Origin of the sequence: Bacillus sp. ISL-4, from assembly GCF_018613275.1 — a bacterium.
GTDB lineage: Bacteria > Bacillota > Bacilli > Bacillales > DSM-1321 > Peribacillus > Peribacillus simplex_E.
In genome coordinates this window covers 14,914-71,631 of the sequence record NZ_JAGGQN010000008.1, presented here as the reverse complement: position 1 = coordinate 71,631, position 56,718 = coordinate 14,914, and the positions used below count along the sequence as shown (strand labels likewise).

The following is a 56,718-nucleotide window of genomic DNA, read 5'->3' as shown; positions in this document are numbered from 1 at the left end:
GCCTGCAACACTTGAGCTGGCGGTTGGCGCATTGCTTGTGATGCTTGGTATAGCCATTCCATTAGGTTCGCTTGCTGCCTTATACAGGGGAAGCTGGATTGATCAGATGAGCCGTGCCGTTTCTTTGTTGGGCGCAGCCATCCCTAGCTTTTGGCTGGGGCTGCTCTTGATGGATTTATTTGCGGTACGATGGGGGTCCCTTCCAACAATGGGCAGGGACGGATTTCGTTCTTTGATTCTGCCTTCAGTCACATTGGGGCTGGCCATCACAAGTGTGTACGTCCGTTTGCTGCGTTCGAGTTTGATTGATTCCCTCAGTCATGATTTCATCAGGGCTGCCCGATCAAGGGGGATTTCGGAAATGCGGATATTTTTTGCCCATGCATTTCGTTATAGCCTGCCCCCGGTCATTACCGTATTCGGTGTCAGCCTCGGCAGCCTGATCGGCGGTGTAGTGGTGATCGAAGTGATTTTTGCCTATCCAGGCATTGGTAAGATGGTCGTGGACTCGATTCGTTCACGGGATTATCCAGTCATCCAAGGATACCTGTTGGTCATGGCCATCATTGTATTCATGGTTAATAGTGCCGTGGATTTATCTTATCGCTATTTAAATCCGGAGCTAAGACTGAAGGAAAGGAAGCATGGAAAATGGAGTTAGTTATCAAAAAAAAATCCAAAAGGCGCTGGAGAATGACCGTCCTTTTTACGGTGATGGCTGCAGTCCTTGCCGTTGCGGCTTACACCTTTCTTATCCTGAAACATGATCCGGCACTGGTCAATCTCGGAGAAAGGCTATGGCCGGCGAGCTTGGAACATCCGTTAGGGACGGATCATCTAGGGCGTGATGTATTGACACGTCTTCTGCTTGGCGCACAGCTGACGGTTGGCTACGGTTTCTTATCTCTGTTTGCCGCTGTTATCATCGGCGTCCCGTTCGGGGTGATTGCCGGTTTTAAAGGAGGTCTGAGCGATCGGATCTTCATGCGCATTGCAGACGCATTTCTCGCATTCCCTGATACGATCGTTGCCATTGTGCTTAGTGGCTTACTAGGACCAGGAATCGAAAATCTCCTATTGGCGATCGTTCTAGTGAAATGGGTGAATTATGCCCGGCTTGTGCGAAGTACGGTGATCACCGAACGTCGGAAGGATTATGTTACAGCTGCTAAAATCAATGGATTAAGTTCATTTGGGATTATGCGGAAGCATCTTTTTCCGCACCTTATCGGGAACGTGCTTGTATTGGCTAGCCTTGATTTAGGAAAAATCATTTTGCTCATATCTTCCTTATCATATATCGGGCTAGGGGCGCAGCCGCCAGCACCAGAGTGGGGAGCCATGCTGAATGATGCCCGTCCATACTTTCAATCCAATATGTTGCTCATGATTTACCCGGGGCTCGCCATCGTATTTGTCGTCCTTCTATCCAACATACTCGGTGATTATTTGCGCGATGCATTCGATGTGAAAAAGGAGGTGGGATCATGAGCATTTTATCCGTGAGGCAGCTAAATATCATGGGAAAGCAAAATCATATCGTCAAGGATCTTTCATTAGATGTGCAGGAAGGTGAGTGGTTCGCACTTGTCGGACAAAGTGGGAGCGGCAAAAGCATGACGGCCATGGCAATATGTCAGCTGCTTGCACCCAATCTCCAAGCTAAGGGGGAAATTTGGTACGAGGAAAAGAATCTTTTAACGCTATCTTCCTCTGAAATCAGGAAGATTCGCGGAAAGCGCCTGGCCTATATTTTTCAAGATTACCAGGGTTCATTCACACCGTTCCTTACTATCGGTCAACATTTCGACGAATATCAGCGAACACATTTGAACCTTTCCAAAAAGGCAAGGAGGCAGCAGGCGGTCAAGGCGCTCATATCGGTTGGCCTGAATGAAGATATCTACGGCAGATACCCTTTTCAATTAAGCGGTGGGCAGCTTCAGCGCGTATCCATTTCGATAGCCCTGCTGCTTGAACCGGATATTTTGATAGCGGATGAACCGACTACAGCCTTGGACAGTGTATCTTCCTTTAAGGTCTTACAGCTGTTATCAAGGCTCCAAAAAGAAACCGGATGTGCGGTCTTATTCATTACCCACGATTTACGTCATGTCAAGAAGTATGCGGATCGCATTGCGGTCATGAGAGACGGGGCCATCATTGAGACCGGTGATAAAAATCAGGTATTGAATCATCCGCAGCATGCTTATACGAATAAACTGATTCAATCATCGCCATCATTGAGCAGAATTCCATTTAAGCTTGAAGGGGTGTCAGGATGACTTTATTAGACGTGCGAAATGTCCATAAAAGCTATGATAACGGAGTGGAAATACTAAGGAACGTGAATTTCAGCATCGAAAGGAAGGAATGCCTCGGGTTAGTGGGAGAGAGCGGCTGCGGAAAAAGCACACTGGCAAGACTCATCCTTCAGATTGAATCTTTTGACCAGGGCAGCATCCTATTTGAAGGAACCGCGCTGCAAAACAAAAGCGAACGCGGTTTAAAACCGTATCGCAAGAACATCCAGGCCGTTTTGCAAAATCCTGCATCGGCCTTGAATCCAAAACTAAGGATAAAAGATTCACTAATGGATCCATATCTTCAATTTGGCAGCCAGGTCAATATGAAACATTTTACGTATACAGGTGAAGCGAACTTTATCGGACAGCTGCTGGAAGCCGTGGAGCTTCCAAAGAGTTTTGCTGAACGTTACCCGCATGAGCTAAGCGGCGGACAAAAGCAGCGGGCGACCATTGCCCGCGCGATCAGCATTGAACCTGCCCTCATTATATTGGATGAACCGGCTTCAAGCCTGGACGTTCTGTCACAAGCGGCGATGCTGAAATTGTTAGACGGGCTGCGGGAGACTTTGGACATTTCTTACCTTTTTATTTCTCATGATCTATCGGCTGTACAGGAGATGAGCCAACGTATCATGGTGATGAAAGGGGGGGTTATTGTGGACTCTTTCGAAAACGAACAGCTTTTTTGCAGCAATCGCCATTCATACACAAAAGAACTGATTTCGATGTTTGAATAATGAGGTTGTGTTTATTTGATTTTTAATCGCAATGAACGAGTTGCTTCGGCAATTCGTTTTTATTTAGGGAAAAAAAGATATTCCTATAAACTTACTTGACATTACAAACTTATTAAAATATAATAACTTACATAAAGTAACTAACAAAAGAAGAATTCATACATGAATAAAAATGAAGCGGGTCAAGTTTTTTTAAGGGTGATTTTAGGTCTTACTTTTTTCATTCACGGTGTTTCAAAGTTTCAAGGAGGAATAGGGAATACGGCGGGATTTTTCGATAGCCTTGGCATTCCTGGCTTCATGGCGTACATCGTTGCAGTAATCGAATTGATCGGAGGACTTGCGGTTATACTGGGGTTGGGAACACGAATCGTTTCCGTCCTATTTGCGGTCATTTTGGCGGGGGCGATCTTCACGGCAAAATTACCTGCCGGTTTTCTTGGGAACGGGCAAGCGGCGGGCTACGAACTGGACTTGGCACTGCTGGCCATGTCTGTTTATCTAGCGTGTGCAAACCGCACGGTTCTTTCTTTGGATCATTTGATTATCAATAAAAAAGGGAAGTGACAATATGGATAAAAATTTTCATCAAAAACCAATTACTTTTGTTGGCGAAGTCAGTATAAATGTTTTGGATTTGAATAAGGCCATTCTGTTTTATCAAGAAATCATCGGTCTTCAAGTATTGAAGAAAACCGACCGGCAAGCCGTTTTAACGACAGACGGAAAGACCCCGTTGCTGACACTTGAGCAGCCTGCGGATGTGATTCCGAAAGAAGGGCGGACGACGGGCTTATATCACTTTGCCCTTTTACTGCCAAGCCGTGCCGATTTATCGATTTTTTTGCGCCATTTACTTCAAACGAAATATCCATTTGGAGCGGGGGATCATGAAGTGAGTGAAGCACTGTACATTACCGATCCGGATGGCAATGGCATTGAAGTATACTCTGACCGGCCATCCACTGATTGGAGATGGGCCGATGGGGAAGTCGCAATGGGTACGGATCCGTTAGATGGGAATGACCTTCTGAAAGAAAGCAATGGTGAGTGGAGCAAACTCCCTATAGGTACTTTAATGGGGCATATACATCTGCATGTAGCGGATTTACGTAAAACGGAGGAGTTTTACATGCAGGGTCTTGGGTTTACCGTTGTGAATCGATATGGAGGAGCGCTCTTTACTTCAACCGGCGGATATCATCATCACATCGGGTTGAACACTTGGAATGGCGTTGGCGCCCCAGCTCCAAAGGAAAATAGTGTGGGGCTGAACTGGTATACTCTTGTTTTTGCAGATCAAGATGCGAGAAACAAAGTAATGGAGCAACTGAAAGGAATCGGGGCTGTCGTAACGGAAAAAGAAGGGTTTTTCGCTGTAACAGATCCATCTGGCAATGAGATTCATTTAGTCGTCTGAATTTAAAGCAGAAAGCAAGGGTGAGGATAATGGGATTTTTAAGTAGATTATTTGGAAATAAAGAAACCGCGGCAGGGGAGAATGAAAAAATGACAAAAGTATTATTCGTTAAAGTGAATGATCGGCCAGCAGATCAGGCAATCAGCTCGAAAATGTATGACACATTCTTAAATGCATATAAAGAGACACACCGTACAGATGAAGTGACCGAACTGGATTTATTTAAAGAAGAACTTCCTTACTATGGAAATACGGCGATTACCGGGTTGTATAAACGCAACCAAGGCCTTGAACTGACAGCCGAAGAGGAAAAGGCGGCCGAACTGGTTGACCAATATTTAAATCAATTCCTGTCCATGGATAAAGTGGTATTCGCTTTCCCTCTATGGAACTCAACGGTTCCTGCACCGCTAATCACATATCTTTCCTATTTGGCACAAGCCGGTAAAATGTTCAATTATACGGCGGAAGGTCCTGTCGGGTATGCTGGAGATAAAAAAGTCATGCTATTGAATGCCCGCGGTTCTGATTATGCATTAGAAGGAATGGCTTCTGCTGAAATGGCCGTGAATTTAGTGAAAAATATCATTGGCCTATGGGGAATCAACAATCCGGAGGTCGTGGTCATTGAAGGACATAATCAGTATCCGGATCGGACACAAAAAATCATCGCGGATGGTTTGGAAAAAGTTGTGAAATCGGCTGAAACATTCTGATTGCGAATGGAATGAATAGCAGGCAAAGAAGGCCCTCCATATTAATGGGGGCCTTCTTCGTGCGGAAATGATGTTATTTGACCTGATACTTTTTCAAGCGGTATTGAAGGCTTTGGCGGCTGATATTCAAGGCCTTGGCAGCTTGGGAGATATTCATGCCATGTTCTTTTAAGATCTTCTCCAAATATTGCTTTTCAGTATTGGCGATATAATCATCAAGAGATAAGGTCGACTCCTGTAAATCTCCATTTACATGATTCTCTTTTCTTTCGGGATGAATGTCTTCCAAATGGGCTTTCTTCCTAAATAAAGTCGGAAGGTGGGTGATGGCAATCTTTGTATCGTCAGGTTCCATTAAATTCATGGCCCCCTCAATGATATGTTCAAGTTCCCTTACGTTCCCGGGCCAGTCGTAATCATAAAAAAGCGAGTAAACCTCTTCGCTGATCCCTTCAATATTCAATTCGAACAGCGCATTGAATTTCTCGATGAAGGATTGCGCCAGCAAGGGAATATCCTCTTTCCGTTCACGAAGAGGCGGGATGAATAACGAAACGACGCTTAATCGATAATATAAATCCTTTCGTAAATGATCATTTGAAATGGCATCTATCGGATCTTCATTTATCGTTGCTATGACCCGTACGTCAATTTTTTTATCTTTTGTATCCCCAACACGGCGAATCGTCCTTTCTTGAAGGGCCCTTAATAATTTCGCCTGCATATTCGGATTTAAGGAATTGATTTCATCAAGAAGGATGGTCCCGCCTTGAGCCTGTTCGAATAAACCTGGCCTTTCAATCGAACCGGTGAAGGCCCCTTTCTTCGTACCAAAAAGAATTCCTTCAATAAGACTATCTGGCAGGGCAGCACAGTTTTGGCTGATGAAAGGATGTGTTGAACGGCTGCTGCCATTATGGATGCTTTGGGCAAAGAGCTCTTTTCCCGTTCCCGTCTCCCCGACGATGAGGATGGAGGATGTCGTCCTGGTCGAACGCTTGCTTTTTTCAATGACTTCCAAGAAATTCTCGCTCGTTCCGATGATGCTGTCAAATGTATATTTCGTATCGCCTTTATTCAAGATATTATCTTTAATGATTCTTTCAAGATTCGTTATATCCTTTGCCACTTCAATGGCTCCAATGATATTTTGGTTCTGATCCAAAATCGGAAACGTATTATTGATTGTTGTAATTTCCTGTCCGAGATTATTGAAGTAGGTCTGCTTCGAGTTTTCGGTTTTCCTTCCTGAATGAAGCGCCCGTATTAATGTGCTCTCTGTTTCTTCCTTGAATATAAAGATCTCGTGAATCTTTTTCCCTAATACCTCTTCTGAATCCATGCCTTCTATTTCAGCCATTTTCTTGTTATATATAATGGTCCGCCCTTTTATATCGATTATATGTAACCCGATATCGATTACGTCCACTAGTGAATGGAGGATGGTTTGGAAACCTTCTATTTTAATGATTTGATCTAAATGCATGAATGCCTCCCGTTTTTCTTCTTTTCTAAGAGCTATTGTAGAGGAATTGAAGCAAAGGCGCAAATAAAATTTGCACAGCAAGATTATTTTGCATTGAAGTGCAAAATTTTTTTGCGGAAAAAGTGCAAAAACGCTGTTTTTTATGGTTTTTCTAGTTGGCATGAATTTTGCATTAATAAAAAGTGTAAGGTTTAAGCGACAAAAATAGGGATTAGAGCAAAAAATAATGGCATACTATGTCAATTTTGCCCCAAAAGTGCTGAATTTTATTGCATTTTTAAAGAAAAAACATTATTTTTTCAAAAAAATGAAAAGTTGGCACGGAACTTGCTTGATTAATAAGGGAGAAGTAAAAACATAAACTTTAGGGAGATGAGACATAATGGTCCAAACATATAAACACGAACCATTTACTAATTTTAAAATCGAAGAAAACAATAAAGCTTTTCAAGCGGCATTGAATGATGTAGCTAATGATTTAGGGAAGAAATACCCGCTGATCATTAATGGTGAAAAAGTGTTTACTGATGAAGTCATTACCTCTGTAAACCCAGCAAATAAAGAAGAAGTTATTGGAACCGTATCCAAAGCGAATAAGGATCTTGCTGAGCAAGCGATGCAAGCGGCAGATAAGACATTCCAAACTTGGAGAAAAACGAACGCGGAAGTGCGTGCAAATATTTTATTCAGGGCTGCAGCCACCGTTCGGAGAAGAAAACACTATTTCTCGGCACTATTGGTTAAAGAAGCAGGGAAGCCTTGGAATGAGGCGGATGCAGATACAGCGGAAGCGATCGACTTCATGGAATACTATGCACGTCAAATGCTGAAGCTTAAAGACGGCATGCCAGTGGAAAGCCGTCCGATTGAACACAATGCTTTCAATTATATTCCACTTGGTGTCGGTGTCATCATCTCACCTTGGAACTTCCCGTTTGCGATCATGGCAGGCATGACGACGGCTGCTCTTGTTTCAGGAAATACAGTCTTATTGAAACCGGCCAGTACAACACCGGTCATAGCAGCTAAATTCATCGAAGTGTTGGAAGAAGCGGGCTTGCCTGCAGGAGTCGTGAACTTCATTCCAGGAAGCGGTGCCGAAGTGGGCGATTATTTGGTAGATCATCCTCGTACACGTTTCATCAGCTTTACAGGATCTCGTGATGTTGGAATCCGCATTTATGAGCGTGCTGCAAAAGTTCATGAAGGCCAAATCTGGTTAAAACGTGTCATCGCTGAAATGGGCGGTAAAGACACGATCGTTGTTGATAAAGAGGCTGATCTGGAATTGGCGGCACAATCAATCGTCGCTTCTGCATTCGGATTCTCCGGTCAAAAATGTTCTGCTTGTTCACGTACCGTCGTAGTCGAAGATGTATATGACCAAGTCTTGAATCGTGTCATTGAATTAACGAAAGAGAAAACTGTCGGGGAACCAACGGATGTAAACAACTTCATGGGTCCGGTTATCGATCAAGCAGCTTACGACAAGGTCATGAGCTACGTTGAAATCGGTAAACAAGAAGGGAAACTTGTTGCAGGGGGAGAAGGAGACAATTCAAAAGGTTTCTTCATCCAGCCAACTATCATTGCCGATGTGGATGAAAACGCACGTGTCATGAAAGAAGAGATTTTCGGACCAGTGGTTGCATTCTGTAAGGCAAAAGATTTCAATCATGCAATCGAGATTGCCAATAACACGGATTATGGATTAACGGGTGCGGTCATCTCGAACAATATTGAACATATTGAACAAGCGCGTGAGGATTTCCACGTAGGTAACTTGTATTTCAATCGCGGCTGTACTGGTGCCATTGTAGGATACCAGCCATTTGGCGGATTCAATATGTCAGGTACAGATTCAAAAGCGGGCGGTCCTGATTATTTAGTTCTTCATCTTCAAGGAAAAACAACATCTGAAACGCTATAAATTCTAGGGGGAATCAACATGACAACATTAACGGATAAATTAATCGAGCAAACAGAACAATATGGTGCAAACAATTATAATCCACTTCCAATCGTCATTTCGAAGGCTGAAGGAGTTTGGGTGGAAGATCCTGAAGGCAACAAATATATGGATATGCTTAGTGCCTATTCAGCAGTGAACCAAGGCCACAGGCATCCGAAAATCATCGACGAATTAAAAAAACAAGCTGATCGCGTAACATTAACGTCCCGTGCATTCCATAGTGATAAATTGGGCCCATGGTATGAAATGGTTTCTCGCATTACGCAAAAAGACATGGCACTGCCTATGAATACGGGTGCTGAAGCTGTTGAAACAGCAATCAAGGCTGTTAGACGCTGGGGTTATGATGTTAAGGGAATCGCAGAAAACCAAGCTGAAATCATTGCTTGTATCGGGAACTTCCATGGCCGTACAATGGCAGCGGTGTCCCTGTCATCCGATGAGGAATATAGAAGGGGCTTTGGACCGATGCTGCCAGGGATCAAGCTTATCCCTTACGGCGATCTTGATGCATTGAAAGAAGCGATTACACCGCAAACGGCTGGATTTTTAATCGAACCGATTCAAGGTGAAGCGGGAATCATCATCCCGCCACAAGGATTCTTAAAAGAAGCTTACGACTTATGTAAAGAAAATAATGTCCTATTCGTTTCTGATGAAATTCAGTCAGGACTTGGACGTTCTGGAAAAATGTTCGCCTCTGACTGGGATGGAGTAATTCCGGATATGTACATTTTAGGTAAGGCGCTGGGCGGCGGGGTTTTCCCAATCTCTTGCGTAGCTGCAAACCGTGAAATCCTTGGCGTATTCAATCCTGGTTCCCATGGTTCTACATTCGGCGGCAATCCATTGGCATGTGCGGTTTCCATCGCTTCATTGGAAGTTCTTGAAGAAGAGAAGCTTGCGGAACGTTCATTGGAGCTTGGACAATACTTTATGGATAGTTTAAAAGAAATCAAGAATCCAATGATTAAAGATATCCGCGGCAGAGGCTTATTCATCGGAGTCGAATTAACAGAAGCAGCAAGACCTTATTGTGAGCAGCTTAAAGAAGAAAAACTGCTATGTAAAGAAACACATGATACAGTTATCCGTTTTGCTCCGCCATTAGTGATTACTAAAGAAGACTTGGATTGGGCAATCGAACGCATTAAAAGAGTTTTATCCTAATATACCTATGAGGTGAATTCCATTGAGTACAACTGTCAAAGAAGAAAAAGAAACTGCCAGCTTGCTTGATTCAACACAGGTCGTAATCAAGGAGGCGCTTGATAAGCTTGGCTATTCTGAAGAAGTGTTCGAGCTTTTGAAGGAACCTCTTCGGATGCTGACCGTCCGGATTCCGATTAAGATGGATGACAATACGACGAAGATTTTCACTGGATACCGTGCCCAGCACAACGATGCTGTCGGTCCGACGAAAGGCGGAATCCGATTTCATCCCGAAGTCGATGAGGAAGAAGTCAAGGCACTTTCAATGTGGATGAGTTTGAAATGCGGAATCGTGAATCTGCCATATGGCGGAGGAAAAGGCGGCATTATCTGTGATCCGCGTCAAATGTCCATTGGTGAATTGGAAAGGCTTAGCCGTGGATACGTTCGGGCAATCAGCCAAATAGTGGGGCCGACAAAAGATATTCCGGCCCCGGATGTTTATACGAATTCACAAATCATGGCATGGATGATGGACGAGTACAGTAGAATAAGAGAACACGATTCTCCTGGTTTCATTACAGGTAAGCCACTTGTACTGGGCGGTTCACACGGTAGGGAAAAGGCGACTGCACAAGGTGTCACCATCTGTATCGAGGAAGCGGCAAAGCGTAAGGGCATAGAATTGAAAGGTGCACGCATCATCGTCCAAGGGTTTGGGAACGCAGGAAGCTTTTTGGCCAAATTCATGCATGATGCAGGTGCGAAAGTGATTGGCATATCGGACGCATATGGTGCCATTTATAACCAGGATGGTCTGGATATCGATTATTTACTTGATAAAAGGGATAGCTTTGGAACGGTAACGACACTATTCGATAATACAATCACCAATCAGGAACTTCTGGAACAAGATTGTGATATTTTAGTGCCTGCTGCCATTTCCAATCAAATCACCAGAGAAAATGCACATCTTATCAAAGCCCAAATTGTCGTGGAGGCAGCGAATGGACCTACCACATTGGAAGCAACCAAGATCTTGACGGAACGCAATGTGCTTCTCGTACCTGATGTATTGGCAAGTTCAGGCGGTGTGACAGTTTCTTACTTTGAATGGGTTCAAAATAATCAAGGTTATTATTGGGAAGATGCTGAAGTCCAAACCAAATTAAAAGAGTTATTGGTCAATTCATTTAATCAAGTATATGAAATGTCCGGGACAAGAAAAGTGGATATGAGGTTGGCAGCGTATATGGTGGGTGTCAGAAAAATGGCAGAAGCCTCAATATTCCGTGGCTGGGTATAAGCTTTAGTCAAATAATGGAGAGTGGAGGAGTGATTCCGTGTTAAAACCGATTCATACCATCGAGTGTGCTCAGGATGGGACCGTCGAACAAGTTTACGTTCAAAAGAATTCCTATGTTTATGAATGGGAGAGGCTCTTTTTAGTGAAAACGGAAGATGGGAAATTGATTGATGTTTCAATAGGTGCCAGTGGTCACATTACTGAAATTAATGTTTCGGCAGGGGATCCTATTAATAGAAAGCTTCCTTTAGCTTTGCTCCAAGACGATTTTGTTATAACTGGCTCGGATTGATTATAGGAAAGAGGGTGTTCCAAAGGCGGAAGCGATTTCTGCTTTGGGATGCTCTTTTTTTGTTGTGATCATTAAATAGTGATGATAAAGCCAGGAAAAGTTTGAAAAGAAAAAACGCCCTGTTTCATGGTAAAATATCAGAATGATTGGACAATGCATTAATGGTTCTGCACCTCATGAAACGATTGACAGCATCGCGATCGGTGCCCAGGTCGTTACGAATCTTCAATATATTGTGTCCCGCAATACAGATCCGCTGGACAACTTGGTTCTCTCGATTGGAAAGTTCGTTGGAGGGGAAGCGGCCAATGTCATTGCAAACTCCGTAGAGATTAGCGGGACCGTTCGAAGTTTTGATTTGAAATTCCGGGAATCCATGCCAATTCTTATGGAAAGGGTAATCAAAGGCATTACGGAAGCACATGGTGCCTCTTATGAATTTAACTATCTAACTGGATATCGGCCAGTCATAAATGACAATGAAGCCACCAAGCTCATTGAAGAAACTGTCCGTGAAGTTTATGGAGAACATGCTGTCGACCATCAAAAACCGACGATGGGGGCTGAGGACTTTTCGGCTTTCCAACAGAAAGCACCTAGCAATTATTTCTTGGTAGGAGCTGGGAATAAGGAAAAGGGAATCACCTATCCTCACCATCATCCGCGTTTTACCTTTGACGAAGATGCCATGGAGTACGGTGTTAACATTTTTATCCATGCTGTTCGGAAAATTTTAGGATAGTATTAAATGAGTGGCCCGGTCTATCTGGGAGAAGGAAAATAGAACTAGATTAACGAAAGTACTTTTAACGATAAATACAAGCGCCTTCGCTGACCGTACACCCTCCTAACAGGGTATGGTTTCGCGGAGGTATTTTAATTTGGAAGGGCATATTGCCATATTCCCCTTCATAAACTGTTATGGAACAAACAAGCCAGTAGACCAAGGGCAAAAAAGGAGTTGATCATGGTTGCTCGAAACTGGTTCAACCGCTTGACTCTATCCGTGTGAGCTTTCTAGGAATTTAAGCCCACGACTAGAAATATTATGAGATTTAGACAATCAAATAAATAGCGGTTTTTCTGAATCTATCCATATTTACAATAAAGGAGCATTCAGAACTCCGCCGTTTAAAAAAGGGGAGTTAAATCAGAGTATGAGAATCTCAGAATTAAAGAGGAAAGCCCTTCAGTCGTTGGGAGGTAAATGGGGAGTAACTGTTTCGCTTATGTTGCTCTTGTTCTTGATCAACCTCATTTTACCTTTAATTGTCGAAGTGATCGGAAGCGGTGGGTTTTCACAATGGCTCATGCAGGAAGAAACACCATTGTGGACTGATATCTTCAGCATGGTCTTTTCCATTGCCCTAATCCCGCTTACCATTTCAACCACTTGGTTCTACCTGAATTTGGTTAGGGAAGGAAACCCTGATATTCCAGAAGTATTTGCTATCTATAAAGATGGAAAAACCTCTTTCAAGCTTATTGGGGCATCCATCTTACAAGCAATTTTCATTTTTTTATGGTCATTATTATTAATCATTCCGGGTATCATCAAGGCCATCGCTTATTCGCAGCAGTTTTTCTTATTGAAGGATCATCCTGAATACACGGTGCTTGAAGCCATTACAGAGAGCAGAAAAAGAATGAAGGGCTTGAAATGGAAGTATTTCCTTATGCACCTAAGCTTCATCGGGTGGGGCATCCTATGCATGTTCACGCTGGGAATTGGTTTACTATGGTTGATTCCTTATGCAGGAACAACAACGGCTGCATTCTATAACGAATTAATTGTGCCTCAAGAAGATATTGACGACGATCAACAAATAGAGGGATAAAAGATCAACCGATAGCAAATGGCTATCGGTTTGAATTTGTAGACAAAAGGGGTTTTACCTTAAATTTCAAAACAAAGTTGATTGGAACGGAAGGTGCGAGACTCCTGCGGGAAAAGCGCGTCGAGGGGAGACCCCGCAGGCGCAAGGCGCCGAGGAGGCTCCCGGACCGCCCGCGGAAAGCGGGTGCCTGGAGTGGAAATCGACGTTCGAGGTTTTATAAACCCTCATAAAAACTGAAACAAACGATTTTCATCGATTTTGTCTAAAGTCTGCAACCGATAGCAAATGGCTATCGGTTTTTTATTCCCGATTCTCCTTAAAAAGGTTAAATTGTTCATTTTTCCTGGTGTATAATAGAATATTGAGAATGCCATTTAGGGGGATTACATAGTGAGTAGTGGTTTTAATATTGCGGATATGATATACCAATTGTTTTGCCTTGTATTTCTAATCCTGATCATCGTTGGGACCGTATCTCTTTTCCGTTCCATGAAGCAACGTAAAACCAGACTGGATATCATGGAAAAGAAAATGGATGATTTACATGAACTGATTAAAAGGGGCGAAAATTGACGGCGGCATCGTTCAGACTGCAGGCAAACTCGAAGAATAGCGAGTTTGCCTGCAGTTTTTTTATACAATCCAGTAAGGGTTTAACAAACTGGACGGCTGCATGTGCAGCCGTTTTCTATGCAGTGGGGGCATTTCAAACTCCGGCAATTATAAAAATAATCTATATTGAAATAACTTAGTGAAAGCACTGTCTCCGAATTTGAAAAAGAGGATTTGATTTTGAGCATCAATTGAGAGACTAAAAAAATGGAAAAAGAAAGTGAATTGTAAAAAATAAGCAGTTTTACATAGGGGTGTTGGGATTGTGGTGCAAATTTCATGTGCGGCTGCTGGTATGGAAGATGCATGGCTTGTTGCGGCGTTTTACCCTATAATGGAATAGATGTGTATTTAAGGATTCGACGGAAAAGTCTATCAGGAATGCTCGACCCTATAACAAATTGACGGAGATGGAGAATGCTGAACATTCGATCCTTTTGTTAGGTAACTTTTGAGAAGTGGGAGGAGTCGGTATCATGAAAGAAGTTATTGCAGTAAAAGAAATTACTAGGTTTAAAACACGAACGGAGGAATTTAGTCCGTACGCTTGGTGCAAACGGATGCTGGAAAATGACCCCGTAAGTTATCACGAAGGAACGGATACGTGGAATGTTTTTAAATATGAAGATGTGAAGCGGGTTCTCAGTGATTATAAACATTTTTCAAGTGTTCGGAAACGGACTACCATATCGGTTGGAACGGATAGTGGTGAAGGTTCTGTGCCTGAAAAGATCCAAATCACTGAAGCTGATCCACCTGAGCATAGAAAACGCCGTTCACTGCTTGCCGCAGCATTCACACCTAGAAGTCTTCAAAACTGGGAACCTCGCATTCAGGAAATTGCAGATGAATTGATCGGAGAAATGGATGAGGACACGGAAATCGATATTGTGCAATCATTGGCGAGTCCGCTTCCGATCATTGTCATGTCGGATTTAATGGGCGTTCCCTCAAAAGATCGTTTATTGTTTAAGAAATGGGTGGATATCTTATTCCTTCCGTTTGATAAAGAAAAACAAGAAGAAGTAAATGAATTGAAGCAATTGGCAGCAAAAGAATACTATCAGTATTTGTATCCGATTGTAGTGCAAAAGCGATTAAACCCGGCAGATGATATCATCTCAGATCTATTGAAGTCAGAAGTGGATGGGGAAATGTTTACGGATGATGAGGTTGTCCGGACGACCATGCTGATTTTAGGAGCGGGGGTCGAGACAACAAGTCATTTACTGGCCAATAGCTTTTATTCCTTGCTATATGATGACAAAGAAGTTTATCAAGAGTTACATGAAAACCTGGATCTGGTTCCTCAGGCGGTCGAAGAAATGCTCCGTTTTCGATTCAATCTTATTAAATTGGATCGCACCGTAAAGGAAGATAACGATCTATTGGGAGTGGAATTGAAAGAAGGCGATAACGTGGTTGTTTGGATGAGCGCAGCTAATTTGGACGAAGAGATGTTTGAAGATCCTTTCACCCTTAATATCCACCGCCCTAATAATAAGAAACACCTTACCTTCGGAAATGGCCCTCATTTCTGCCTGGGAGCGCCGCTAGCTAGACTGGAAGCAAAGATTGCGCTAACTACATTCCTGAAGAAATTCAAGCATATTGAAGCGGTGCCATCATTCCAGTTAGAAGAGAATCTTACCGATTCAGCAACCGGGCAAACTTTGACATCACTACCGCTTAGGGCGTTCCCTAAAGTTTAAAAAACGAAAAAACCTTGTGCACTGACCTGCACAAGGTTTTTTTCTTTTTAGTAGGGACGCATGGCATACATGTACCTGCCACTTCCTGAAACGTTCGACAGGAATATCTTATAGTAACCTGAAGTTGAGGTGACAATAACGAATAGAGTAATATGATAAAGTAGCAAATTTTGTGCCCAGTCATGTTCCCCGAATTAGGTTGGCTGGCGATCAAGCATTTACATGCACCATTCAATGAAGGAGATATGATAAAATAGAAAGTTCCATATGAAACGGTTTTAAAAAGTGAAAGGATGTTATTATGAAATTAAAGCAGCAATTAACCATTGCCTTTATAATAAGTGTACTTTCTTTAATCGGGTTCAGTTTCATGGCATTTACCATAAGTGCAAATGAATACCTGAAATTTGATGAAGATGTGATTTCCTTGGTGCAAGGATTTGAATCTCCCCTTCTGACGGACATCATGAAGTTCTTTACCTACATAGGTTCAACCGGTTCCATAATCATCCTCTCCTTGGTCATTTTGTTTTTCTTATATAGAGTTTTGAAGCATCGTCTGGAACTAGTCCTATTCACTGCAGTCATGGTTGGTTCACCACTTCTTAATTTGATAGTTAAGCTATTCTTTCAACGCACCCGTCCCGATTTACATCGGCTCATCGAAATAGGGGGGTACAGTTTCCCTAGTGGACATGCCATGAATGCATTCTCTTTATACGGTATTCTCACGTTTCTGCTATGGCGTCACATTACGGCTAGGTGGGCAAGGATTCTACTGATTCTGTTCAGCATGATGATGATCCTCTCGATCGGTATAAGTCGAATATATTTAGGGGTCCATTATCCTAGTGATATCATTGCTGGATATTTGGCGGGTGGTTGTTGGATTGCGATTTCCATTTGGTTTTTCCAAAGGTATCAAGACCGGCGGAAGAACAAAAATCGTTAATAAAGAGAACAAGATAATCAGCCGGCAGGTAACAAGCCAGCTGTTGATTCAAGAAAGTTAGGAGCGTATTAAATGGAAAACTGGATTACGGAATTCATGAATGATTTTGGGTATATGGGAATCTTTCTATTAATAGCATTGGAAAATATTTTCCCGCCGATCCCGTCTGAGGTCATTCTTACTTTTGGCGGTTTCATGACGACAACAGCGAATATGACGATTATGGGCGTCGTGATCGCATCGACTATAGGGTCAGTGGCAGGGGCAGTCGTCCTTTATGGAATTGGTTTACTTCTTGATGTGAAGGTCATTGAAAAATTCGTGGAAAGATGGGGCCATATTCTTAGGTTAACGGTATCGGACGTCCACAAGGCGAATTCATGGTTTGACAAGTACGGGTCATGGACCGTGTTTTTCTGCAGACTGGTTCCGCTGATCAGAAGCTTGATCTCGATTCCGGCAGGCATGTCCCATATGAGCTTTTGGCTCTTTCTGCTTTACACCACATCCGGCACATTAATTTGGAACATCATCTTAGTGAATATCGGGGCAGCTGTTGGATCTTCGTGGGAAGATATTGTAGGGTATATGGACATTTATTCCAACATCGTTTATGCGATATTGGCCTTGCTATTCATTATTTTCGTTGTTTTGATTTTTAGAAGGAATAAAGGCAAAGTATAATTTCAGTTTAGTTGATTGGGCCGTTAGAGTCGGCACTTTCATTACATAACCGTAAGAAAAAGGCTGTCATTGCGACAGCCTTTTTCTTATGGAAGGAAGGCGGCTGAACTCAGAATAAAGGGGGAGTGCTTTGGACAAAATGAGTGAAACGAAAAAGGAATGAGGTTCGGTGCTATGGCTTCTTTTTTCAAACAAAAGAGACAAGTGAAGCAACAACGTGAAAAGAAAAAGGAAGATGAAAATCAATCCAAAAGCAAAACGCCTGATTATATTGAAAGTTCCATTTCTGCCAATCTGGAAATCGTGAAGAAAAAGACGGGAAACAGTCCGGACATCATTATCCGAACGCTGAAAATCGGTCAAAATCCGGAGCTGAAAACAACTATCTTGTATGTGCAAGGTCTGATTGATAACCCAAGCGTTACGGACTTTTTAATTGAGTCAATCATGAAAAATCCTCATCTATCAGAAAAAATGCTTCCACAAGAAGCATTGGATATAATCTCTGAAGACGTGATTTCCCTCGGTGGTGTAGAAACCGTCAAGGATTGGGAAAAATTGTTTTTGTCTTTATTATCAGGGGACAGCATCATTTTTGTTGATGGAATAAACATCGCCCTGGTTGCCAGTACAAGAGGAGGAGAAAAGCGCTCGATTCAGGAGCCAAGCACGCATTTGACTGTCCGGGGATCAAGAGAAGGGTTTACGGAATCGATTGGAACGAACATCGCCATGTTACGCCGGATCATCAATACCCCGGATTTATGGATAGAGTCGATGAAAATAGGCACGGTGACAAAAACGGACGTTTCCATCATGTATATAAATGGAATTGTCAAAGAAGGGATTGTCGAGGAGGTCAAGAAGCGCTTAAATCGTATTAACATCGATAGCATTCTTGAATCAGGATATATTGAACAATTGATAGAAGACCAGGTCATGACCCCATTCCCAACCCTTAACCATACAGAAAGACCGGATATGGTCGCAGGAAATCTTCTCGAAGGAAGAGTGGCGATATTCGTTAATGGAACACCTTTCGTCTTGGTAGCCCCGGCAATATTTGTACAGTTTTTTCAATCTGTCGAAGACTACTATAATCGCTTCGACATTGCTTCTGCCACACGTTTTTTACGGATCATCGTTTTCATTATTTCTATAGTCGGACCAGCTGTCTATGTTGCAGCCACGACTTTTCATCAGGAAATGATCCCAACGAAGTTGCTGGTCATTGTAGCGGCCCAAAGAGAAACGGTTCCTTTGCCTGCCGTCATTGAAGCGCTTCTCATGGAAATGACCTTTGAAATATTACGGGAAGCAAGTCTTCGGATGCCAAAGGCTGTTGGTTCGACCATGTCCATTGTCGGAGCATTGGTCATCGGGCAGGCGGCTGTCCAGGCTGGTATCGTATCGCCGGCAATGGTCATCATCGTTTCGATCACGGCGATTGCCAGTTTTGCAACCCCTTCTTATTCCATAGCGATTTCTGCCCGCATTGTGCGGTTCGGATTCATCATTTGTGCCGGCACTTTAGGTTTTTATGGGATGACTTTAGCCTTTATCGTCCTTATTGTTCATTTATGCAGCCTGCGTTCACTTGGAGTTCCTTATATGACACCGCTCGCCCCTCTGAATCCTGCAGGGTTGGGTGACACATTCTTCAGAAGACCTATGTGGGCATTCAAGGAAAGGCCAAAATTTTTAACCAACGAAAATAATCTGATAAGGGAAGGCGATAATCAAAGACCTCTGCCTCCTGAATCGCGTGGAATGAAAACTTCTGACGAGAAAAAAGGTGAAGGCAATGAGTCGTAAAAAGCTAATTCTGTTCTTGATGTTGATCTCTACTACATTCACCACAGGCTGTTGGGATAAAACAGAGTTAAACGAAATGGCCATCGTCTCGGCAGTTGGACTCGATAGAAATAAAGAAGGAAAGTTGGTGGGAACTTTCCAAATCATTAATCCAAGCAATGTAGCGGGAGCTCTTCAGGGCGGCGGCGGAACAAATCCACCGATATCCATTTATAGGGCGACAGGAGATAATGTGCTTGAACTGGATGGTATCGCTTCAACTAAAATCTCACGGGATATGTATTTTGCCCATGCCAACCTGATTGTCATAGGTGAGGAACTAGCAAAAGAAGAGGGCCTCAACGATATTTTCGACGCATTTGAGCGCTCACCGGAATTCAGGGCAACTACGAGGATCGTGATTGCCCGGGGTGTGAAAGCAAGGGATATTGTCGAAACGTTAACCGCAATCGATAAGGTATCTGCTGAGAAAATCATTAGGACGATTGAAATCACTGAAAAAATTCAGGGGAAAAATATTAGCGTTAATCTCCAAGAAGTGATTAAGAATCTGCTTAGTACCGGGAAAGAACCGATAATAAGTGGTTTTACCGTGAAAGGAAACAGAGGTAAAGAAGATAAAATGGAGAATACCCAGTCTTCGGATATTGAGGCAAACCCTAATGCAGCGGGAATTGGTGTTTTTAAAGATGGAAAATTGATTGACTGGCTGGATGGCGATATGGCAATAGGGTCAATGTGGGTATTGGATAGGATCGAAAATACCCATTTAAACATTGATTGGGAGGGTAAAAAAGACGCAATCACCTATTCGGTTATTCGCCAAAAAACCAACGTCGGAGCAAAATTGGTAAACGGCAAACCGAAAATATCGATAAAGGTCCGTGCAGAAGGAGATATCCGGGAGGTGAATGTTCCTGTGAATCTAACCGATACGCATGTTCTGATTGATATTGAAAAGAAGTTAGCGAAAGAATTGAAGAAGAAGATGGAAGATGCGATCGTTCGGGCACAAAAAAATAAATCCGATATTTTTGGCTTTGGTGAAATCATGCACGAAAACCACCCTAAAGAATGGAAGAAAATCGAAAAAAACTGGGACGATGTTTCTTTTCCTAAGCTCGAAGTAGATGTGCAGGTAGAGACTTTCATTCGCCGTACTGGATTACGTAATAAGCCGTATCTTTCGAATTTAAAAAAGAAAGATCAATAATGGAAAGGAAGTGGCATCCTCATGGAAAAGGCAAAAATCAGCGGTTACCAGCTGTTCGTCCTTATTTTCCTGTTTGAGATGGGCAGTGCACTTTTGGTTCCGCTTGCAGGTGAAGCCAAGCAGGCTGCTTGGCTAGTCATCCTTATTGCGATGATAGGCGGATTTTTATTATTTTTCATTTATTATGGCCTTTTTCAATACTACCCTGATCAGCTGTTAACAGAGTTTGTAAAACATCTATTGGGGAATTTTCTAGGCAAGATCGTAGCTTTTCTATACATCCTTTATTTCATCTATCTTGCTGCAAGGGTGCTGAGGGATTTCGGAGATACCCTGCTTACTTTTGCCTATCCTCATATTCCGTTATTTTTTGCGAACGCTGTATTCATTTTAGTCGTGGTGTATACGGTCCGTAAAGGGATAGAAGTATTGGCGAGGACGGGGGAACTATTCTTTGTCTTGGAGAATTTACTTTTAATGACCTTCATGCTTCTAATTATTGCTTCTGGCATGATCCATTTAAACAACTTAAAACCCATTTTTGAAATCAGCGGGACAGAGATGTTGAAAATGGGTTTCACGAAAACCGTATTCTTTCCATTTGGCGAGGTCATAGTGTTTTTAATGATTTTTCCTTATTTGAATGAACCTCAGCGATTGAAAAAAATTGGAATAGGGAGCTTGGCGACAAGCGGTATTTTTCTCGCGGTAATAATGGCCGTGAATATTGCTGTACTTGGTGTGGACCTTACAACACGTTCGCAATACCCTCTTCTTACCCTCATTCAGTCCATAGAGGTCGCTGGCTTTATTGAACGTCTCGATGTGTACTTCTTGTTTTTGTTGATGATTGGCGGGTTCATCAAGTTAAGTGTATTTACTTATGTAGCGGTAGCGGGTACGGCGAATGTTTTCAATGTTAAACAGCCCTCCAGACTTGCTTACCCTGTTGGCATGATCATTTTATTGATTTCGATCATTATATCAAGCAGCTATACGGAACATATCTATGAAGGGCTAGGTGCCGTACCACATTACATCCATCTGCCATTTCAAGTGATTATCCCATTGCTTCTCTTGATCATTGCCTTTTTTAAGAATCGAAAAAAAGGAAAACAAGCACCAAAATAAGTTCCTAAAAGGTGGAATTGATGTGAAATGAAAATCTTTGGTATTACAGTTTTGATCCTAGCCCCTTTAGTGGTCTTAACTTTAGGTATGGATATATTAATGGGATTTGATTTGGATAATTCAATCAAGCACGCCTTTAACCCATTTTTGGTGAAGGACCCAGCTGAATTTATCCTTTTTCTCATTCTTCTTGTACTCCTTTTGTTCAGCTTCTTTTATCGAAAAAAGAAGAAAGGCAACACCAAAGGACAACAATGAGCCGCAAATTCCCGGTGCTGAAATAGAGATGAACTCCGAATATGGGAGTTTGTCTTTTTGCTTTTTTACAACCCCGTAAACCCATTTCATAGTAGAATGATAAAATGAGCTTATTTTTCAGCGGAATGTAAAATCACTCAACAAAAAACCTCGGAAGGAGGACGGCAATTTGGATATCAAATTGAATCAAAAAATCATAAAAGACATGTGCGGGGCCGTCTCCTTCAAAAGAGGGGAAGCTTTTCATCGTGCCAATAAAGTGACATTTGAAAGTTACCGTCCTGATGGTTGTGAAGCAACGGTTAAAGGAAAGGAAGACTTCTATGTCACGATAGAAGTGGATGCTGTCGGCGGATTTCAGACGAAATGCAGCTGTCCTACGCTTGCTTCCTTCCCAAGGGATTGCCAGCATATTGCAGCCGTCCTGCTGTCGGTTTACGACCATCAGCGAGATGGAACGATCCCTGAGGGCCTAAATGCAGACAGTACTGATGCTTCAGCCAATAAGAAGTTGTCAGAAGGCTTGCTGACCCTTTTCAATAATCAGCCTGTACGCAAAAGGGGTCATCAGCGCCACTTTGAAAAAAGAAAGATGCTTGAAGCGGAATTTACGTGTAAACCAGTATGGATGGGAACGGATCAATATATGTTAGGACTGGAAATGAAAATCGGTTCTTTCAATGTGGCGAATGTCCGGGATTTCCTGAAGCGAGTTAAAGAAGGAAAGCCTGCCCAAGTGTCCCGTTCATTTATATATGACCCGGTGCTGCATTGTTTTCAGAATGAAAATGATATCGTGCTTCAGGAGCTCATTACAGTGATATCGGATGAAAAAGTCTATGTTGACGCCCTGACGGATAAATCCGAATACACATTGGACAATCACTTATTACTTTTGCCTCCATCTTCTTTTCGAAGGCTTGTCCCCATCCTTGAAGTAGCTCCATCGGTGAAGCTTGCCTATGGTGGTCTTACATTCAATGGCTTTCGTTTATCAAACGGACCGCTTCCTTTACAGTTTGACTTTACCGAAAGCGAGGTCAAAGGTTATCAACTGAATATTAAAAGGCTGCACGAGATGATCGTCATGAATGCATACACATTGGTCCTATTTGAAGGGGAATTGGTTCAGCTCGAAAATGAGGATTTCCAACGCCTTTCAGAGTTAAAGCAAATGATGGAGGATTCGGGGATGAATCAAATTCCAATCCATCATGACCAGCTTGAATTATTCATGGACAAAGTGGTACCAGGTTTGAAAAGACTGGGTGAAGTACATATAGCAAGATCCATTACTGAATTGTTTTTGAAAATACCGCTGGTTGCGAAGCTATACTTGGATCGTGTAAAAAACAAGCTGCTTGCGGGGCTGGAGTTCCATTATGATAATATCGTGATCAACCCTTTGGAAAAACAGGAATCCAAGGTGATAAGGGATGTAGAGAAGGAGGCGGAGATACTAAAGCTGATGGAGGATAGCCAGTTTGCCAAGACGGACGGCGGCTATTTCTTGCATAACGAAGAGTTGGAGTATGAGTTTTTGTATCACATCGTTCCAAAACTCCAGAAGCTGGTACAAATCTATGCCACGACCGCTGTAAGAAACCGAATTTCCCGTGGGAATGCTGCACCGCGCATTAGGGTGAAAATTAAAAAGGAACGTACTAATTGGCTCGAATTCAAATTTGAAATGGATGATATCCCAGATAAACAAATACGTGAAGTCTTAGCAGCGCTTGAAGAAAAAAGGAAATACTATCGTTTAAGGAATGGATCGCTGCTTTCCCTGGAAACAAGGGAATACGAGGAAATCAATCGTTTTCTTAATGCACTGCCCGTACAGGATGAAGACTGGGAAAGCAGGCTGAACATGCCAATCGTAAAAGGGCTGCAGCTCCTTGATTCCGTTAATGACAGCCAGACATTCACAATGGAAGAATCCTTCCGGCAGTTTTTGGATAACATCAGGAATCCGGGCGCCTTGGAGTTCGTGGTGCCAAATAGTCTGGACCCGATTTTGCGCGAGTATCAAAAAAACGGCTACAAATGGATGAAAATACTTGCCCAATATGGTTTTGGCGGGATTCTTGCTGATGATATGGGTCTGGGAAAAACATTGCAAAGCATCACGTTCATTTTATCCGAGTTACCTGACATCCGTAAGAAGAGGATTCCGGCGCTTATTGTCTGCCCATCATCATTGACCTACAATTGGCTGAGTGAATTCACTAAATTCGCTCCTGATATCCAGGCCGTCGTCGTGGATGGCGACAAGACGGAAAGGACGAAGCTGCTTAAGGAAGTGGGTGACGTGGATGTAGTGATCACCTCTTATCCATTGCTCCGGAAAGACATCACGTCGTTTGAAAAAGAGGACTTCCATACGGTGTTCTTCGATGAAGCCCAGGCCTTTAAGAACCCAGTGACACAAACGGCACGAGCGGCCAAGAAGATAAAAGCGGCACATCGCTTCGCGTTGACTGGTACGCCCATCGAGAATTCACTAGAAGAGCTCTGGTCCCTTTTCCACGTCGTATTCCCTGAACTATTCATGGGGTTAAAGGAGTACAGCAACCTCTCAAGGAAGCAGATTTCCCGCAGGATCCGTCCATTTTTGCTGCGGAGAATGAAAGAGGACGTACTGGTGGAACTACCGGAAAAAATCGAGTCGCTGGAATCGATGGAACTGCTCCCTGATCAAAAGAAACTGTACGGCGCCTATCTGGCAAAGCTGCGGCATGATACGCTGAAACACCTGGACAAGGACACCCTCCGGAAAAATCGGATCAGGATCCTCGCAGGCTTGACCCGGCTTCGGCAAATATGCTGTCACCCCGCCTTGTTTGTGGACGGATATAAAGGCAGTTCAGCAAAATATGAGCAACTGATGCAAATTGTCGAGGAATCGAAGCATTCTGGAAGACGGGTGCTGATTTTCTCGCAATTTACAAAAATGCTTCAAATTATCGGCAGGGATTTGGCCATGAAAGGACAACCCTTTTTCTACCTGGATGGACAAACTCCATCAAAGGAACGTGTTGAAATCTGCAATCGGTTTAATGCAGGAGAACGGGATATATTCCTCATTTCATTGAAAGCGGGCGGTACGGGTCTCAATCTGACGGGTGCCGATACAGTCATTCTATATGATCTTTGGTGGAATCCGGCAGTTGAAGAACAAGCAGCGGACCGTGCCCATCGAATGGGGCAGAAGAATGAGGTTCAAGTCATCAAACTTATTGCCCGCGGCACAATCGAAGAGAAAATGAATGAACTTCAAGAGAAAAAGAGACACCTTATTGAAGAAATCATCGACCCTGGGGACAAGTCGCCGACTGCCCTTACTGAAGAGGATATCAGGGAAATCCTGATGATATAAGGAGGGGGATACGGTTACGCAAGTCAGTAGACAGGAACAATTTATGAATTGAATAGTTTAGTCATGGAGCATTTCTTTGTAATGAGGAATGCTTTTTTTCTTTTTTAAAAAGAAAAGGATATTTAGATAACAATAATAATATAATAAAAAACAACAATGTTTTATTGTAAAACGATAAATCGTATGTTAAATTAAATTGACAATAAATAATTGAGGTGCTTTTTATGAAACTAGGAACAACACTCTTTTTAAAGATAGCTGTTATTTTTATTGGAATTCCGGTTCTTGCATTGTGCATCTTTTTTGTGCCTGAGATAGCGAACTTTGCAGCAGAATTATATCCGGATATGACTTATTTGAAATATCTTGTTTTTCTCGATTTGTATGCATCGGCGATACCTTTTTACTTTGCTCTATATCAAGCCTTTAAACTTTTAAGCTATATTGACAAGAACAAAGCTTTCTCGGAATTATCTGTAAGAGCTTTAAAGACTATAAAAAATTGTGCAATCACAATCAGTGGCTTGTATGTGTTAGGCATGCCGCTCTTTTATCTCATAGCGGATATGGATGATGCCCCTGGTATCATATTGATCGGAATGGTCGTCATTTTTGCTTCAATGGTGATTGCAGTCTTTGCTGCTGTTCTTCAAAGGCTTTTACAAGAAGCCATCGATATAAAATCAGAAAATGACTTAATAGTCTGAGGTGAATAACTTGGCGATTATAATCAATATTGATGTGATGCTGGCTAAAAGGAAAATGAGTGTTACAGAACTTTCCGAGAGGGTTGGAGTAACGATGGCCAATCTTTCCATCTTGAAAAACGGTAAGGCAAAAGCGATTCGATTAACAACTTTAGAGGCGATTTGTAAAGCTTTAGAATGTCAACCCGGAGATATTTTAGAATACCGAAAGGATGGAGACACCCAAGATTAAAAAAGTGGAAGAAAAGAAAGATTTCATCAAAGGAGAGTTACTCATGAATTTAACCATTAAAAAAATGGAGGCGCCAATCATGAGAGCACTGAAACAACTCGTTCGTTTTGGTTGGGAGCAGGCTTTATCATGCTTGTTTCCTGCCGTTATTTTTGCCTCTTTGGCTATTACAAAATTCATACCGCTTCCCTTCCTGCCGCGGTATGACTGGCTGCTCATCATCTGCCTTCTGATGCAGTGGTGGATGGTGCGTTCCGGGCTTGAAACAAAGGATGAACTAAAGGTTATCACATTGTTCCACCTTATTGGACTTACTCTTGAACTTTTCAAGGTACATATGGGCTCCTGGGCTTATCCAGAGGAAGGATATTTCAAAATTTTTGGAGTGCCTCTGTATAGCGGATTCATGTACGCAAGTGTAGCGAGCTATCTTTGCCAGGCGTGGAGGAGGTTAAAGGTTGAACTGGTCAAGTGGCCACCGTTTTTGGCCGTTGTATCTCTTGCCGCTGCGATTTATTTGAATTTTTTCACCCACCATTATTGGATTGATGTTCGTTGGTGGTTATCTGGACTTGTCATCATCGTCTTTTGGCGATCATGGGTCACATACGAGGTTGGCGGAACTCGTTATCGTATGCCAATCGCACTTTCATTCGTTCTCATCGGATTTTTTATATGGATAGCCGAAAATATCGCAACGTTCTTTGGAGCTTGGGAATATCCAAACCAAACCGATGCATGGAGTCTCGTTCATCTAGGAAAGGTAAGTTCATGGCTCTTATTAGTGATTGTTAGCTTTCTTATAGTAGCGACGCTAAAACAGGTTAAGGGGAAAGATTCCACTAAGATGGATGCAAGTCAATTTTTATAAAGGGAAATTCGGCGTTCGCTTGAAAAAATCTTCTTAATTCAAATTAGGTGAAAAGACGGCACATAATGGACATATATGTGTCGTCTTTGATTTTCTAAGCTTTTATAAAGAATTGTGGTGTCAAACTCCTTTTATTCTTCTGTATTTCTACAAAAGATCACCATCACTCATTCCTATGAAACAAGCTTTAATCCCACTGCTGCGCCAAGGACCATGGCTATAAAAATGACCCTTCGCCAATCTTTGGATTCCCCGTATAGGAGCATCCCGATTATCGCTCCGCCTGATGCGCCGATCCCTGTCCAGATAGCATAAGCCGTCCCCATCGGCAAGGTTTGCATGGCATAAGCAAGAAATAGGAAACTTGCTCCGAATCCGATGAATAACAGCAGCAAGGCTTGCCAATTACGGTCTTTGTGCAATTTATTTATCATCGCAACCCCAAACATTTCAAATAGCCCCGCTAAGATTAAAGAGACCCAAGCCATTAAGATTCCTCCCCTTTCTCAGCCTTATCATCAGTCACTAGTTTCAAGCCGATCACTCCTGATAATAAGAGGAGGATCAATAGCGTTTTGCTCAGCTTGAAGGATTCCCCAAAGAAAATGATTTCGGAAAAAACGGTCCCGGCCGTCCCCATACCGACAAAAACGGCATATACCGTTCCGACAGGAAGCTTCCTGCCAGCCATTATCATCAAATAAAAACTGATGATGATTGAAATGACCGTTCCAGACCAAGTCCAAAAGTCATCTGCATGTTTTAAGCCAACCACCCAAAATACTTCAAAAAAAGCTGCAATGAATACCTTAATCCAGTTTGTGCTCATGAAATACCGCACCTCCGATTTTATTCTTTACCAAAAAAACAAAAAAAGCCCAAGAGATAACCGTTAAACAGTTTCTCCCAGGCTTTTATCCTTCCGTGGCACAGCATGCTGTGAGTTTTCTCTCGGACCAGACCAGCAATGGACGCACTGCGGAACCCTAGAAAACCTTTGACATATGCAATTACCTTTCATTATACATACTTTTTGAACTTACTCAAGGTAAAAGTTAGTGAAAAAAATGGATGGTGAGCTTTTTGCCGCACTAAAAAATCATCAATTTATCATGACCTGTCAATGCAAAAAAAGAACATAGTCAGGTTCTGTTTTCAGGTCAAAAAAGCCCCGATAAGATTTCGGGGCTTTTTTTGACTTGCTATTTAGGCACTCACTATCCGTTTCCGGGATGGACCTTCTTTTTTATGTGATACATAGCTATGCAGGATCATTCCTATGATGACGATAAAGATGCCGAACCACGATAACGGAGAAGGAATCGGTAAAGATAGGAACAGTAATTCGCCAGCCAGTGCAAAAAGGACCTCCATCGATTGTGTAGCTTCAACCGAAGCTAATTTCTGCATATTTCCGCTTACCAAATCGGTCGCCTTGAAAAAAAGGACCGTGGCGATGACTCCAGAAAATAGTGCTACCAAAAGGGATTGGAAACTTTGCATCTTCGTCGGCGCCCCCACTGTAAAGAAACCGTACAATGAAAGCAGAAACCAGAATGGCAGACTCGCCAAAGTCATTCCCAATACCCGCTGATAAGCATCCAAACGTCCTTCGGATACTTCCATCATTTTGCGATTTCCCAAAGGGTATGCAAACGAGGCGATGACGATTGGAATCACTCCCAGCCAAAGATCGGCCATTGAAATGTGCTTGGTGTGTTCCAGCTGCATCAGGATGATTCCAAGCAGGATGATCATGGACATGAGGAGGCCTTTCACAGAAACCTTTCCTCTTTGCCTTTCGAGCCCATCTTTCGTTTGGACATTCTCAAAAAACAGCGGCGCAAGTAATGCACCCGAAATGATCGTGATTTGCCAAGTGCCGGCAATTAGCCAGCCAGGTGAGTAGGCGGATGCAAAGCATAAAGGAGCATAAAATAACCCAAAACCGACAAAACTCCAAAGCAGCCAAGGACCCGGCTTTTCTCTCATCACTCGTAAAAGAGGGCGCAGATTTTTTCTGCTTAACACGATACACAACAGAAAAGGCACCATAAAGATATAACGCAGCGAAGCACTCCATATCCAACTTCCGCCAGACAACTCCATGGCCTGATTTAAAACAAACGTAAATGCAAAAAAGAAAGCGGAACAAATACCTAATATAATCGGACGCAATTGACTCACCTCAATCTGTTTTATGAGTCAATAAGACTCTGGAAGCATGGCAATCGTTTCGGCTTTCTGAAAAAATTTCCAGAAATATCCACTGTGTCAAAATTGGAATGAATTTTCGGAATATTATAAGCGATCAATTTAAATTGTCCTTCAAAAGCAATAGAAAATCAACAGGATTCTTTTAAGCTAGTGAAATTCCTTCTCTATGATTCGACATGGAATGGCTTTTGGAGTTAAATAAAGACGTTTCCATTTTACTATTTCATTTAACAAAATGTACCAACAAAAAAAGCGAGAAACGTTGTTATGACACGGATTATGAAGGGATTACTAATATTTTATATAAAAATCATATAGAGGCAGATAATATATGAAGATACGAGAATTGACGAATATGGTAGGGAGTGGTATCTTTATAAAAGTGCAAATAATGTCGAATGGTGACGAAATATTAAATGCAACATTCGCAAGAAAGTTAGTGGGGTAAATTAAATGAAATCTACAGGTATTGTACGTAAAGTTGACGAATTAGGACGGGTAGTCATTCCGATTGAACTGCGCCGAACATTAGGAATTAATGAAAAAGACGCTCTGGAGATTTATGTAGAACAAGAGCGTATCATCCTTCAAAAATATAAACCAAACATGACTTGCCAGGTTACAGGTGAAGTTTCCGATGACAATATGAAACTTGCTGACGGTAAATTAATACTTAGCCCTGAAGGTGCCGAACTTCTAATTAAAGAAATTCAAGCCAGCATGGAAACTGCTAAATAATTAATATACTAGATAAATAGCATCCAAGTGTAGGGAAGGTTTTCCCTACACTTTTTTATATTAAATGGTGAAATAATAAAAATGATTCGATTCACGGACGAAACCAATTTTTTCATAAAGTTTCTGTGCGTTTACATTATCCTTGCCTGTCTCCAGTGAAACCCCTTTGGCACCTGTTTCGTGTGCAAATGTGATGGCCGCGTTCAATAACTCCTCACCAAATCCCTTTTTGCGGGCGGACTCCTTCACGAATAAATCATTCAATACCCATGACCGCATCATACTCACAGATGAAAAGGAAGGATATAATTGTACAAAACCAATAGGATTTCCTTCATCATAGGCCATAAAAACCACAGACTCCCCATTTGTCAGCCTTTCCCTTAAAAACTCCCTTGCACGAACAGCATCGGATGCTTGCTCATAAAACACTCTGTATAAATCAAAAAGTTCGGTCAGTGATTCCAGCTCATGTAATGTAGCCTTCTGTATGCTCATAAATGGCTCCTCCTAATGGTTTAATACCCCTAATTTACCATTTGTTTAAACTATCCGACAAATTCAGGACCACATTTCCAGCGACAAAAATCAGGATGGAGCTCAAAAAGGCGCCATCCTACATGAACAAGGCTATTAAACCCAAGTTGGGCAGCAAACTCAAGGATGATAAGCGTTTACTCATAGAATGCAGCAGCAAACTCATGAATTATAAGCGATACTCGTGAAATTAGAGTAAATACTCGTGAGTTTGTCTAATTTACTCGTGAAATTAGAGTAAATACTCGTGAATTAAGCCGATTCACTCGTGAAAGGAGCATAACTCATAGAATGCAGCAGCAAACTCATGAATTATAAGCGTTTACTCGTGAGTTTAGAGCAAATACTCGTGAGTTTGTGCAATTTACTCGTGAAATTGGAACAAATACTCGTGAATTAAGCCGATTTACTCGTGAAAGGAGCATCTTCAAAGTGGGCCCTTAAATCACTAACTAAATCCTTCATTACTCGAGTGGTTTAGCTTCTAAACCGCCTGTGTTAAGGATGTGAACCTTTACGTTTATATCATGTAGTGAATCCTTATCTAAGTAATCCTTCGGCTCATTTAAATGATTCTTTTGCCAGTATTTTGTCTCTTTGATATAAAGGATTTTTCCTAAGTTTAAAGGGTCTGCGTTCTTTTGAATCCCTGTCATGAATGTTGATTGGATTTCTTTTTTTATTTGGCTTTCGAATTTTCGTTTTATTTTAGTGATATCCATTTGGGTATCAAGCCCCAGAATTTTACCTGATACGTCAACGTCAATATCGAATTTGTACTTTCCGTCCTTGAGAACAGGCTTTATTTGATGATGCGGATGGGAGAAAGATGCATAGATGTCTTGCTTATTCATGTTAATGTTTACGGGAGTTTTGTTGGTCCTTTTAGTGAGCCAGCGTATGCCGTTCAGTTCCTTTTCAGAGAACCAGGGCTGGGATACTTTATAATAAATGACATAAGCACCATCCATATAGATGCTTTTTCTTTTTTCATCTTTTTCTTTCCATACTTTATCGTTCCAGGAAATGGAGGGTAAGATGGTTGTAGATGCTTTTTCCCGTTGATTGGAATAATACCTTTGGACCGTAATGGGCTCGATGTATGATCTGTTCCGATAGACATCTTCTGGTAAAAATAATGTCGTGTATAAAGGTGACAAATTAAAATAACCGTTAATGGAGAAAAGATCATCCATTGAACTTTTTGTGGCAAAAATATTGGCTGAGTACCTAAGTAATTGGTTTCTGTATATATAATCCACTATTTCGGCACTTTGCTGCTTCAACACATTTTCACTGATAACAAAAGTGGAAACATGCCCGATATAGAGGGCCTGTTGAGTATTGTGCATTAGGTTATTAACAGCGATTGAGATGGAACTGCCTTTTTGTTTTCCGACATATACGGGAGGGTTTTGCGAAGGCTTTGCCTCCGTTTTAGCTACCGCGGCGAAGTCTACAAGTTGCGTATATACAATGTAGTCCCCATCTTTGAAATCTATCCCGATGGCTGTTATATAATGAAAGTCCTGGATCGTTTTTTCATCCCAGCAGCCTGAAAGTAAAAGGAATAGAGGGATGGTTAATAATATTTTGCAGATGCGGAACATGGTCTTACTGCCCCTTTCTGGTCTTATCATTAGCGGCCAAGGATCGTTTTCTCATGGAATTCCATGGCCTCATTATGAATGAATCCAGTAGTTTAGTGAATCTTGGCGGGTTCATTCCGCCAATATATGAAACTCCGAATGAATCAAGCCTGGATAATAAAGTGACAATGGAAAGGAAACCGATTATCGTGCCGTAAATTCCATAAATGCAGCTTAGCAACAGCACAAACATACGCAGAATCGTTACGGCACCTGTTAATGATTGGTTAACAAGAGTATAAGATGCGACAGAGGTTAGCGACAGAGGTTACGGCAGTAACCACAAGCATGGTTTGTGAGGTCAGTCCTGCCCTTATCGCGGCATCACCGACAATGAGTCCGCCTACAACGGCAACTGTTTGCCCAACCGCTTTAGGTAACCTGACTCCGGATTCTCGAAATAATTCAAATAAAATGAGCATGAGAATGAATTCCATGGTGGCGGATAAGGGAAGTCCAAGCCTTGAAAGTGTGATGGTGGCCAATAACGGGAACGGCACCTGTTCAATATTGAAAGCGGAAATGGATATCCAAAATCCCGGCAATAAAACGGTAATGCCAAGCCCCATAAAGCGAAGCAGTCGCTCAAGGCTTACAAATAGATAAGGAAGATTCGAATCTTCTGCTGTTTTTATTTGCAATAATAATGTAGAAGGAGCCACGATTATTGTTGGCATTCCGTCCACGATTAGAATGAATCTTCCTTGATTGAGTGCTTCCACTACAAAGTCGGGGCGACTTGTATAATGAGTGAGTGGAAATATACTAAATTTACTGTTTGTGATCAATTCCTCCAATTGTTGGCTGCTCACCAATATATCAATATTTAAGGAGTTAATCTTGGACCTCACATTTTTGACCAGTTCTTTATCAATGATGTCATCCATATACATCAGTGCGACTTTCGTTTGACTGCGCCTGCCGACGATAAAGTCTTCATAGGCAAGCGATTTTGTTTTTAGCCGCTTTCTGATTAAAGCGGTATTCATGGATAAATCCTCGACAAATCCATCTCTTGGTCCTCTTACAGAGACCTCGAAGGAAGACTCCTCAGGCTGCCTGTTCGGAACATTGGACAAATTTATTGAAAATAACTTTTGGGTTGATGGAATGAATAATAAGGCGTTCCCGGAGAAAATCAGCTGTTGGACGCTATTGAATTCACTATCAATCGTCACTTTCTTCAAATCTATCAATGGTTTTAGCTTGTTGATCACTTCTTCTTCATCGATTCTCTCATCCAATTCCATCATTTTGTTTAACTTTTCCAAAATCCCTTCGTTCAGTAAACTGATATCGACCATACCCGAGCAATAAAAGATATGGACAGGAATGGGTCTTTCGGTTTCTCCGATATAAATCGTGTCAAATATGATATCCGAGCTTGAACTGAATAACTCCCGAAATGTCTCCTCCTTTAATTCAGGCTGGGTTGGTTCATTTTTGGATCGTTTCATTCTCATGTCGTTTCCCCTCCTTAGATCTAATGAACGTGCCGATAAACAAAAAGGCGGACAAAAGTAATAGGAAATAAAAAGCGCCAGGATAATAAAAGGTTTGGGTCACATGCAAAAACTTGAAATTACTGAATGGTACGATGGAGATGACGACCATGAGAAAGCCGACAGCGAAAAGAATTCCTACCTTCATTTTTTTCGTTTTCCTATTAAAAAAGACTTCAGTTATTAAGAATAATGCCAGTGAAACACGGATATAGGCACCAGCAAGCCATTGATAAATGGAAAAGAAATCTGTATGTTCGATATATTTTCCAATAGTCAGCAGCCGCCACTGTTCATAGGCAGGGTACCTCATGGCTTCGGCTAAGGTCGGGCCGAATTCAGCGAGTGCTGCTGTTAATGGACCTAGAAGTAGAAATACTAAACCGAGGCATATGAAAACCAATACTTTCAGACTGATTTTATCAGTAAGCTTTTCTTGGAAAAAAGCGATTAAAATCAGTTCGGCAAGACCATAACCAGAATACTGCAGGGCCTTAACGCCATGAAAATAACCATTCTCGAAAAGGGGAAAGAGGTGGCTATAGTCTTTAGTCGGCATATTTCCGGTCGCCACGAAAATGCCAAGAATGATGACTATTGGCAATAATACAGAAGAGCAAATGGCGATGGAGCGCATACCTGAATGGGCAAGGAAGATGCATAGCAGTGTAAACGGAATGATAATCGCTAAACTTGGGGTTTCAAAAAGAAAGCTTGTCGTGATCCAATCAATCGTTTCTTTGGTTGTTGCCAATACAAGGCTGATCAGATAAATCACGATAAAGAATAAAACGATATTTTTAATAGGTTTCCCAAATCTATTTTCAAGCCAATCCATAATGGATTGATTATTCATATTCTTAATTATCCTCGATAATATGTAGACCCAAATCGGTATCAATCCAATCATAAGGATAGAAAAAAACCAAGAATCCCTTCCGCCGGTGGATAGAAGGAAAGGGATCATAATAACGTGATTAAGAAGGCCGATTGATAAAAAGAAGATGCTAAGGGTTTGTATCGAACTGATTTTCTTCAAGATGATCCTATCCCCATTTCCATTGTTTAAAGATTGGATTGATGTAAATGCCATTCTTTTGTTATGGTTGCTAAATATGGAAATAGTATACGTGATAATGATTGGATTAATATTCCTGATGATTAATGAAAGCATGTGCAGGCTTGCAAAACAAAGAATTGCTGGTAAACAGGATTTGTCTCAATCAATAAAGAATATAGAATATATACTGGATGCTATTTTTATTGAACATCAGGGGGAATGAAGATGGATTTAAGATACCCGGTTGGAAAGTTTCAGTTTGACGGGAAAATTTCAAGTGATGTAGCCGAGGGGTGGATTAACGAGATTGAAGCTTTGCCTCGGATGCTACGGGAAGCGGTATGTAACATGGATGATGAAAGGCTTGATACAGCTTATCGGTCTGGAGGATGGACGGTCCGCCAGGTGGTGCATCATGTTGCCGATAGTCATATGAATGCGTATATTCGCTTCAAATTGGCCCTTACGGAAGAAAGTCCGGTCATTAAACCGTACGAAGAGGCGCAATGGGCAGGGCTGCCTGATTATGATTTGCCGATTGAAGTTTCTCTATCACTAATCGAAAGTTTACATATCCGGATGTGCAAACTTTTATCGGGTCTTCATGCAGACGACATGGGACGAACATTCATCCATCCTGATTCAGGAGAGGTGACGGTCGGTGAAAATATAGGCATTTATGCATGGCATGGACGCCATCATCTGGCCCATATTACTTCTTTATCAAAGCGCCAGGGATGGTGAATATGATTGTATCACCTGAAAGGTTGTGATTACTGTGAATGCTGAGTTGAAAATCGAACAATTAACATCACTCCGCGACCGCATTAATGAACTTACGGAACTTTTGATGCAGGTGGTGGAAGATGGCGCGTCCATTGGTTTTTTACCCCCCATGAAACGGTCTGAGGCTATTGATTACTGGGGCGGCGCCCTAAACCCTGATGTGATTCTGTTTGTCGCTAAATTACAGGGTGAGATTGTTGGGAGCGTACAGTTACATTTATGTTCAAAGCAAAACGGCGGCCATCGTGCGGAAATCGCAAAATTAATGACGCATACTCGTTATAGGCGAAATGGAATAGGACGTTCACTCATGCTAGAGGCTGAGAAGAGGGCCAAGCAGGAGGGAAGGGCATTATTGGTCTTGGATACAAGGGAAGGAGATCCTTCTAACTCCCTTTATACTTCATTGGGATATATACAGGCAGGCAGGATTCCTGATTATGCGAAATCTGCAAATGGTGAATTCCATCCAACCATTTTTTATTATAAAAAAAACGAATTGAATGGGGGAATGTATATGCAAGCTGTAATCAAAAAACAGGGTAACGGGATTATTGCAAGATTCGAACGCCTGCTCAATCATTCGGTGGAAAAGGTATGGAGTGCTTTAACGGAGAATGATAAAGTGGAAAAGTGGATGTCCAACCTGGAAATGAAGGACCTTCGAAAAGACGGGACCATAAAATTCAATTTCAATGATGGGTCAGGGGAATCTTTTGATATGAAAATAAGGGATTTCCGGGAATCTGCCGTTTTAGATTTTGATTGGGGTGACGGCTGGGTTCGTTTCGAGGTATCCCCTGAAAAGGATGGGTGCTCATTAGTATTGAAAGAATCCATCACGCCAGTTAATGATCATACATCAAAGGATTTGGCAGGCTGGCATGTTTGCCTCGATATGTTGAGTGATTTACTTAATGGTCATCATCAGGACTTCCCGATGGATGAATGGGAAAAATGGCATAAGGAATATACGGCCGCCATCGAACGACTTGATGGATGAATGGAATGCAAGTGAATAAATAAAACCGAAGTGATGCTACTGATATGAAGGAAGTTTTTTTGTTGATATACCAGCTGGTCCAGTGGCTACAAAAAACATTCAAGCCATCATCCAAAGCATTCTGTCGGATACAGAGGAATTGCTGAAAACGACCAATGAAACGAATCAAATCAGCAAGGATCAGAAAAATGCCTTTAATCACGGTAAGTGAAGCCATGAAAGAGCTGGAGGATTCCGCAGGAGGATATCCAATTCAATTCAGGAAGAAACAAGATCCATTGAAAGCATCAATCAACAAAAAGAAACGGTAATTAAAGTGATAGAAGAAATCACCGCCGTATCACAGCAAACGACAGCTTCATCCAATGAACTTGCCCAATATACACAGCAGCTTACACAGTTAATAAATGATTTGGAGGATACGCTGGGGGGAATTCCAGATAAAGAATTAGAGGAACTGAAAACATAAGCGTTGCAAAGGGGAGGCCACTAAAGTGGTTTTCCCTTTTTTTTATTAGATTGCCATATTACCATTCTGTAGGGACTTAACCATGATTCCTTGAACGGGCATCTCTCTTTAGTGGATAAAATCACTAGAGGTACAAAAGTACAATTTAGAGGGACTAGACAAGAATCCATGCTTATTTTACTAAGGGGAATAATATATAGGAATCGGACAAGTAGGGTCCAATGGCTCAAGGCCCAAAAAAGGGGAGAACAACATGCATTTCGAAATTGGAATGACTATTTTTGTGTTCGTCACGACAATGATAGTTATATTATGGAGACCAGGAGGTATCAATGAAGCATGGCCAGCTTCAATCGGTGCAGTGATAATTTTACTGACTGGCACAGTATCCCATGGCGATATTTTGGATATCATCAATAAAATCGGGGGCGCATCGATCACCATCATGGCAACGATTGTCATGGCCGTAATCTTGGAAAGTTTCGGCTTTTTTCATTGGGCGGCTGCAAGGCTTGCCATCCTGGCTAGAGGATCGGGATACCGCCTGTATTGGTACATTCAATTATTGTGCTTTTTAATGACCTTGTTATTCAATAACGACGGCAGCATCATGATTACGACCCCCATCTTAATCTTGCTTCTGAAAAATCTCAGATTAAAACCGCATGAAGCCATCCCGTATCTTTTGAGTGGAGCATTGATTGCGACAGCTTCGAGTGCGCCTATTGGCGTGAGTAATATTGTTAATTTAATCGCTTTGAAAATTGTGCATATGACGCTTTATATGCATACTGCCATGATGTTTGTACCCGCAACTCTGGGGTTGATCTTTATGTCATGGTTGATGTTCATGGTGGTCAAGAAAAAATTGCCCAAGAAATTACCCAACATCTCTTACGACATAGAGGAAAGTTTCTTCACTAAGAATTTCCACCCCTTAAAGGGGAAAATGACGGTTGAAACAAAAAAGCAACGCACTAGATTCATGTTGAAGGTATTACTCTATGTGTTTGTGGTGCGCTGTTTACTCTTTGTCGCTTCTTATTTTTCCATTCCGATCGAATGGGTTGCAGTACTAGGGTCTTTATCTTTGCTGGTCTGGAGATGGTATCATTTACGGACCAATCCTGTCGATATTTTAAAAAAGACCCCTTGGAAAATCCTGATATTCGCATTCTCCATGTATGTCATCATTTATGGTCTCCATAATGTAGGGCTTACAGCCGTGCTCGTAGAGATATGTGAACCGATTGTAAACCGAGGGTTACTGAGTGCAAGTTTTATCATGGGAGGATTAGTTTCGATTCTATCAAACATCTTCAACAATCATCCAGCGCTAATGATAGGTACCATTACCTTAACTGAGATGGGACTTGATCCCATCACCTTAAAAACCATTTACCTCGCTAATATAATTGGTAGTGACATGGGATCATTGCTATTGCCCATCGGTACTCTTGCCTCACTGATCTGGATGCATATCCTGAAACAAAATAAAATGAAAATAAAGTGGAAAGATTATTTAAGCGTATCCCTGATAGTGATACCAATAACGACAGTGGTGACACTGCTCTTATTATTTTATTGGGTGCAAATGATTTTTAGCTGAATAACCCCCTAGGAGGAGATAGTAATGAGTGATGCGTTTGCATTACTGGGTAAACAGATTGATGTCCAAATCTCTGGAAAAAAAACGTTCAATGGAATTCTAACTGATCTGAGCACGGATATTCTTGTGTTGTTCAATGGACAGCAGTTTTTGTACATTCCTATGCTGCACGTCCATAGATTCAATCTGAGTACAGAGATAGATAACGAGATTAAAAATCCTATGGAGTCCCCCATGATGGAAGACATGGGGTCGATTTCCTATCGTAAAACGCTAATGAACGCAAAAGGGGTTTTTTCAGAAATCCATGTTGCTGGACATATTCCTTTACACGGCTATATCACCAATGTTTTCAATGATTATTTTGCATTCTACTCGCCTGTATATAAAATGATGTATGTCTCGCTGCATCACCTTAAATGGCTTACTCCGTACTATCAAAATGCTTCACCCTATACCCTCAGTAAAGAAAGTTTTCCCGTCAACCCTTCAAGTGTGCCAATGCTACGTTCTTTGGAAGACCAATTAAAGAAAAATGCAGGAAAGCTAGTAGTATTTGATGGGGGAGAGGACCCGATGAAAATCGGTAAGCTTAAAAAGGCGGAAAACAACTTGGTTGAGTTAACGACAGCCAATGGGGATCATGTGTTTTTGAAGCTTGCACATATTAAAACGGTGTACATGCCATAGTTTCATAGAAAAGAGGGGAAGGTCATTTAAGCTTTCCCCTTATTTTCTTCTGCTAGATGATGGGTGATACCAACGGATTCGGGTTCCTGATCAAAAATCCATCGCCATCGTAATCGTAATCAATTTCCGTTTGATCTGTAAAATGGGAGTCCGATGGGTCGAGCAACATTTTTATATCATGTAAAACGAGTATTTCCTCGTGCTCTTTTTTAGAGATTGCCAAGCTTAATGTATAGTTCATCTGGTTACAGCAAGGTCTGTTTATGCCAAACCTCAAATACGTTTCCCCTCCCAAACTATGCTGCATATCTTTAATTGCCTGCCGGGCTTTCTCTGTCATTTTTATCAAAATGTTCACTCCTATATCGTTATCCACTTCATAAATAGGGCAAGCCGTATATGCACGTCATGATCGGGCTTCCTCTAATCTAACTTTACCCATTCTGCATAAAAAAATAAAATCCTCTACGAATTCTTCGATTTCCAACTTTTCTCGGGTGGGGGTGTTTTATTGAATCAGACTGATGATTTTATGTAAAAAATAGGCTAAAGGTTTCATTCGGTTCGCCGATAATATTGTTGTCATGAGTATTAAGGCATATCCACTTGGGTGGATGATAGGATAGAAGGTTCATATGATGGGATTTAAAATATTTCAGCGTATAAAGGAAGGGTTAAAATGTTTAATCGAAAAATAAACTGTATGATACTTACATTGGTATTCATGGTTTGTTTCACTTTTTTACCTGGCTTAAAGGCCGAGGCTGCAGATCCTGTGCATACTGTAATCTCTGGCGAAACGGTAGAATCGATTGCCAGGACATATGATATATCGGCTGAGCAATTAATGAAAACGAATGGTTTACCGGATGATAAGTTATTTGCGGGCCAAAAGTTGACAATCATTCAAACGGCGTATACTCCTTCCATCTATCAATGGTCGGAGAGAGGAAAAAAAATTGCGAGATATGCGAAATCCTTTATAGGGTTTAATAAGACAGCTGGAGAGGAGACGCCTGAAAAAGGGTTTGATTCGAGCGGGTTGATTCATTGGGTGCTTTCCCAGCAAAATGTGCCGGTTGACCGTTTGACAGTAGATGGTTTTTATAAGCAAGGGATGGATACAGCCACTCCGAAAACCGGGGATATTATATTCTTTCTGGAAAAAGACAGCTTAAAGGTCGTGACCGCAGGTATTTATGTCGGCAAAAACCAATTTGTCTATTCTGGATATGGTACAGAAACGGTTCAGGTGAGATCCACTATAGAAGATTACTTTGTAAAATACCAAGTCGCGTACAAAACATACACGCCAAAAGGAGAGCATATCGTCCAAACGGGAGAAACGCTTAAAAGCATATCGGAGAATTACAGCATTTCCATGAGTACGATCAAAAGTCGTAACGCGTTAAGTACTGATGAGTTGATGCAAGGGCAGTATCTGCAACTATACAGCAACCCGTTGTATCCGTTTTATGTAAACGAGGAGGCTGCATATGATAAAGCATATGATGTCATCAAGTATGCATACACTTTACGCGGATTTCCCTATGTTTTCGGGGGAGAAGATCCGATGACCGGAATGGATTGCAGCGGCTTCATTTATTGGGTCATGAAGGAGCAGGGTCTTTCCGTAAAACGGGGTTCCGCAGCGGATTATTTCTCATTGGTGCCCAAAATCGAAAATCCAAAGGCAGGGGATTTAGTATTTTTTAGCGACACAGGAACAAGGATGGGTGTGACCCATGTAGGTATATATCTAGGTGATGGCCGTTTTCTCCATACAACGGAAAACGCAGGCGTTCATATCTCCAACCTTTCGTCAGGTTATTTTGCCGAGAAATTCGAAAGCTTCGGTCAAGTTGAAAGCCTTTTGGACTAAGAAGGTCATTCAACCTGTTTATATTCAAGAGTCGCTTTTTCAATGGCAGTAATGAACCGTTTAAAAAGATCACATGGATTGACCCTGTTCTTACGGGTAAAGTCATCACCTTTGAAAAAGCTTTTTCTAAGCTTTGTGGAAAGTTCCAATTGCACGCCTGCACCCGTCTTGGATGAGTTGGTGATGTTGTTTCCTTTCATGCCTGAAAGGCGCTGCGGTGCATGATCAGTTTGAAATCCAGCTTTGTTGAGGCATTGCTGAATAAGGTTCTTATAGGGTTCATTCCTACCGCCAATGTAAACCAGCGCATTATGTACGTCGTAGTGGCCATGGATCGTAAGGGTGGTCTGAGCGTTCGCTGCCATTGAAACGCCGCCCGGTTCATTGAACAAGCAGGATGTTATATGGAGGACCTGGTTACCCCTTGGTTTAAGACCTTCGAATAGATAGGTGCTGGCACAAAGTCTCTCTCCAAGTGCGGCTGCAATCTCGCTAGTTCCCGGTTCGATGTTCCCGCCGTGTATGGCTAGAATTGCGATATCAGGATTCCTGTGATGAACGATGATGCGGTAATCGAGGTCTTCTTGTTCATTTTGCTGCAGTTCAATAAAATCAGTATAGCTATTTTCTTTCATGGTTATCCTCCGTATCTGAAGCGATTTAATCTTCCATATCCGATGACGGCAAAAATAAAAAAAGCGGGGATACCCCCGCTTTTTTTATTCTTCGACAGTCGTATACTGTTCTATTTTCTTTTGCTCTTCGGGTGTTAAAGTTTCTGTCCGTTTAAAGATATTCATGGTCACAAGCAGGGCTGCTATTAGAAAAACGGGTATAACCCAGCTTGTTATTTTTTTTACGATATTCATATTCTACGTCCCCTTATCCAACGCTAAAATTCATATGATATTTAGAAAAGGAGGGGCTGGATTGCACTCTTATTGCTGAGCTTTCCAGCTTCCATTTCTTCTTTTATCCCCAGCTCCGGATACTTGTCCATTTTTCTCGTTTTTAACGAGTACTTGAACCCCGCCGTAATACATGGGGGAAATCTTCTGGGTGACTTCATATCCTGAATCTTCCAAGTCTGATATTATTTCATCCGAAAGCCTGGATTCCGTATAAATCTTCTTTCCATCAAAGACGAACCGATTACGGTCGATGATATCCTGAAATGAGCCTTCATTCTCTGTATAGGAATAAAGGACCTGCATCAATACTTGAGGAATCCTATCGCCCCCTGGTGAGCCGATTCCGATTGATTCCTGCCCTGGTTTCTTGAGAATGGTAGGAGCGGTGAACGTTCTTGACCGTTTATATGCCTCTTGGGCGTTCAAGCCGGACCGGAAATTTTTCAATTGATCGTTAAGGAAAAATCCATTCGAATAATCACCAGATCCGAAAAAGTTACTGAGCGTATTTGTTGCGGAAACGACAGTGCCATACTTGTCCATGATCACAAAGTGTGTCGTACTTTCATGTTCTTCGGAACCATTCGATTCTTTATCTTCCCATTTTTCACTTTTGATCTTGTTTTTAAGATTGTCCAAGTGAATGGGGGAGAGCAATTTTTCCGCCTTAGAGTGACTTATTCCATCCCCAATATTGGCGGACCGATCTTGATAAGCGGTATCTGTGATGCCCCCCAAGACCTTCATATAAGTTGATTTGCTTGAAGAATCACCGAGGCTCATTTCCTCGGCGAGCTTTAACATTTCAAGAACGGTAATCCCGGAAAAGGGCGGAGGGGCGGTAAAAGCATCATAACCGGCAAATGTTCCTTGGACCGGCTTACGTTCTTTCACCTCATAGCGCTTTAAATCCATCAAGTCGATATCTGTTTCCTTTTTAATATCCCGTGCAATTTCCCCTTTATAAAAACCATCAGGACCTTCCTTTTGAATCTGCTTCAATGTTTCAGCAAGTCTTTTTTGGACAAGGGTTTTGCCTGGTTCAATGGCATCGCCCTCAGGATAAAATAATGATGTCCCATCGGAAGATATCCTTGGCTGAGCTGCTTCTAAGCGAGTTGATAAAGTCTCATCCACTTTAAACCCGCCTTCAGCCAAGTCGATCGCCGGCTGAAGAAGATCAGCCATTGGTACGCTCCCATACTTATCACTTATAACCTGCATGCCGGCCACTAAGCCAGGAATCCCTGTATCGTGTCTTGAACTTGGGTCTTCCGGAGAGGATTCACGATAATCGATAAAATTGGGTTCGCCGGATTCCGGTGCAATCAGCATACCACCGCCGCCGCCCACGCCAGATCCAAAAGGTTCAACTACACCTAATACATAAGATACCGCAATGGCGGCATCCGCCGCCGTTCCACCATTTTTTAATATATCCATCCCGACATCTATTGCGATTGGGTTTGAAGAACTGACCCCATATGATTGTTCCGTTTTACTTTCTATCGGATCATTCGTGTCAGAAATAGGGGGTGTCTTCGAACATCCAGCAATATATATGAGTATGCTTATGGGAATGAGCACTTTTCTCGTCATACGGTTAATCATCGATTATTCCCCCTTCTCGTTGAGCTTCCAAGTTGTTTCTCTTTTCACATAGTAGTATCCAATCGATCCTTACTGAATGGGCTGAATGTCCTGTTGTATAGCTTGTGTTGCCTTTTTCTCTTGTGCAGCTTTCTTTTCCTTTGCTTCTTTCGCAGCTTTTGCAGCTTTTGCTGCTTTTTCTTCTTGCTCACGTTGTGCCTTATGGTCGATTACCTTCTTGTGATCCATGGTAATCTCGATGCGATCCTCTTTTTTCGACCATTGGGCGTTTTCACTCGTTTCCTTCGTCAACTGACGGTATACACGTGATTTGTCGATTGAAGAGGTAGCTGGCCTTGGTGTTGCTTCTTCAATTTGCAGTGGAACGACATCGATTGTAGCTTTTCCGTCTTCCGCTAAATGGTATTGAACCATGGCTGAATCCTTTGTGCGTGTCCAGCCTTGATCGAAAATGAAATTTCCTAAGCTATAGAAAATGATTCCATCTTTATACACATCAAACGATTGAAGCACGTGTGGGTGATGGCCGATGATGATGTCAGCTCCAGCATCGATGATAGCTTTAGCCAGGTCCGTTTGACGGGCGGTTGTAGATGTTGAATACTCTTGTCCCCAGTGCATATTCACCACAACCAAGTCTGCGTTGCCTTGCTTGGCATCCCTTGCTTTGCCGATCATTTCAAATAATAAATCAGGGTTGGAGTTCAATAGTCCGGCTTTATCACTTTTTGACACGGCATCCTTACCGTAAACATCTGTGAAGCCAAGTGTTGCGACACGTACGCCATTAACATCCGCATAGTCGATGCTATTTTTAGCTTCCGTAGTGTTCGATCCAACACCGACATAGTGCATATCCGCACTTTTGAATTCATCAATCGTATCAAGAAGTCCTTGTTCTTCATAGTCCATCATATGGTTATTGGCCAAATTCACTACTGAGAAGCCAGCATCTTTAATAGCTTCCACACCGCTAGCATTGGAGTTTAACCGTATGGGCGTATCCGCTCCCTTGTAGTTGGATACTTCTTCTTTTAAAGCGGTATGTTCATAATTCCCACTGACATAGTCTGAATGGGAAAAATAGGGCTTCATATAACGGAAGAGGTATTCATACCCGTGCTTTTCCGTCACTTCTTCAACATTACGTCCCATCATCACATCACCGACCATTGTCATCGTCAATGGCTGATCGGATTTTGAAGCGGGTGTTTTCACTTCCTCAGCCCGTCCCATCCAAGTGGTAATGACTAAAGCGATTAGTAATATAGGTAGTATGATTCCAGTGTATTTAAGATTCTTTTTCTTCGTGCGTTTAATAAAGATAAGTGTTTTTTCTTTTGCATTTAAAGTCCGTTTCATTTTTTGCACCTCAGAATAGGTAGTACACGTTCATTAAACCGAAAGTCAAGCCGGATAATAAAAGCGTGCTGCCAAGTGTCAATGGCATTCCTTGTCTTTGTATGGTATTCGCTATCAATCCGGGTACGATTATACCGATTCCCCGAAACTCGAATATTTCAAATGGCATGACGGGGTAGACGAAGTCCAATAGGAGTTTCAAGCAAATCCCGGTCACCATCATGGCTGCGAATTTTCTTCTTCCGTATAAAATCACCCATCTTGAAAGGCCGTGAGTGACGATCAAATAAGTTACGACACTAATGATCAGGACGGTCAGCATGATTTCCCATTGGTCAAATACTAATGCCAAATAACCTGGCACGATAAGTCCTGCGGGTACGACACCCGTCTTTTCTGAAAATATAAGGCTAAGCGTTACTCCCAGTACTAGGGCTACATATAAATCCGATCCAAACATTAAGGTTCCTCCTACTTAACTTGCTTTTTGCTTTGTTTTAGATTTCATGAATGCTTCAATTAATGGTTCCGCTGCACCGTGAATATTCCCGACACCGTAGACGATGCGATTTTTCATCAATGGTCTGAGGCGGGCCACGATTTCTTCAGTTGACCAGTTTTCTAAATCCCAATATTCTTTTGTATCCAAATGACCTTGCTCGAATGCCCGAGTGATCGGTGATGTGGTTTCACCAATGGAAATGACGATTTCAGATTTTATGTAAGGCAATACATCTCTAGCAAACTGCTCGGTACGGTCCACGCGGTCGGGACGGCAATTCATGATGACGATAGGAAGTTCTGTGCTGTATCCGAACGTATTGACACGTTCCCAGATGTTCAGAGTCGATGACGCGTCATTTGCAGCAAAGCCATTGACAAAGAAAGTTGGCTGGATGGGATCCCCGAATTTGGTGATCCGCATGGCACCTGGATCGGGATGCGCATTCAACATTCCGCGAAAAGCCGTTTTTTCATCAATGCCCAAAGCTTCCGCAACGGCCAAGGCCAGTGATGCATTATCAGGAAATACCATATAGTCGAATTCGCGTAGAAAATCTTCCGAAATTCTAGAATTGTCTGCAACGATCACTTTTGTATTGCGTTCTTTGGCAATTTGCTTGAAAAAGTCCAAATATTCACTTTCGATGGTTATTAAGTGACCATTATAGGGAATGGTAGCAGTGAAAGCTTCAGCAACCTCATCCAAAGTCGGTCCCATGACATCCATATGGTCTTCCAATACATTCACGATTACCCCAATGTTTGCTTGGATCATTTTGTTTTGGAAGATTAGTTGATAGTCAGGCTGTACGGCCATGCACTCACAAACCAGTGCTTCCGTGCCTAAGTCGGCAACTTCTTTAACTACACGCCGCTGTTCTCCTATGTTGGGTCCTTCCGGGCGGCGTACAATCGGTTTTTCCTTATCGGTAAACCAATAGATCATTCTTGCTGATGTTCCTGTTGTTTTACCTACTGTTTTGTACTTAGCTTCCTGGATCACACCTGTAATTAGACGCGTTACAGTCGATTTCCCTCGAATCCCATTCACATTCACACGTACCGGGATGGAGTCGAGACGCTTCTGATGGCGTTTTTGTTCGAAAATGCCATAGCCAAGCAAAAAGATCGCACAAATAAATATCGGTGCCATTTTTTAACCTCTCTTTTTTTCAAATATTTGAATTACTGAATACACACTACATGATTTTAAACTTAATAGGCAAGAGCCAATTATTCTATCGTAATATAGTTATTATCAGCTTTTTCAAATAAATGTATATTGGGGTGTAATAGTATCTAATGGGATGAATTGTTTTATGAGTACAAAGATATGGCTGAAAATCGTGGGAAACCTCGGATTATTTACACTAAATTATGGAAAGTTTAATAAAAACCCATTTTGGTCAAAATCAAAGTAGTTTCATGAGCATTTGAACCTGATTCTTAATGGCTATATTTGAATAATAATTGGTTTTTAAAAGTGATGTTTATTACAGATTGATAATTGTTTATACCCATTGTTCGACATAAACGTAACAATATTTATGCATTTGTCATTCAATGTAAGATATTGCATCTAACGACTCAATTAGTTGAACTCTTTTGAATTTGGACAAAGATGAGTAAAAGAACACATCTCTTTTTTTTATAATTTTCCGTTTTTTCCTCAGAGAATACCCACGGGACTATAATTGATCTTTTACCTGAAACATGAAATAAACTAAAGTAAATCCATTTTTTTTAAAAAATACCTAGTTTCTTCTATAGATATAGTGTTTATAGAAGAATGCAAAATAAAAAAAAGCTCAGAAGCATATCTGAGCTTTCGGCTTATATATTGTTAATGAATGGAATGGTCACGAAACTCCGTTTATCATGGAGATTTAACGTTTGTGGGTCTTGAGCTGCAGCATCGGTAGCTGATTATGGAAGGAATCTGGTTAACTGGATTTCTTTCTGTCAGAAATCTCAAGGTTGGAGCCCTTTTTACCGCCATCAATCACATAAAATCTAGGAGCTAATCTCCTGCTTTTTCTTTGATTGTCAGGATTCATCTTCATATAATTTTCGTATTCTTTGCGAAAGAATTCTTCGGTTTCCCGTTCCAGTGCTTTTCTTTCGTTAAAATCTGTTATGAATTTGAAAAAACGTTTCATATGAATTCCTCCTTATGGGGTTAAAAGGTCTTAGTTTAATAGTAACATATCATTAGTAAAATTTAACCTTTTTTACAGATTTGGAGTGGGAATCGTGTTTTTTTGTGAATAAAGTTGTGAACGGTTAGATTCGAGAGAAAGCATGCAATGGATCCTTACTGAGTAGAAGTGCCCGTGCATGGTGTTGAAAGGAAATGTCGGGATTTGAAGTAGCGGTTATTGGAAGTGATGGTTATTTAAGTTAAAATATTCCTTTAATTAATTATACACTAAATATTCTGAAAATAAAGGAAAATATTCACTTCCAGCCGCTTTTGATAGATTTGCTTTTTAATGGTTTATTATTGTGTATAGTTATTTATTCCCCGAATATACGAAAATGAAACAACCCATATAATGGGAGGGAAAAGCAATTTCCCGCATGCATGTGTCGGGAAATTGCTAGTGTCATAATTGGAACTTCTTAACCTGTTCAGTCAGCAGTTCTGCCGAGGATGCAAGTTCACTGGCATGATTCGTGATTTCATCCATTGAAGAGCTGGATTGCTGAGCAGAGGCGGAGACTTGTTCGATTCCTGCCGCGGACTCTTCAGAAACGGCTGCGATATCTTCGATAGCCTGATTGATTTTTTTGCTATTTGTGGAGATATAGTTCAATTCGTCTGTAATATGCTGCATTTTCATTTCCATATTCCCGACAGAGTGATTGATTGTTTCAAAGGTTTGGCCTGTGAACGTGATCTGTTTCGTACCTTCATCCACTTGTGTATAACCATCTTCCAGGGAGTGGACGACTGCTTTTGAATCCGTTTGAATGGCGGAGACAATATTGGTGATATCCCCAACGGAGTGTGTGACCTCTTCAGCGAGTTTCCGCACTTCAACGGCTACGACGGCAAAGCCCTTGCCATGTTCACCAGCACGAGCGGCTTCTATGGCTGCATTCAGCGCCAATAGATTGGTTTGATTGGATATATCCTTGATGACCTGCACAAGCTGTGAAATTTGCTGTGATTGAGAATCCAGTCCTTTCACTTGCTCTACGGCATTTTTTACAATCCCATCAATACATTGCATCTGTTGGACCGAACTGCGCATTAAAATGGTGCCGTCCTTGGTCAAGGAAAGGATTTCAGTTGAACTTTTAGCTACATCCACTCCTTCTAGGCGGGCCAACTCGATTCTGCCGGTGAAATCATCCATCATCCGAACCATTTCAGCTGCCCGGTTGGTTTGTGACTCCGAACCTTCCGAAAGCTCGTACATTGTAGTCGCTATTTGTTTGCTGCCCTGCTGCACTTCATTTGCTGATTGAGTCAGATCCTCACTTTGGTTGAAAACGGATTCGGACATAACGAGCATTTTTTCGAGCGTATCACGAAGGTTTTTCTGCATTTGGTTGGCGGATACCGTTAATTCGCCCATTTCATCATATGACTTTTGCTCCAGGGGCTCATGATTCAGCTCTCCGTCAGCCACCATTTTCATCCTGTCCCTGATTTTAAGGAGAGGGGTGGTAATGAGGTTGGCAGTCACAAGCGCCAGCAGAAGGCCGATAAGGACTGCCGCAATGGATATGATGATACTTGTCGTCTTAACCGATTTCCCGCTTGCGATGACGTTTTCACCTGAAGTGACAATCAATTCCTCGCGTTCAGATGCAAGCTCCTTGAAACCCTCCATTACTTCATTGCTGATTGGCGCCACTTCATTTTTGAGTATCTCTTTCGCACGTTCTTCATTTCCCTTTTCATATTGTGGAAATACCCGGTCTACAATCATCGTCCTCCAATCCACGCTTTTCTCGATCAATTCCTTCGCTTTATCAGAATCGCTTAAAGCCAGGAGATCCTCCTGGATGACCTTGCTGTCTTCGGTATATTGTAAGAACCTTTCTTTATAACTCTCGTCACCATATAGAATATAGGCTCGGGCGAATGCGGTTCTTTGTGCTAGATTATATAGCAGCTTTTCATCTTGGATAAGAAGCGGAAGTTCCTTTTCGATGATATCTTGGGAATATACCAGAGACTTGTTGCTGCTGTAAATGTTGAATGCTCCTAAGATGACACATAAAGATATGATGAGTGAAAATGCCACCAATACCTCCTTTAATGCTTTTCAAATTAATAGACCCCTTTATCGATATTTTAATCACACTATTTTATCGGACGGATAATGGGATATTTAAGCAATGAAAAGATAACCAAGTTTTCCATCAAATCTAATATTCACTAAATATAATCATCTTGATTTATTATCGTTTTCAAGTTACTATTGACTTGGAAAAATATAATATTCCGCGTTAAGGCGGAAGAGGTTCTAGCTACCCTCTCAAAAAAACTAAGGAGAAACAGTGCTCTATTCTTAGGGTGCTGTTTTTTTCCGTAAAAAGGAGTTTTATAGAAATGAAGAAGAAAGAAAAGGCAGTGGTTGTGTTTAGCGGAGGTCAGGACAGTACGACGTGCCTGTTCTGGGCATTGGAGAGATTTGAGGAAGTGGAAGCGGTGACGTTCGATTATAATCAGCGGCATAGCTTGGAAATCGAATGCGCTCAAAACATTGCCAAGGAATTGGGCGTGAACCATCATATCCTTGACATGTCGCTGCTGAACCAGCTGGCACCGAATGCATTGACGAGAAGTGATATTGCAGTGACGGACGGAGAAGAAGGGGAATTGCCGTCGACGTTCGTACCAGGGAGGAATTTGCTGTTCCTTTCGTTTGCCGGAGTGCTGGCGAGTCAGATTGGCGCTAAACATATTGTCACCGGTGTCTGTGAAACAGATTTCAGCGGATATCCTGACTGCCGCGATGTATTCATTAAATCGTTGAATGTGACCTTGAACTTGTCGATGGACCAGTCATTTGTAATTGATACGCCGCTAATGTGGCTTAATAAAGAGGAAACATGGGAGCTTGCGGATCAGCTTGGCGCATTCGACTTTGTCCGCGAAAAGACCCTGACTTGCTATAACGGGATCATCTCCGACGGCTGTGGAGATTGTCCGGCATGTAATCTGCGGAAAAAAGGACTGGATGATTATGTAAGCAGACGGAAGGTGCTTTCATGATGTACGGTTTTACTATAGTGGATAAACTCCAAAAGATAGATGAAGATATTCAGCGCAGCCAATTGAAGTATACAAACAAGAGGGTTCTCGTGAGTAAGGAATTCACCTTTGATGCTGCGCACCATCTGCATGACTATGAAGGAAAATGCAAGAACCTGCATGGCCACACATATAAGGTCATTTTCGGATTGAGCGGGTTTACGGATTCACGCGGTTTGATGATAGATTTCGGGGATATCAAGGATATATGGAAAAATGAAATTGAAATCCACCTGGATCATCGTTATTTGAATGAAACCTTGCCGCTCATGAATACAACAGCTGAAAATATGGTTGTCTGGATATATGAAAAAATGGCCGAAGCCCTTTCATTAAAAGAATATGAGGGTGCTAGAGTCGAATTTGTTCGACTATACGAAACGCCGACAAGCTATGCCGAAGCCAGACGGGAGTGGATGGAAAGTGAGTAAACTCCCTGTTATGGAAATCTTCGGACCGACCATCCAAGGTGAAGGAATGGTCATTGGTCAAAAAACCATGTTCGTTCGGACGGCCGGCTGCGATTATTCTTGTGCCTGGTGTGATTCCGCATTTACTTGGGATGGCACCGGTAAGGAAGATACCGTCCAGATGACTGCCGAAGAAATATGGGATGAGCTGAAGCGAATTGGGGGTTCAGGTTTTTCCTTCGTGACGATATCAGGCGGAAACCCGGCTCTGCTGAAAAACCTAAACGGCTTGATAGCGATCTTACATGAAAATAAAATGAAGATAGGTGTCGAAACACAAGGGAGCCGATGGCAGGATTGGTTTCTCGATATTGATGAACTGACGATTTCACCTAAGCCGCCGAGCTCTAGAATGAGCACAGACTTTACGGTGCTCGACCAAATCATCTCGAACCTTGCCAATCGAAATCCGGAAAACCATGTCTCATTGAAGATTGTCGTCTTTAACGAGGAAGATTATCAATATGCCAAACATGTACATGGGCGTTACCCGGATATTCCTTTTTATTTGCAGGTCGGCAATGACGATAGCAGGACGGCGGATGATCGTCAATTGATCAGCAGTCTTTTGAAGAAGTATGAAGAGTTAATCGATAAAGTGATAGCAGATGATGAATTGAATGATGTGAAAGTGCTGCCCCAGCTGCATACCTATATATGGGGAAACAAGCGGGGCGTATAAAGAAAAGTGAGCAAAAGGCAGTGTGATGGCATAATCACACTGCCTTTTAAGCTTATTACAGCCTTTGAATGTGTGTAGCTTTGAAGGAAGATGTGTATTTGAGGCCATACCCAAATAAGCGATCCATCCCAATATGCGCTGTCCAAATTAAACCAATCATCAACAATGCATCAGACTTTAGAAAAATGGCAAGCAAAATCATGAAGATGGACAGGGTATAAGTGTGAAATAGGTTATAAACCTTTGCTCCAATTCGATCATTGACCAGATAGGCCAACATGGAAGCATCAGGAGACAAAATCAATAACAGGAAAATCCACCAGCTGAATTCATATAACGAATAGATGTAAATCACCGCTAAAAGAACCATAAGTCCTTCAATATGAAGGAATTTCTTTACCATTTTAAACCTCCCCAATGTTTATTTGACCAATGGTTAATAATGTTCGAAAAAATTATATGATGTTTCTGATTATATTTTTTACATGAAAATAAGCTAAGCCTTTTACATCTTCATAAGATAGTTCAGAATTAATATAAAAAGTGATGAATCCGTGAAGTGAAAGAAAAATCGACCATATGGATGCAGGATTCAATTTGTTGTCCGTTAGATCCGTCAGGGACTGGATTAGTTTTTCGTATGTTTTATTAGAATCGAATTGAAGTAACTGCTGAATTTCTTTTTCCTTCGATAAAAACATGATGGAATAATGATTCTGTTGGGTTAAACCAAACTCCAAGAAGCACAATAAAATCTTTTCCATTTTTACAGAAGGGTCATTTTCCGACATGATGATATCATCGATTAAAGTATTTAAAACGGAAAAATCCGTTTTCACCAAACTATAAAATATTTCTGCCTTGTTTTTAAAATGATAATAAATGGCTCCATGGCTGCAATCCAATGATTTAGCCAATTGCCTCATTGAGACATTCGAATACCCTAACGTTGCAAAAAGGTTTCTGGCTTCATTCAAGACCGTGTCCCTGGACAATTCTTTACCTGCCGATTTCCTTGGCGACATCTTGTCACCTCCTAATTTATTGACCACTGGTTAATAAAGATAATATCTCACTGATTTTCAAATGTCAATTATTAGATCATATTATAAAGTACCGTTTTTTTAGGATAAATTAACCATTTAATGAACTGGAATTTCACCTATGTTGCAAAGGAGGGGATGCAGGACATTGCCTATGGAATATTCCTGGCAACCAGTTAGCCTACTAATGGGTACAATGTTCTCTAACCCATAGCAACTCTATGAAACAGGTATTTGAATTTACAGCAATTTTTAATGTCCTGAAACAGAAAAAAGGAACCAACTATATATGCGCTTGACGCATTTTAGTACCATTAATATACTGATATGGTATTATTAGGATATTAATAGAGCGTTGGAGGGGATGAATAAATGAAAAAGAAATTCGGTATTTTGGGTTCAATTATCATAGTCTTGACCGGCCTTTTTTTATTCACTAAACCGTATAAAGATAAAACAAAACCTGTAGAAGACATTTTTAAAGTGAATCAACCAGACCAGGTAATAATAAATGAAATGATAACGATAGAAGGTATTGATGAGGTCAATCCAGGTGATATCGATTTGAATGATGAAGAAGAAATAATAAAATTGGCAAAAAAGCAATATGAGCAAAATGAAAAGGGGGAAATAATTTTTACAGAAAAAAATCAATGAAATCATCTACCTGTAATGAGTAAACTATTGGGGGGAGGCGGCAGTTATTGATAGTTTTGGATAGTATCTATGGGAAATACATTGTAGAGGGAGTTCTTGAAGAGCTGATTCTAAGCATACCCGTCCAAAGATTGAAGGGGATACATCAAGGTGGGGCAAGTTATTTAGTTAATGAGAAGTGGGACGTTACACGATTTGACCATTCACCTGGTGTGATGCTTTTAATTAAAGCGCTTGCAGGTTCATTGGAGGAACAAATCGCGGGCTTGCTGCATGCCGTGTCCCATACTGCATTTTCACATGTTATTGATTTCGTTCTGGATTGTAAGGATGAAGATTATCATGAAAAGATATATGAACATGTCATTATGGAATCCGAAATCCCATTTATACTGAAGAAGTATGGATATGATATATTGGCAAAGACCTTAAAATTGGCTTTGGCTAAAAAACTGATCAGCCTTGATGACCTACTCGGTACAGATGAAGAAGTCATGTCCTTGTTAAGCTCCACTGATAACCATGAGGTGCAAAATCTGTTAAAACGGATCCATGGTAACGTAAAGGTGATAGAAAATCAATTGGAATACGACATACATAGGAAAAATAAAGTGCGCCTCATTGATCCTTCCGTTATTCAAGGAACCCAATTATTAAGAGCATCCAGTTTATCAGAAAAAGTCAAGAAAATGGGAATTGAAGCCTATAAAAAAGCTTCGAAGGGCATATATCTAAAAGTGATTTCCGATTGAATTTCATGTCAAACAAAGTAAAAAACTCAAGGGTGATATTCATCCTTGAGTTTTTTCTCGGAAACATTTAAAGTCTCCTCCCGTATGCTTTCGACCTTGATTAACAAATGCAGAATTAGGAAAGAAGGTAAGACTTATCAAAAGGACACAACATGCTTAAAAATCTTAAGTACCATTGTGCTGGGAGTCAGGCACGCCCAACTGCATTTTTAATGATCTTTCTAATCTGAACCAGTACCCTTTAAGTATTAAAAAATTATGGATGCTCTCAAAGTATTAACCCCATTTTCTAAATAACCCTTTAAACATGTTAATGTATATACCCAACCTTCTTTTTGTCCTATCATTTTATTTATCAATTCAGGGTCGTCCTCTTTCAAACCTGATTCGTTCACTTCAATAATTGTACTCATTTTATCCAACTCTTTTAGTGTAATTGTAACAATCGTTTCTTGATCATTTCCTCCCCATGAGAAAACGACTTTCTTATTTTCCTCGACTTCCAATACATGAATAACCACTTCAGCATCGTATTCGTTATATCTCAATGTAAGCGTCCTGCCTTGTTCCCATCTTTCAGAACTCGATGAGAACCAGAAATTCCCGATTCTTTCTGGGTCCACTATGGCTTCAAACACTTCATTGGTTGGTTTGACTATTTTAAATTTCGTGATTATTTGCGTATTCATCACTATCAACTCTCTTTCTTTGTGTCTTTATAGTTTGCCACTGCCACTTAATTATCCCGATCTACTGTTATTGGCGGCAGGATCCGTCCAGTTTCAAGCAAGCTCTTCAGGTTACTTAGAATCGCTGGCCATCCATTATTCAAGCCTTCAAAGGTATTATCATCATATACGAAATCCGTCTCCAAAAGCTCATCATGCCTAAGCGTTAACTTCACAGTCGAATCATCCATAGGCTGCAGTATAAAAGTGACACGAGTAGGCTGCTCGCGAGGTGTTTCGTCTCCTATCATGTTCCAAGTGAACGAGAGCAGGTGCAGCGGCTCACACTTGAGTACTTTACCATGATCAGTAATACGCCCATCTTCCAGCAAATATTTAACGCTTGAGCCTTCTTGCCAGTCAGAATGGACTTGGCATCCAAAATGGTACTTCTTCGTGACTTCACCGCTCGTCAGGGCTTCCCAAAGCTTCTCTGGTGTGGTTGCGATATAAATAACATGAACAAACGATGGTTTTTTCATCATCTTTTTCCTCCTCGCATTTATACCTCTTATCAAGATCGTAACATTATTCTATCAATCATTGTCGGCTTTTCATATACAGCCGGTCAAGCAGTTTTCTGCGACAAAAATCGGCAGAGCCATTGCATTAACCATTGTCCGTGCAAAAAATCGGCCATATGGAAACTTCTTGATTTCCAATCGCTTTCAAGCTACGATAAATAAGGAAAATGATAATCCGCTCGGGCGGAAGAGGTTCTAGCTACCCTCTCAAAAAAACTAAGGAGAACAGTGCTCTTTCTTAGGGTGCTGTTTTTTCTGTATAAGGAGAATCAAGAAATGTTAAGAATTTTATTGTATTTAGTATCCATCATCACGGCGAATGTGGTTACAGCAGCATTTGCGCCATTACACTTTGGCATGTTCATCATTCCGATGGGGACATTGCTCATTGGGGGAACCTTCATCTTTCGAGATCTGGTCCAGAATAAATTCGGCCGCACGAAGACCTATATATGTATCGTCACTGCACTTATTTTATCTGCGTGTGTATCATTCTTATTAGGGGATACGTTATTGATCGTATTTGCTTCCGCATTATCGTTCGTGGTCGCAGAAACAGCGGATACGGAAATTTATACCCGTTTAAAACTCCCGATGAGTTGGAGGGTGTTTTACAGCGGAATCGTTGGAGGATTTTTCGATTCGGTGATATTTGTCGTAATTGGCCTAAGTCCGTTGGGTGCCAATATATTGCCATGGGAAGCAGTACCCGCTGCGGTCATCGGCCAAATCATCGTTAAAACGATCATTCAGTCAATTGGTGCCGTACTGTTGGGACGAATCAATGTAGAACTGGAGAAACGTGTAGTCTCCAGTTAAAGCTAGGAGGGATGCACTCGATGGATGGAACCAAAAAAGAAGAAAATAAATGCTATTGCCTCGAGGCCTTTCGTGAAAAATATGGCCCGCATGTTCAAGGGGAATGTATGAAGCTCTCCTGCGCCAATTATCGCAAGCATAAAGGAATAGACAAAAAAGGACCTAATTAGGTCCTTTTTTTGCGTGAATGGAGTAACTCACGAGTAAAGTCCGATATTCTGAGTGCAGCATGAATTCACGAGTAAATAGAGCAAACTCACGAGTAAAACAGCAAAATTCCGAGTGCAGCACCAATTTACGAGTAAAAGTGCAAAACTCACGAGTAAAAGTGCGAAACTCACGAGTAAACGGTGCGAAATCATGAGTGGAGCATCAATTTACGAGTAAATAGAGCAAACTCACGAGTAAAAGTGCAAAAGTAAACGGTGCGAAATCATGAGTGCAGCA

Annotated in this window: 65 protein-coding genes, 3 pseudogenes and 3 riboswitches (1 of these 71 only partly in view); of the genes and pseudogenes, 44 read left to right on the top strand and 24 right to left on the bottom strand. The window is 41.6% G+C overall.

Going from position 1 to position 56,718, the window contains the following annotated elements; all coding sequences use genetic code 11:
- The 7 genes from nikB to J7J00_RS05545 all read left to right on the top strand — a co-directional run.
- A protein-coding gene (gene nikB / locus J7J00_RS05575; protein WP_214788510.1) for a nickel ABC transporter permease crosses the window boundary here: on the top strand, positions 1-661 show its 3' portion. The gene continues 293 nt to the left of window position 1, outside the view; the window shows 661 of its 954 coding nt (coding positions 294-954); its start codon lies beyond the left edge, outside the window; the stop codon is at positions 659-661.
- Positions 652-1,491: a nickel transporter permease gene (gene nikC, locus J7J00_RS05570; protein ID WP_214788507.1), complete on the top strand. Its 840-nt coding sequence runs from the start codon at positions 652-654 to the stop codon at positions 1,489-1,491. Before nikB ends, nikC begins: the two co-directional genes overlap by 10 nt.
- Positions 1,488-2,285, top strand: coding sequence for an ABC transporter ATP-binding protein (locus tag J7J00_RS05565; RefSeq protein WP_214788504.1), 798 nt, complete (start codon positions 1,488-1,490; stop codon positions 2,283-2,285). Before nikC ends, J7J00_RS05565 begins: the two co-directional genes overlap by 4 nt.
- Entirely contained in the window at positions 2,282-3,046 is a 765-nt protein-coding gene (locus tag J7J00_RS05560) for an ABC transporter ATP-binding protein (RefSeq protein WP_214788502.1), read from the top strand. Before J7J00_RS05565 ends, J7J00_RS05560 begins: the two co-directional genes overlap by 4 nt.
- 162 nt (positions 3,047-3,208) lie before the next feature.
- On the top strand, positions 3,209-3,613 hold the full coding sequence (locus tag J7J00_RS05555; protein WP_214788500.1) for a DoxX family protein: 405 nt from the start codon (positions 3,209-3,211) through the stop codon (positions 3,611-3,613).
- 4 nt (positions 3,614-3,617) lie between these two features.
- A complete protein-coding gene (locus J7J00_RS05550) occupies positions 3,618-4,466 on the top strand; it encodes a VOC family protein (RefSeq protein ID WP_214788498.1) in 849 nt (282 codons plus the stop codon).
- Positions 4,467-4,495: 29 nt separating this feature from the next.
- Positions 4,496-5,182, top strand: coding sequence for an FMN-dependent NADH-azoreductase (locus J7J00_RS05545; protein ID WP_214788495.1), 687 nt, complete (start codon positions 4,496-4,498; stop codon positions 5,180-5,182).
- A 73-nt stretch (positions 5,183-5,255) separates the two neighbouring features.
- Here the strand turns inward: J7J00_RS05545 and J7J00_RS05540 are convergent, their stop codons facing one another.
- A complete protein-coding gene (locus J7J00_RS05540) occupies positions 5,256-6,668 on the bottom strand; it encodes a sigma-54 interaction domain-containing protein (protein WP_214788492.1) in 1,413 nt (470 codons plus the stop codon).
- A gap of 382 nt (positions 6,669-7,050) precedes the next feature.
- Between J7J00_RS05540 and pruA the strand changes: the two genes are divergently transcribed.
- From pruA to J7J00_RS05450, 18 genes and pseudogenes are all read left to right on the top strand, one after another.
- On the top strand, positions 7,051-8,598 hold the full coding sequence (pruA, locus tag J7J00_RS05535) for an L-glutamate gamma-semialdehyde dehydrogenase (protein WP_214788489.1): 1,548 nt from the start codon (positions 7,051-7,053) through the stop codon (positions 8,596-8,598).
- 18 nt (positions 8,599-8,616) lie between these two features.
- Positions 8,617-9,810, top strand: a complete 1,194-nt coding sequence (locus tag J7J00_RS05530) for an ornithine--oxo-acid transaminase (protein ID WP_214788487.1) — start codon at positions 8,617-8,619, stop codon at positions 9,808-9,810.
- A gap of 22 nt (positions 9,811-9,832) precedes the next feature.
- The gene (locus J7J00_RS05525) at positions 9,833-11,098 is read left to right on the top strand and encodes a Glu/Leu/Phe/Val family dehydrogenase (protein WP_286201189.1); all 1,266 of its coding nucleotides are present in this window, start codon (positions 9,833-9,835) and stop codon (positions 11,096-11,098) included.
- Between the two features lie 37 nt (positions 11,099-11,135).
- Positions 11,136-11,390 (top strand): biotin/lipoyl attachment domain-containing protein, encoded by a 255-nt coding sequence (locus J7J00_RS05520; RefSeq protein WP_076364404.1) that lies wholly within the window; start codon positions 11,136-11,138, stop codon positions 11,388-11,390.
- Between the two features lie 157 nt (positions 11,391-11,547).
- Positions 11,548-12,132 (top strand): annotated as a pseudogene (locus J7J00_RS05515) (M20/M25/M40 family metallo-hydrolase); the annotation flags it as partial.
- A 415-nt stretch (positions 12,133-12,547) separates the two neighbouring features.
- Complete coding sequence (locus tag J7J00_RS05510; protein ID WP_214788482.1) at positions 12,548-13,228, top strand: DUF975 family protein; 681 nt, start codon at positions 12,548-12,550, stop codon at positions 13,226-13,228.
- Between the two features lie 390 nt (positions 13,229-13,618).
- Entirely contained in the window at positions 13,619-13,801 is a 183-nt protein-coding gene (locus J7J00_RS05505) for a DUF4083 domain-containing protein (protein WP_309487137.1), read from the top strand.
- Between the two features lie 512 nt (positions 13,802-14,313).
- A complete protein-coding gene (locus J7J00_RS05500; protein WP_214788577.1) occupies positions 14,314-15,552 on the top strand; it encodes a cytochrome P450 in 1,239 nt (412 codons plus the stop codon).
- Between the two features lie 301 nt (positions 15,553-15,853).
- On the top strand, positions 15,854-16,504 hold the full coding sequence (locus J7J00_RS05495; protein WP_214788479.1) for a phosphatase PAP2 family protein: 651 nt from the start codon (positions 15,854-15,856) through the stop codon (positions 16,502-16,504).
- A 72-nt stretch (positions 16,505-16,576) separates the two neighbouring features.
- The gene (locus J7J00_RS05490) at positions 16,577-17,188 is read left to right on the top strand and encodes a DedA family protein (protein ID WP_098373612.1); all 612 of its coding nucleotides are present in this window, start codon (positions 16,577-16,579) and stop codon (positions 17,186-17,188) included.
- A 174-nt stretch (positions 17,189-17,362) separates the two neighbouring features.
- A complete protein-coding gene (locus J7J00_RS05485) occupies positions 17,363-19,003 on the top strand; it encodes a spore germination protein (protein WP_214788476.1) in 1,641 nt (546 codons plus the stop codon).
- The gene (locus J7J00_RS05480) at positions 18,993-20,216 is read left to right on the top strand and encodes a Ger(x)C family spore germination protein (RefSeq protein ID WP_214788473.1); all 1,224 of its coding nucleotides are present in this window, start codon (positions 18,993-18,995) and stop codon (positions 20,214-20,216) included. Before J7J00_RS05485 ends, J7J00_RS05480 begins: the two co-directional genes overlap by 11 nt.
- A gap of 21 nt (positions 20,217-20,237) precedes the next feature.
- Entirely contained in the window at positions 20,238-21,347 is a 1,110-nt protein-coding gene (locus tag J7J00_RS05475; RefSeq protein WP_214788470.1) for a GerAB/ArcD/ProY family transporter, read from the top strand.
- A 27-nt stretch (positions 21,348-21,374) separates the two neighbouring features.
- Entirely contained in the window at positions 21,375-21,605 is a 231-nt protein-coding gene (locus J7J00_RS29030; RefSeq protein ID WP_342614348.1) for a YczF family membrane protein, read from the top strand.
- 169 nt (positions 21,606-21,774) lie between these two features.
- A complete protein-coding gene (locus J7J00_RS05465; protein WP_214788464.1) occupies positions 21,775-24,984 on the top strand; it encodes a DEAD/DEAH box helicase in 3,210 nt (1,069 codons plus the stop codon).
- A gap of 224 nt (positions 24,985-25,208) precedes the next feature.
- Complete coding sequence (locus J7J00_RS05460) at positions 25,209-25,691, top strand: DUF2975 domain-containing protein (RefSeq protein WP_214788461.1); 483 nt, start codon at positions 25,209-25,211, stop codon at positions 25,689-25,691.
- A 10-nt stretch (positions 25,692-25,701) separates the two neighbouring features.
- Positions 25,702-25,923, top strand: coding sequence for a helix-turn-helix domain-containing protein (locus J7J00_RS05455; protein ID WP_214788458.1), 222 nt, complete (start codon positions 25,702-25,704; stop codon positions 25,921-25,923).
- Positions 25,924-26,002: 79 nt separating this feature from the next.
- On the top strand, positions 26,003-26,794 hold the full coding sequence (locus J7J00_RS05450; RefSeq protein WP_214788572.1) for a DUF817 domain-containing protein: 792 nt from the start codon (positions 26,003-26,005) through the stop codon (positions 26,792-26,794).
- Between the two features lie 173 nt (positions 26,795-26,967).
- Here the strand turns inward: J7J00_RS05450 and J7J00_RS05445 are convergent, their stop codons facing one another.
- The 3 genes from J7J00_RS05445 to J7J00_RS05435 all read right to left on the bottom strand — a co-directional run bounded on the left by J7J00_RS05445 (position 26,968) and on the right by J7J00_RS05435 (position 28,972).
- Positions 26,968-27,282 (bottom strand): DMT family transporter, encoded by a 315-nt coding sequence (locus J7J00_RS05445; protein WP_214788455.1) that lies wholly within the window; start codon positions 27,280-27,282, stop codon positions 26,968-26,970.
- Positions 27,282-27,623, bottom strand: coding sequence for a DMT family transporter (locus J7J00_RS05440; protein ID WP_214788452.1), 342 nt, complete (start codon positions 27,621-27,623; stop codon positions 27,282-27,284). The genes J7J00_RS05445 and J7J00_RS05440 overlap by 1 nt, the downstream gene beginning before the upstream one ends.
- A gap of 72 nt (positions 27,624-27,695) precedes the next feature.
- A riboswitch (guanidine-I (ykkC/yxkD leader) is annotated at positions 27,696-27,795 on the bottom strand.
- Positions 27,796-28,000: 205 nt separating this feature from the next.
- A complete protein-coding gene (locus tag J7J00_RS05435; protein ID WP_214788449.1) occupies positions 28,001-28,972 on the bottom strand; it encodes a DMT family transporter in 972 nt (323 codons plus the stop codon).
- A gap of 492 nt (positions 28,973-29,464) precedes the next feature.
- Here J7J00_RS05435 and J7J00_RS05430 point away from each other — a divergent pair, with 492 nt between their 5' ends.
- On the top strand, positions 29,465-29,749 hold the full coding sequence (locus J7J00_RS05430) for a transition state genes transcriptional regulator AbrB (RefSeq protein WP_053536026.1): 285 nt from the start codon (positions 29,465-29,467) through the stop codon (positions 29,747-29,749).
- Positions 29,750-29,809: 60 nt separating this feature from the next.
- Here the strand turns inward: J7J00_RS05430 and J7J00_RS05425 are convergent, their stop codons facing one another.
- The 5 genes from J7J00_RS05425 to J7J00_RS05405 all read right to left on the bottom strand — a co-directional run bounded on the left by J7J00_RS05425 (position 29,810) and on the right by J7J00_RS05405 (position 34,530).
- Positions 29,810-30,247 (bottom strand): GNAT family N-acetyltransferase, encoded by a 438-nt coding sequence (locus J7J00_RS05425; RefSeq protein WP_214788446.1) that lies wholly within the window; start codon positions 30,245-30,247, stop codon positions 29,810-29,812.
- 503 nt (positions 30,248-30,750) lie between these two features.
- Positions 30,751-31,896, bottom strand: a complete 1,146-nt coding sequence (locus J7J00_RS05420) for a Ger(x)C family spore germination protein (protein ID WP_214788443.1) — start codon at positions 31,894-31,896, stop codon at positions 30,751-30,753.
- 4 nt (positions 31,897-31,900) lie between these two features.
- On the bottom strand, positions 31,901-32,137 hold the full coding sequence (locus tag J7J00_RS28830; protein WP_396020491.1) for a spore germination protein: 237 nt from the start codon (positions 32,135-32,137) through the stop codon (positions 31,901-31,903).
- Between the two features lie 25 nt (positions 32,138-32,162).
- A complete protein-coding gene (locus tag J7J00_RS05410; protein ID WP_214788440.1) occupies positions 32,163-33,398 on the bottom strand; it encodes a spore germination protein in 1,236 nt (411 codons plus the stop codon).
- A complete protein-coding gene (locus J7J00_RS05405) occupies positions 33,373-34,530 on the bottom strand; it encodes a GerAB/ArcD/ProY family transporter (protein ID WP_286201186.1) in 1,158 nt (385 codons plus the stop codon). Before J7J00_RS05405 ends, J7J00_RS05410 begins: the two co-directional genes overlap by 26 nt.
- On the opposite strand from J7J00_RS05405, the gene J7J00_RS05400 reads away from it, so the two are divergent.
- The 9 genes and pseudogenes from J7J00_RS05400 to J7J00_RS05370 all read left to right on the top strand — a co-directional run bounded on the left by J7J00_RS05400 (position 34,442) and on the right by J7J00_RS05370 (position 39,054).
- Positions 34,442-34,720 (top strand): hypothetical protein, encoded by a 279-nt coding sequence (locus J7J00_RS05400; RefSeq protein WP_214788589.1) that lies wholly within the window; start codon positions 34,442-34,444, stop codon positions 34,718-34,720. The genes J7J00_RS05405 and J7J00_RS05400 overlap by 89 nt on opposite strands.
- 2 nt (positions 34,721-34,722) lie before the next feature.
- Positions 34,723-35,241 (top strand): YfiT family bacillithiol transferase, encoded by a 519-nt coding sequence (locus tag J7J00_RS05395; protein ID WP_396020487.1) that lies wholly within the window; start codon positions 34,723-34,725, stop codon positions 35,239-35,241.
- 34 nt (positions 35,242-35,275) lie between these two features.
- Positions 35,276-35,773 (top strand): annotated as a pseudogene (locus J7J00_RS27905) (N-acetyltransferase family protein); the annotation flags it as partial.
- A 21-nt stretch (positions 35,774-35,794) separates the two neighbouring features.
- A complete protein-coding gene (locus tag J7J00_RS27900; protein WP_309487141.1) occupies positions 35,795-36,286 on the top strand; it encodes an SRPBCC family protein in 492 nt (163 codons plus the stop codon).
- 82 nt (positions 36,287-36,368) lie between these two features.
- Positions 36,369-36,497: a hypothetical protein gene (locus J7J00_RS27895; protein ID WP_286201185.1), complete on the top strand. Its 129-nt coding sequence runs from the start codon at positions 36,369-36,371 to the stop codon at positions 36,495-36,497.
- Positions 36,442-36,597 (top strand): hypothetical protein, encoded by a 156-nt coding sequence (locus J7J00_RS05385; RefSeq protein WP_214788431.1) that lies wholly within the window; start codon positions 36,442-36,444, stop codon positions 36,595-36,597. The genes J7J00_RS27895 and J7J00_RS05385 overlap by 56 nt, the downstream gene beginning before the upstream one ends.
- Positions 36,598-36,602: 5 nt before the next feature.
- Positions 36,603-36,755 carry a hypothetical protein gene (locus tag J7J00_RS05380; protein ID WP_214788428.1) on the top strand — a complete coding sequence of 51 codons (153 nt, stop codon included), beginning with the start codon at positions 36,603-36,605 and terminating at the stop codon, positions 36,753-36,755.
- Positions 36,756-37,008: 253 nt separating this feature from the next.
- Positions 37,009-38,364, top strand: a complete 1,356-nt coding sequence (locus J7J00_RS05375; protein WP_214788425.1) for an arsenic transporter — start codon at positions 37,009-37,011, stop codon at positions 38,362-38,364.
- Between the two features lie 24 nt (positions 38,365-38,388).
- Positions 38,389-39,054 (top strand): DUF2642 domain-containing protein, encoded by a 666-nt coding sequence (locus J7J00_RS05370; protein WP_214788422.1) that lies wholly within the window; start codon positions 38,389-38,391, stop codon positions 39,052-39,054.
- A 52-nt stretch (positions 39,055-39,106) separates the two neighbouring features.
- On the opposite strand, the gene J7J00_RS05365 is transcribed toward J7J00_RS05370, so the two are convergent.
- Positions 39,107-39,394, bottom strand: a complete 288-nt coding sequence (locus tag J7J00_RS05365) for a HesB/IscA family protein (RefSeq protein ID WP_286201194.1) — start codon at positions 39,392-39,394, stop codon at positions 39,107-39,109.
- Positions 39,395-39,757: 363 nt separating this feature from the next.
- Between J7J00_RS05365 and J7J00_RS05360 the strand changes: the two genes are divergently transcribed.
- On the top strand, positions 39,758-40,936 hold the full coding sequence (locus J7J00_RS05360) for a C40 family peptidase (protein ID WP_214788416.1): 1,179 nt from the start codon (positions 39,758-39,760) through the stop codon (positions 40,934-40,936).
- Between the two features lie 5 nt (positions 40,937-40,941).
- Here the strand turns inward: J7J00_RS05360 and J7J00_RS05355 are convergent, their stop codons facing one another.
- The 9 genes and pseudogenes from J7J00_RS05355 to J7J00_RS28820 all read right to left on the bottom strand — a co-directional run.
- Positions 40,942-41,571, bottom strand: coding sequence for a poly-gamma-glutamate hydrolase family protein (locus J7J00_RS05355; RefSeq protein WP_214788413.1), 630 nt, complete (start codon positions 41,569-41,571; stop codon positions 40,942-40,944).
- Between the two features lie 84 nt (positions 41,572-41,655).
- Positions 41,656-41,805, bottom strand: a complete 150-nt coding sequence (locus J7J00_RS05350) for a CapE family protein (RefSeq protein WP_179891205.1) — start codon at positions 41,803-41,805, stop codon at positions 41,656-41,658.
- 69 nt (positions 41,806-41,874) lie between these two features.
- The gene (locus J7J00_RS05345) at positions 41,875-43,458 is read right to left on the bottom strand and encodes a gamma-glutamyltransferase family protein (RefSeq protein WP_214788410.1); all 1,584 of its coding nucleotides are present in this window, start codon (positions 43,456-43,458) and stop codon (positions 41,875-41,877) included.
- Positions 43,459-43,527: 69 nt separating this feature from the next.
- Positions 43,528-44,820 carry a CapA family protein gene (locus J7J00_RS05340; protein WP_214788407.1) on the bottom strand — a complete coding sequence of 431 codons (1,293 nt, stop codon included), beginning with the start codon at positions 44,818-44,820 and terminating at the stop codon, positions 43,528-43,530.
- 10 nt (positions 44,821-44,830) lie between these two features.
- Positions 44,831-45,280, bottom strand: coding sequence for a poly-gamma-glutamate biosynthesis protein PgsC (gene pgsC, locus J7J00_RS05335; RefSeq protein ID WP_214788404.1), 450 nt, complete (start codon positions 45,278-45,280; stop codon positions 44,831-44,833).
- Positions 45,281-45,295: 15 nt separating this feature from the next.
- On the bottom strand, positions 45,296-46,477 hold the full coding sequence (gene pgsB / locus J7J00_RS05330) for a poly-gamma-glutamate synthase PgsB (RefSeq protein WP_214788389.1): 1,182 nt from the start codon (positions 46,475-46,477) through the stop codon (positions 45,296-45,298).
- A 790-nt stretch (positions 46,478-47,267) separates the two neighbouring features.
- Positions 47,268-47,483: a hypothetical protein gene (locus J7J00_RS05325; RefSeq protein WP_214788386.1), complete on the bottom strand. Its 216-nt coding sequence runs from the start codon at positions 47,481-47,483 to the stop codon at positions 47,268-47,270.
- 447 nt (positions 47,484-47,930) lie between these two features.
- Positions 47,931-48,749 carry a methyl-accepting chemotaxis protein gene (locus tag J7J00_RS28825; RefSeq protein ID WP_396020490.1) on the bottom strand — a complete coding sequence of 273 codons (819 nt, stop codon included), beginning with the start codon at positions 48,747-48,749 and terminating at the stop codon, positions 47,931-47,933.
- 120 nt (positions 48,750-48,869) lie between these two features.
- Positions 48,870-49,166 (bottom strand): annotated as a pseudogene (locus J7J00_RS28820) (HAMP domain-containing protein); the annotation flags it as partial.
- Between the two features lie 627 nt (positions 49,167-49,793).
- Positions 49,794-49,836: riboswitch (PreQ1 riboswitch) on the top strand.
- 55 nt (positions 49,837-49,891) lie between these two features.
- Between J7J00_RS28820 and queC the strand changes: the two are divergent.
- Genes queC through queE form a run of 3 tightly spaced genes read left to right on the top strand, consistent with a single transcriptional unit; the run spans position 49,892 to position 51,748 of the window.
- Positions 49,892-50,557 (top strand): 7-cyano-7-deazaguanine synthase QueC, encoded by a 666-nt coding sequence (queC, locus tag J7J00_RS05315; protein WP_098186021.1) that lies wholly within the window; start codon positions 49,892-49,894, stop codon positions 50,555-50,557.
- Complete coding sequence (gene queD / locus J7J00_RS05310; RefSeq protein ID WP_214788380.1) at positions 50,557-51,027, top strand: 6-carboxytetrahydropterin synthase QueD; 471 nt, start codon at positions 50,557-50,559, stop codon at positions 51,025-51,027. The genes queC and queD overlap by 1 nt, the downstream gene beginning before the upstream one ends.
- Positions 51,020-51,748, top strand: a complete 729-nt coding sequence (gene queE / locus J7J00_RS05305) for a 7-carboxy-7-deazaguanine synthase QueE (protein ID WP_214788377.1) — start codon at positions 51,020-51,022, stop codon at positions 51,746-51,748. The genes queD and queE overlap by 8 nt, the downstream gene beginning before the upstream one ends.
- Before the next feature lie 55 nt (positions 51,749-51,803).
- Here queE and J7J00_RS05300 read toward each other — a convergent pair whose 3' ends face one another.
- Positions 51,804-52,151 carry a DUF4260 domain-containing protein gene (locus J7J00_RS05300; RefSeq protein WP_214788374.1) on the bottom strand — a complete coding sequence of 116 codons (348 nt, stop codon included), beginning with the start codon at positions 52,149-52,151 and terminating at the stop codon, positions 51,804-51,806.
- Between the two features lie 52 nt (positions 52,152-52,203).
- On the bottom strand, positions 52,204-52,773 hold the full coding sequence (locus J7J00_RS05295; protein WP_214788371.1) for a TetR/AcrR family transcriptional regulator: 570 nt from the start codon (positions 52,771-52,773) through the stop codon (positions 52,204-52,206).
- A 390-nt stretch (positions 52,774-53,163) separates the two neighbouring features.
- On the opposite strand from J7J00_RS05295, the gene J7J00_RS05290 reads away from it, so the two are divergent.
- Both J7J00_RS05290 and J7J00_RS05285 read left to right on the top strand, forming a co-directional pair.
- Positions 53,164-53,448, top strand: a complete 285-nt coding sequence (locus tag J7J00_RS05290; protein WP_214788369.1) for a hypothetical protein — start codon at positions 53,164-53,166, stop codon at positions 53,446-53,448.
- A 47-nt stretch (positions 53,449-53,495) separates the two neighbouring features.
- Positions 53,496-54,200 carry an HD domain-containing protein gene (locus tag J7J00_RS05285; RefSeq protein ID WP_214788366.1) on the top strand — a complete coding sequence of 235 codons (705 nt, stop codon included), beginning with the start codon at positions 53,496-53,498 and terminating at the stop codon, positions 54,198-54,200.
- Between the two features lie 248 nt (positions 54,201-54,448).
- Here J7J00_RS05285 and J7J00_RS05280 read toward each other — a convergent pair whose 3' ends face one another.
- Both J7J00_RS05280 and J7J00_RS05275 read right to left on the bottom strand, forming a co-directional pair.
- The gene (locus tag J7J00_RS05280) at positions 54,449-54,889 is read right to left on the bottom strand and encodes an SRPBCC family protein (RefSeq protein WP_214788363.1); all 441 of its coding nucleotides are present in this window, start codon (positions 54,887-54,889) and stop codon (positions 54,449-54,451) included.
- Positions 54,890-54,936: 47 nt separating this feature from the next.
- Positions 54,937-55,410, bottom strand: a complete 474-nt coding sequence (locus J7J00_RS05275; RefSeq protein WP_214788358.1) for an SRPBCC family protein — start codon at positions 55,408-55,410, stop codon at positions 54,937-54,939.
- A 61-nt stretch (positions 55,411-55,471) separates the two neighbouring features.
- Between J7J00_RS05275 and J7J00_RS05270 the strand changes: the two genes are divergently transcribed.
- The 3 genes from J7J00_RS05270 to J7J00_RS05260 all read left to right on the top strand — a co-directional run bounded on the left by J7J00_RS05270 (position 55,472) and on the right by J7J00_RS05260 (position 56,441).
- The gene (locus J7J00_RS05270) at positions 55,472-55,651 is read left to right on the top strand and encodes a hypothetical protein (RefSeq protein ID WP_214788355.1); all 180 of its coding nucleotides are present in this window, start codon (positions 55,472-55,474) and stop codon (positions 55,649-55,651) included.
- A riboswitch (PreQ1 riboswitch) is annotated at positions 55,636-55,678 on the top strand. (Overlaps the previous gene by 16 nt.)
- A 50-nt stretch (positions 55,679-55,728) precedes the next feature.
- Positions 55,729-56,271, top strand: coding sequence for a VUT family protein (locus J7J00_RS05265; protein WP_214788352.1), 543 nt, complete (start codon positions 55,729-55,731; stop codon positions 56,269-56,271).
- Positions 56,272-56,291: 20 nt separating this feature from the next.
- The gene (locus J7J00_RS05260) at positions 56,292-56,441 is read left to right on the top strand and encodes a hypothetical protein (protein ID WP_214788349.1); all 150 of its coding nucleotides are present in this window, start codon (positions 56,292-56,294) and stop codon (positions 56,439-56,441) included.
- A gap of 27 nt (positions 56,442-56,468) precedes the next feature.
- Here the strand turns inward: J7J00_RS05260 and J7J00_RS05255 are convergent, their stop codons facing one another.
- Positions 56,469-56,633, bottom strand: a complete 165-nt coding sequence (locus J7J00_RS05255) for a hypothetical protein (RefSeq protein WP_214788346.1) — start codon at positions 56,631-56,633, stop codon at positions 56,469-56,471.
- Positions 56,634-56,718 lie beyond the last annotated feature (85 nt).

Bases quoted from the DNA above. Each gene is read 5' to 3' on its own strand.
- J7J00_RS05555 (WP_214788500.1), top strand. From the start codon at position 3,209: ATGAATAAAAATGAAGCGGGTCAAGTTTTTTTAAGGGTGATTTTAGGT.
- J7J00_RS05275 (WP_214788358.1), bottom strand. From the start codon at position 55,410: ATGAAAAAACCATCGTTTGTTCATGTTATTTATATCGCAACCACACCA.
- J7J00_RS05385 (WP_214788431.1), top strand. From the start codon at position 36,442: ATGAAACGAATCAAATCAGCAAGGATCAGAAAAATGCCTTTAATCACG.
- J7J00_RS05400 (WP_214788589.1), top strand. From the start codon at position 34,442: ATGCTAAGGGTTTGTATCGAACTGATTTTCTTCAAGATGATCCTATCC.
- J7J00_RS05265 (WP_214788352.1), top strand. From the start codon at position 55,729: ATGTTAAGAATTTTATTGTATTTAGTATCCATCATCACGGCGAATGTG.
- J7J00_RS05375 (WP_214788425.1), top strand. From the start codon at position 37,009: ATGCATTTCGAAATTGGAATGACTATTTTTGTGTTCGTCACGACAATG.
- pruA (WP_214788489.1), top strand. From the start codon at position 7,051: ATGGTCCAAACATATAAACACGAACCATTTACTAATTTTAAAATCGAA.
- J7J00_RS05370 (WP_214788422.1), top strand. From the start codon at position 38,389: ATGAGTGATGCGTTTGCATTACTGGGTAAACAGATTGATGTCCAAATC.
- J7J00_RS05450 (WP_214788572.1), top strand. From the start codon at position 26,003: ATGAGAGCACTGAAACAACTCGTTCGTTTTGGTTGGGAGCAGGCTTTA.
- J7J00_RS05545 (WP_214788495.1), top strand. From the start codon at position 4,496: ATGGGATTTTTAAGTAGATTATTTGGAAATAAAGAAACCGCGGCAGGG.
- J7J00_RS27900 (WP_309487141.1), top strand. From the start codon at position 35,795: ATGTATATGCAAGCTGTAATCAAAAAACAGGGTAACGGGATTATTGCA.
- J7J00_RS05560 (WP_214788502.1), top strand. From the start codon at position 2,282: ATGACTTTATTAGACGTGCGAAATGTCCATAAAAGCTATGATAACGGA.
- J7J00_RS05550 (WP_214788498.1), top strand. From the start codon at position 3,618: ATGGATAAAAATTTTCATCAAAAACCAATTACTTTTGTTGGCGAAGTC.
- J7J00_RS05345 (WP_214788410.1), bottom strand. From the start codon at position 43,458: ATGATTAACCGTATGACGAGAAAAGTGCTCATTCCCATAAGCATACTC.
- pgsB (WP_214788389.1), bottom strand. From the start codon at position 46,477: ATGGCACCGATATTTATTTGTGCGATCTTTTTGCTTGGCTATGGCATT.
- queC (WP_098186021.1), top strand. From the start codon at position 49,892: ATGAAGAAGAAAGAAAAGGCAGTGGTTGTGTTTAGCGGAGGTCAGGAC.
- J7J00_RS05485 (WP_214788476.1), top strand. From the start codon at position 17,363: ATGGCTTCTTTTTTCAAACAAAAGAGACAAGTGAAGCAACAACGTGAA.
- J7J00_RS29030 (WP_342614348.1), top strand. From the start codon at position 21,375: ATGAAAATCTTTGGTATTACAGTTTTGATCCTAGCCCCTTTAGTGGTC.
- J7J00_RS05360 (WP_214788416.1), top strand. From the start codon at position 39,758: ATGATACTTACATTGGTATTCATGGTTTGTTTCACTTTTTTACCTGGC.
- pgsC (WP_214788404.1), bottom strand. From the start codon at position 45,280: ATGTTTGGATCGGATTTATATGTAGCCCTAGTACTGGGAGTAACGCTT.
- J7J00_RS05565 (WP_214788504.1), top strand. From the start codon at position 1,488: ATGAGCATTTTATCCGTGAGGCAGCTAAATATCATGGGAAAGCAAAAT.
- J7J00_RS05480 (WP_214788473.1), top strand. From the start codon at position 18,993: ATGAGTCGTAAAAAGCTAATTCTGTTCTTGATGTTGATCTCTACTACA.
- J7J00_RS05460 (WP_214788461.1), top strand. From the start codon at position 25,209: ATGAAACTAGGAACAACACTCTTTTTAAAGATAGCTGTTATTTTTATT.
- J7J00_RS05540 (WP_214788492.1), bottom strand. From the start codon at position 6,668: ATGCATTTAGATCAAATCATTAAAATAGAAGGTTTCCAAACCATCCTC.
- J7J00_RS05495 (WP_214788479.1), top strand. From the start codon at position 15,854: ATGAAATTAAAGCAGCAATTAACCATTGCCTTTATAATAAGTGTACTT.
- J7J00_RS05405 (WP_286201186.1), bottom strand. From the start codon at position 34,530: ATGGCATTTACATCAATCCAATCTTTAAACAATGGAAATGGGGATAGG.
- J7J00_RS05355 (WP_214788413.1), bottom strand. From the start codon at position 41,571: ATGAAAGAAAATAGCTATACTGATTTTATTGAACTGCAGCAAAATGAA.
- J7J00_RS05350 (WP_179891205.1), bottom strand. From the start codon at position 41,805: ATGAATATCGTAAAAAAAATAACAAGCTGGGTTATACCCGTTTTTCTA.
- J7J00_RS05365 (WP_286201194.1), bottom strand. From the start codon at position 39,394: ATGACAGAGAAAGCCCGGCAGGCAATTAAAGATATGCAGCATAGTTTG.
- J7J00_RS05475 (WP_214788470.1), top strand. From the start codon at position 20,238: ATGGAAAAGGCAAAAATCAGCGGTTACCAGCTGTTCGTCCTTATTTTC.
- J7J00_RS05255 (WP_214788346.1), bottom strand. From the start codon at position 56,633: ATGATTTCGCACCGTTTACTCGTGAGTTTCGCACTTTTACTCGTGAGT.
- J7J00_RS05425 (WP_214788446.1), bottom strand. From the start codon at position 30,247: ATGAGCATACAGAAGGCTACATTACATGAGCTGGAATCACTGACCGAA.
- J7J00_RS05395 (WP_396020487.1), top strand. From the start codon at position 34,723: ATGGATTTAAGATACCCGGTTGGAAAGTTTCAGTTTGACGGGAAAATT.
- J7J00_RS05300 (WP_214788374.1), bottom strand. From the start codon at position 52,151: ATGGTAAAGAAATTCCTTCATATTGAAGGACTTATGGTTCTTTTAGCG.
- J7J00_RS05260 (WP_214788349.1), top strand. From the start codon at position 56,292: ATGGATGGAACCAAAAAAGAAGAAAATAAATGCTATTGCCTCGAGGCC.
- J7J00_RS05325 (WP_214788386.1), bottom strand. From the start codon at position 47,483: ATGAAACGTTTTTTCAAATTCATAACAGATTTTAACGAAAGAAAAGCA.
- J7J00_RS28825 (WP_396020490.1), bottom strand. From the start codon at position 48,749: ATGTACGAGCTTTCGGAAGGTTCGGAGTCACAAACCAACCGGGCAGCT.
- J7J00_RS05420 (WP_214788443.1), bottom strand. From the start codon at position 31,896: ATGTTCCGCATCTGCAAAATATTATTAACCATCCCTCTATTCCTTTTA.
- J7J00_RS05295 (WP_214788371.1), bottom strand. From the start codon at position 52,773: ATGTCGCCAAGGAAATCGGCAGGTAAAGAATTGTCCAGGGACACGGTC.
- J7J00_RS05510 (WP_214788482.1), top strand. From the start codon at position 12,548: ATGAGAATCTCAGAATTAAAGAGGAAAGCCCTTCAGTCGTTGGGAGGT.
- J7J00_RS05290 (WP_214788369.1), top strand. From the start codon at position 53,164: ATGAAAAAGAAATTCGGTATTTTGGGTTCAATTATCATAGTCTTGACC.
- J7J00_RS05530 (WP_214788487.1), top strand. From the start codon at position 8,617: ATGACAACATTAACGGATAAATTAATCGAGCAAACAGAACAATATGGT.
- J7J00_RS05445 (WP_214788455.1), bottom strand. From the start codon at position 27,282: ATGGCTTGGGTCTCTTTAATCTTAGCGGGGCTATTTGAAATGTTTGGG.
- nikC (WP_214788507.1), top strand. From the start codon at position 652: ATGGAGTTAGTTATCAAAAAAAAATCCAAAAGGCGCTGGAGAATGACC.
- queD (WP_214788380.1), top strand. From the start codon at position 50,557: ATGTACGGTTTTACTATAGTGGATAAACTCCAAAAGATAGATGAAGAT.
- J7J00_RS05410 (WP_214788440.1), bottom strand. From the start codon at position 33,398: ATGAGAATGAAACGATCCAAAAATGAACCAACCCAGCCTGAATTAAAG.
- J7J00_RS05280 (WP_214788363.1), bottom strand. From the start codon at position 54,889: ATGAATACGCAAATAATCACGAAATTTAAAATAGTCAAACCAACCAAT.
- J7J00_RS05340 (WP_214788407.1), bottom strand. From the start codon at position 44,820: ATGAAACGGACTTTAAATGCAAAAGAAAAAACACTTATCTTTATTAAA.
- J7J00_RS05440 (WP_214788452.1), bottom strand. From the start codon at position 27,623: ATGAGCACAAACTGGATTAAGGTATTCATTGCAGCTTTTTTTGAAGTA.
- J7J00_RS05430 (WP_053536026.1), top strand. From the start codon at position 29,465: ATGAAATCTACAGGTATTGTACGTAAAGTTGACGAATTAGGACGGGTA.
- J7J00_RS05490 (WP_098373612.1), top strand. From the start codon at position 16,577: ATGGAAAACTGGATTACGGAATTCATGAATGATTTTGGGTATATGGGA.